Origin of the sequence: Aeribacillus sp. FSL k6-2211 (genome assembly GCF_037966125.1) — a bacterium.
Classification (GTDB): Bacteria; Bacillota; Bacilli; order Bacillales; family Aeribacillaceae; genus Aeribacillus; species Aeribacillus composti.
The window spans coordinates 2,810,207-2,867,877 of the sequence record NZ_CP150190.1; the positions used below are offsets into that span (position 1 = coordinate 2,810,207).

Here is a 57,671-nt window from a genome sequence, read left to right on the forward strand (position 1 = left end):
TCCACAAGCTAAATCTAGCACCCGGCTCCCGCCGTTTCCATATCGTTGAATCGCTTGATGCAAAAATTGCGCCCATTCATCATAAGGAACATCTTTCATTAATCGGTCGTACACAGATGCAAAATGCTTATAAATCAAGCTAACCACTCGCTCACTTCTTCGCGCGGAGCATCTCCCCATAATTTTTCTAAATTATAATAGCTTCTTTCATCCCTATGGAAAACATGAGCAACGACATCTCCTAAATCAATGAGAACCCATTTTGCCTCGTCAAACCCTTCGAGACGCTTGACGGGAATTCCGTTTTCCTCTGCTTTCTCTTTCATTTCTCTGGCAATTGCTTGCACATTTTTTTCGTTATTCGCATGGCATATCATAAAATAATCAGCTATTAGAGAGATTCCTTGCATGTTTAATACTACGATATCTTCTGCTTTTTTATCGCTGCCTGCTTTAACAGTTAAAGCTAGAATATCACGCGAATTCATCCACTTCACTCCTTCAATTTTTCATTACGAGCGCATTATAAGTTTTAAACGTTTCAGGGTAAATCGGCTGCTTTTTCTTCATTAAAAATGCAATCGTATTGGATATCGACTGAACGAGCGCTTCATTTAAATCTTTTTGTGCCAATTCCCTGACTTCATCGACTCCGGGGAAGCTTCTACCCGGTTCAATATAATCAGCTAAATAAATCACTTTTTCAAGAAGAGTCATGTTTTCTCTTCCGGATGTATGGTAGCGGATCGCATCTAAAATTTCTTTATCAGAAATGCCGACTTCCTTCTCGACTAAATAGGCGCCAACAGGTGCATGCCAAAGTTCTGTATTATATTCCAGCAAGTCCTTCGGCATATTTTGTTCAATAATAATTTTTCTCATTTCATCTTTTGGCCGAAATTTGGCATAATCATGAAAAATAGCTGCTAATTCTGTCTTTTTCACATCGGCGCCGTACCGCTTTGCCAAACTGATGGCTGTCTCCATTACGCCTAAAGTATGTTGATAACGCTGTTTCGTTATCGCCTTTTCCACAACTGCTAACGCTTTTTCACGTTCCATATAATCGATTCTCCCCTATATATTGAATAACTTTTTTGGGCAGAAGATAGTCCACCGCTTGTCCGTTTTTCAATCGCTCTCTGATCATTGTAGAGGAAACATCAAACTGAGGAACTTCCACCTCTTTTACGAAAAATGTGCTCTCATTCGAGTATCCGTTACGTTTCACGCCGACAAATTGCACCATATCCATCAATTCCTCTATTCGATGCCAATGAGGCAAATTTTCAATCATATCTGATCCAATAATAAAATAAAATTCTTCGTTTGGATATCTTTCTTTCAATATTTTCACTGTGTCATACGTAAAAGACGGACCCTCTCTTTCAAGTTCAATTAATTGGACTTGAAAAAATGGATTTCCTTCAATTGCTCTTTTCAGCATATTTACCCGGTGGTGTGTTTCTGTCACCGGCTCCTTTTGTTTATGGGGTGGAATATTGTTCGGCATAAACCATATTTTGTCCAGATTAAGAGAATGAAGAACCTCATTGGCCATTAATAAATGTCCGTTATGGGGCGGGTCAAATGTCCCCCCAAAAATTCCGATTTTACCCAATTTTTCCGCACCATCCGTTCGTTTATTCAGGCAAAATGATTTGTTTTTTTTCTTTTGATTCTTTATATAAAACAATGACATTTCCGATGATTTGGACGAGATGGGCATTTGTCCCATCAACAAGTGCTTGAGCAACTGCTGCTTTGTCTTCATCACAATTTTTCAGCACGTTCACTTTTATGAGCTCTCTTGCTTCTAAACAATCGTTCACCTGCTGAAGCAAATTTGAATTTACTCCGCCCTTTCCAATTTGGAAAATCGGGTTCAGATGATGTGCAAGAGAGCGTAAAAAACGTTTTTGTTTTCCAGTTAAAGTCATGATTTTCCTCCTAATTTTTCATATACGAGCTTTTTCATTCGACTGACATCAGGTTCCACATTCGTCCATATTTGAAACGCACATGCCCCTTGATAAACAAACATTCCTACTCCGTCAACAGCTTTAAGGCCCAGCTTTTCAGCCTCTTTTAATAACATCGTTTTCAGCGGATTATAAATGATATCAGCAACGACAGTTCCGCCGTGAACGCGTCCGGTTAATTCAATCGGCTTTTCTTCGATATTTGGCTTCATCCCGATGGATGTCGTTTGAATGATGACATCATATTCATTGGACGTTTGATCGAGTTGTTGGAATGAATAAACGTTTCCTTTTGTCTCATAGCTGCAGTTTTCCTTTAACAGATGAGCCCGCTCTGCTGTTCTGTTTACAATATCAATGAACGCAAAGCCTTCTTTCGCCAGCGTTGTATAGATCGCCCGAGCGGCTCCGCCCGCCCCGATCAGCAGCACTTTTAAATCTCGGGGATTGGTATTGTCAATATGCTCTTTCAATGACAGGTAAAATCCGTATCCGTCTGTGTTAAAACCGATTAATCTCCCGTCTTCGTTTTTTACTGTATTTACCGCGTGAAGCAATTGAGCCGATTCATCCAATTCATCAAGAAAAGGAATGATTGACACTTTATGTGGAACCGTTACATTAAACCCCTTTATGCCAAGAGCCTTCATCCCTTTTACCGCTTGTTCAAGCTCTTCCCCTTTTACTTGAAATGCGTGATAGCGGGCATTCATATTTAAGTAATCGAAAGCATCGTTATGAATGAGAGGGGAAAGCGAATGACCGATCGGGTCGCCTATTACTCCGTAAACTTGCTCCATTTGAAATCCTCTCCACCTTTTTGTTTTTATATTAATGAATGACGGACGCCCACATGTACATCTTTAGGTGCATAAGCAACGACTCTTTTCGGTCCATCGTGGATCGTTACCCATCCAAGACCTGAAAACACGATATCTTTCTTTTTTCCATTTATAGTGAATTCGTGCGGGACAAGTTCTGGAAAGGATTCGACTGCTTCTTTACTAGGAGGGGTTAAAAGCTCCCCTAAATGTGTTGCATATAAATGATCCGCCTTCTCCAGTTTTGTTCGATGAATGTCAATGCTGTTCGGAATATAGCACACAATGGAGGAACGTCCTCCCTTTATATAATCCAGTCTTGCCAATCCGCCGAAGTATAAAGTTTGCCTTTCATTTAACTGGAACACTCTAGGCTTAATTTCTTTTTTCAGCGATAGAAGCTTTAGGTCGCGCTTATCAATAAAGTGCGCCATCTGATGATCATTGATAATGCCTGGTGTATCGTATAAAACTGCGCCGTCATCTAACGGAATTTCAATTAGATTGAGCGTTGTGCCGGGATAATGGGAAGTTGTAATGATATCCCCTTCTCCCGTAACCTCCTTCAAGATTCGATTAATAAAAGTTGATTTCCCAACATTTGTACATCCAACAACATACACGTTTTCTCCGTTGCGATAATGATCTATTTGCTCTGCCGCTTCTTTAATGCCATGTCCCTTTTCTGAGCTGATTAAAAGCACATCCAATGGCGTTAATCCATACTCTTTTGCTTCTCTCTTCATCCAACGAATAACCTTTTCTTTTTTCACCGATTTTGGAAGGAGATCTGCTTTATTGCCGATTAAAATGACTGGATTGTAGCCGATAAAACGCTGTATGCCGTTGATCCAGCTTCCGTTAAAATCAAAAATGTCGACAACCTTCACAACAAGAGCTTTCGTATTGCCAATGCCGTGCAAAATTTTTAAAAAGTCCTCATTTGTTAACGAGACATCTTGAATTTCGTTATAATGTTTCAGCCGAAAACACCTTTGGCAGATCGGCTGTTCTTTCTCAAGAGCAGCTTTTGGAGCATATCCAATTTCAGATGGATCTTCCGTTTGAATTTTTACTCCGCACCCGACGCAAACCTTCTCATCCAAACTCATCACTCCTCCCAATGCAGCATGCCTTTCTGTTTTAACAATTTTAAAATTTTCCTTTCAATTTTCCTGTTGATCCGGGTCCAAAAGCCGTCAGTAGACGATACAGGCACAACTAAAATCGTATGAAAACCGCAGAGATTCCCTCCGAGAACATCTGTCAGCAGCTGGTCGCCGATCACAACAACTTCTTCTTTTTTCAGCCCCATCTGCTCAGCCGCTTTTTTAAACGCTTTTGCACGGGGTTTTCCCGCTTTCGAAATGAACGGAATATTCAGCGGTTCAGAAAACGAACGGACGCGTTTTTCGTTATTATTTGAAACAATTGTCACTTTAATCCCGTTCTGTTCCATCATTTCAAACCAATTTTTCAATTTCGGAGTTGCGTTCGGCCTGTCCCATTCTACTAAAGTATTATCTAAATCGGTAATAATACCTTTTATACCTTTTTCCTTTAAAAAATGAGGATAAATATGAAAAACGCTTTTCGCATATTCTCCGGGCAAAAACCTTTTCAGCAAATTGAACACCTCTTAATTCAATAAATAGACTACTGTTAAACTATTTTTCATCATACCGAATTTCGAGTTTACTTTCAAAACAATATTGTTTTCACAAAAAAAATTCGACAATTTTTTAACATATTCAACAGCTGTGGATAATTTTATACACAATATCCACCTATTCATATCAATCTTTAGTAAAGTATATAAACAAACTACCCACAGCTTTTCCACCGAAGGCTGTGGATAACAGAACGGTTGTTCTCTATTAAAAAACATGGTAAATTTATGGTAATAAATAAAGGAGGTGCTTTCTCCATAACATGATCGCTTCTATGAAAAATTTATCGGACGAATTTTTAATTGAATCTTACTATAAAGCAACCGAAATGAGGCTTAGCAAAGAATTCATCGAATTAATAGAATTGGAAATAAAGCGCCGCTCGCTCTCTCACTTATTAAAAGCATCGTCTTAGCGGTGTCTTTTTTTTTGCTTAAAAACCTACCCCCGGCGCATGGCTGCATGTTCCACAGCCGCTAAACTCCTTTAACAGATAATCGTTGATGTCAATCCACAATGACTTAATACCTTTCAACTGATGATCTCCGATACCAATCCATTTTTCTTCACTGTCTCATTATAACTAAAACTCAGCTGTTTTCCATACTCTTTCCCCTTTTTCATGAAGGACATACAAGGACAAAGCCGCAATCACATACAATTTAATAATACGTAATGCGGGGGTGAAAAACATGTCTGGAATTTTGACTGCACTAAGCTATTTTATAAAAGAATTGGTTTTTCTCGTTTCATATGTAAAAAACAATGCTTTCCCTCAACCGCTTTCCCCAAATGAAGAAAAAAAATATCTCCGCCTGATGGCCGAAGGAAATGACGAAGCAAGAAATATATTAATTGAACATAATTTGCGCCTTGTCGCTCATATTGTCAAAAAATTTGAAAATACAGGTGAAGACTCGGAAGATCTCATATCCATCGGCACAATTGGTTTAATTAAAGCGATTGAAAGCTATTCCGAAAACAAAGGGACAAAGCTTGCTACATATGCCGCAAGATGCATTGAAAATGAAATTTTAATGCATCTCCGTTCCTTAAAAAAAACAAAAAAAGATGTTTCCCTACACGATCCTATTGGCCAAGATAAAGAAGGAAACGAAATCAGTTTAATAGATGTGCTAAAATCAGAAAATGAAGATATTATCGACACGATTCAATTGAATATGGAGCTGGAAAAAATTAAGAAATATTTATCGATTCTAGACGAAAGAGAAAAAGAAGTCATTATCGGGCGGTTTGGATTGAATACGCAGCAGGAAAAAACGCAGCGTGAAATTGCAAAAGAGCTCGGCATTTCGAGAAGTTATGTTTCCAGAATCGAAAAAAGGGCACTTATGAAAATGTTTCATGAGTTTTACCGAAATGAAAAAGAAAAAAAGATGTCAAAAGAATAAAAGGAAAAGCATTTTCAACGAGATTTTGTGCGAAATTTGCGAGAGTTCCTGAATGATTTACTCGCGTATATCTGCAAAATTCATTTTAAAGTGGCTTTCCGATATGTGACATCCCATAAAACTCAAAATTAACCTTGCTACAGGTTTTCCAGCGCATTGGCGCAAATCGAGATATAAAAACGAATCTCAAAATTGACCGATTAATAAAAATCGCAGAAAGCGAATCCGCTGTTTGACGTAAAATGGTGGTAACATGATTTGACAGGATGCGAACGTTACGGTTGAGAGCCCATTACAACTGCTTTCAATCTGTAAAAAGGCAGCCTTTATTGCAGCGCTAGTTGCTGTTTTCATATGAAACAGAGCAATGCCGCCTTCATTCACCTAATGTTTTATCAAAAAAGAGGGGCTCAAAAGAGTCAGCTATACTGACTTTTTGGAGCCCTTTTTCAAGAAATGATTAAGATTGCAACTTATCAAGCTTTTTTTGATATTTCGATGACAATTTAAAAAATAGAATAGAGCTGGCTAACATCATCGTTGAAGTTCCGATTAGCATTATTTCTTGTATATTGGTCCGAGGTGAATGATTAGGAATCCATATTCCGATGTATAAAAAGGTTCCGACAGCTAGCAGAACGAGAGCAAAATGTTTATAGTCTTCTATTAATTCTTTTAATTTTTTCTCCTCCATGATATCACCTAATCGAATTAGTTATTCTATATTATAAAAGAATAACATATCGATTCGGGCTAATAGGCTTGTAATAGTTTCCATTTACATTCAACTTAGTTCTTCAATCATTTTCAGAACCAATTCCGATGAATTGAAAGCCGCTTTGTCTAAAAATTGTTCAAAGGAAATGTTCGACTCTTTTCCGGCGATATCTGAGAGCGCCCGGATGATGACAAAAGGCGTTTGAAATTTGTAGCACACTTGCGCGACAGCAGCAGCTTCCATCTCAACAGCGTACAAATGGCTGAATTTAGACCGGACAAAAGCTACTTTATCGGGGTCGTTCATAAAAGAATCCCCCGTTGCGATCGCCCCTTTTACCGTCTGAATTCCTGAAATGTCTTTTGCTTTTCTTTCAGCGATTTCAATCAGTTTTTCATCGGCCTTAAAGGATGGAGGAAGTCCTGGAACTTGACCATATTCATACCCAAAAGCCGTCACATCTACATCATGATGGCGAACCTCTGTGGATATGACAACATCCCCTACGTTTAAAGACTCATGAAATCCTCCGGCGGAGCCGGTATTGATCACATAATCCGGCTGATATCGCTCCAGCAGCAAAGTTGTGCTTACGGCTGCATTCACTTTTCCAATTCCTGATTTTAATAAAATCGTATCAGTTTGATTGTATTTCCCAATCATAAAACTGCAGCCTGCAATCTCCTCTTCTTTTGTACAATCCAATTTCTCGCGCAGGATGCGAACTTCTTCTTCCATTGCACCAATGATTGCAATTTTCATATTCCAACATTCCTTTCTATCATGAATAGCTATAAAAATCATAAAAAAAGATCCCTCAAGTGTTTGACAGTCAGCTTTTTACACATGAGGGTCTTTTTTGTTTTTCAGTCTATTTTAATACTTCAACTCTAGTCGGTTTCCAGCCCTCTCCGTCTATCCATGTAATGGATACTCTATATTTTTTTCCGTCTGCTTTGTTTTGAATCGTTCCTTTCGCATCATTCGGGCTTCCGTTATTGCCGATCCAAAGGGTCTGCATATTTTCAAGAGAAACACCTGTTGCATAGCTTAATGCTTTCTCCATTTCCTTCCAATCTACAGATGACTTTTTATAAGTCGTAACGTGCTCACCTGTCTGGACTGTTCCGATCGGTTTCCAATTTGGATTTTCAATGATTTGTTCAACATCGGAACCTGCTTCTCCTTCAGTTACTGTTGCACCTTCAAAAGGATCATCGCTCGATTCCTTTTCTTTATTTGCTGATTGTGTATTTTCGTCCTCTTCCTCCTTAATTTCATTACTTTCATTCTGTTCAGCTGCTTTTTCTTCTTCCCGCTGATCGTTAGATTGTTCAGCTGTCTCTTCTTCGATATTTTTAGATGAGCTTGATTGCTCTTTTTGTTGTTCACTGTTGGAATTCGCTTGTTCAGTACCGCCTCCCAAAAAAAGCTGAGAAGCAATAACGAGGATGAGTAAGGCGACAATTCCAATTAAAATATTTAAAATCAAATTCGTTTTTCGTTTTTTATCCCGAATTTCATAACGAGAACCCGCCATTCCCCGTCAACTCCTTTGTTTCTCCAATCTTTGAGTTATTATTTTAACATACTTTATTCTTCATTAACATTATAAATCTGTTCAACCATTTCGTAAAAAACATCATTTGTCTTTGCTCTACCGCTCGTTTTGTTCATATCAACAACAACTAAGGCATATTTCGGATGTTCCGCAGGAAAAAAACCGGCAAACCATTTATGATATAATTTTTTTCCATTGTCGTTCAATGTTCCCGTTTCGGCAGTGCCTGATTTGCCGGCTACTTTAACAGGCAAGCTTTGAAACGCTCTGCCGGTTCCATCAGGATGAGCGACTACTTGAAGCAGGAGATCCGTTAATTTTGATGATGTTGCAGGGGAAATTTTTTCTCCTTTCATCAAATGGTTCTTGAATGTATACATCGTTTCTCCGTTTTTATATAAAATTTTATCCACGACTTTCACTTCTCTTTTTTCTCCTCCGCGAGCAATTGTAGCCATCATATTCGCGACAGCTAGAGGAGTAACCTTTACATTTTTTTGTCCGATGGAGGTTTGTGCGATGGCCTTTGCTGACTTTTTGTCGCTGTCATCTCCCCAAATCGTTCCTCTTTGCTCCCTTGGAAATTGTTTAAATTGATCGTAATGGTATACTTTTCCCGACCAGCCTGAGAAGCTGAGAAGGCCAAGCTTTTCTGCGTATTCTTCAATTATATTGCTCTTTTTTTGTATTAATTCCTGACCTATCGTAGCAAACGCATAATTGCAGCTTTTCGCAAAGCTTTCTTCAAACGTAAGCGTTCCAGCCCGCTTTTCTTCCTCTTTTTCTGTTTGGCCGTAGACATTCCGGTCACAATTAAATGTTCTTTCCGGTTTGATCATGTTTGTGTCGATCGCTGCTGCAGCGATAACGGTTTTAAAAACAGAACCAGGAAACATTGCCGAAAGCATTTTATTTTCATATGTTTTTGGATCATTCCGGTCCAGATCCGGTTTGGAGGCCATTGCAACTACTTCGCTGTTTTCAATGTCTAACAGAACGAGGCCGCCTTCATTTATTTGATGTTTTGTTAAAATTTGTTCAGCTTTTTCTTGCAAATGTTTGTCAATCGTTGTTTGAACGGCAATTGGGTAAAATGGATTGGAATCGGCAATATATTTTACATTGACGCCGAAAAGAGGCCTGCCGAGACCATCAACATGATATAAAAGTCTTGACGCATCTTCCGGCTGCAAAAATTCATCAAACGCCTCCTCCAGTCCAGTCACGCCTACTTCAGGACTTAATGACGTGATCTCTTTGTCAGGGTATCTTTTTTTCCATTCTGTTTCATTTTCGCTTGTCATCCCAATAAGATGGGAAGCAATATTGTCTGATTGCTCTGTTTTCATAAAGATGCCGAATACTCCCGGAATTTTTAACTTATTGATGGCTTTTATATCCTGTTCATCAAGTTGAAATCCTTTTTCTTTATTCAACAAAATAGGTTCATTTTTCGTTCCTTTCAATAATTGTTCGATTTCATCCTTGCGAACAGAAATGGCTGCCGCCAATTGATCGATCGGCCATTGATAATTTTTCAGAAATGGAAATAAAACGAGCGTAGGCAAATATGTTTCGTTCAAAGGTTTATTTTCACGATCAATAAATCGACCCCGCCCATCATCTATAATTACTTCTTGTGTCCTCTGTTTGACGCTTTCTTTCATCAAATTGACATCTTGTTCTGAAAATGACTCGGTTTCAAGCAGTTGAATTTGCGCAAGTCTATATATGAGAACACCCATTAACAAAATGATGAAGACGCCTATATATTTTATTCGCTTATTCATAAAAAAACACCTCGTCTTATATTTTCGACGAGGTGCGCACATCTTAAACTATATTAAAGGCTATCAACATTAATCAACACGTACAATTTTGACTGTCATATCGCCGCCAGGCGTCTGAACTACAACTTCTTCCCCTACTTGACGGCCGAGCAGGCTTTTAGCCATCGGAGAATCATTGGAAATTTTCCCTTCGAAAGGATCTGCTTCTGCACTTCCGACAATTGTATAAGTTTCTTCTTCTCCATCAGGCAATTCAATAAACGTAACAGATTTTCCAAGTGAAACAGTTGTTTTATTTTCTGTGTCTTCTTCAATAATTTTCGCATTGCGAATCATATTTTCGAGCGTTGTAATGCGTCCTTCTACAAAAGCTTGCTCTTCTTTTGCTGAATCATATTCAGAGTTTTCTGATAGGTCGCCAAATGATCTTGCCACTTTTATTCGTTCTACAACTTCTTTTCGCTTTACCGTTTTTAAATACTCAAGTTCTTGTTCAAGTTTTTCTTTCCCAGCTTTCGTCATAGGAAATACCTTTTCTTCCGCCATAATAGTCCTCCTTTTCTTTATATCCCCCTAATGGTTCCTAAAAAATGAAAGAACTTTTCTGCCGTTCTTTCGACAGAAAAGAATCTTTTATAACATAGTTATAGAAGGAAATATTTATCTATGATATGTTATTACAAAATAATCGGCAGTTCAAGAAACGTTTTGCTTTTTTATAAAAAAATCCAGATTCTTCCCCTATCTTGTCTCTTTTCTCATCATATTATACGGATATAGCGGATGCTCGCACTTGAAGCGGATTATTTGCAAAGGATGTCTTGCTGCATCCAATTCATTTCCATCTTCATCCCAAATTTTATCGATGACAATGCGAAAATTGTCAATTTGCGGACCGAAAAATTCTACTTCGTCACCGGGTCTGAAATGGTTTCTTTGCTGCAATGTCACCATTTTCGTTTCTGGATTCCAGTCAAGCACAAGCCCGACAAAGTCGTATGCTGTTTTTTTGCTGTGAGTGCCAAATAATTGCTCTTGATAACCAGGCACTCCTTCAAAAAAGGCAGGAGCCGTTTCTCTGTTCGCGCATTTATCCAATTCTTCCAGCCATTCCTGTTTCATGACAAAATGATCGGGATCGGCGCAGTATGCATCAATGACTTTGCGATATACACTGACAACAGTTGCAACATAGTGAATGGATTTCATGCGGCCTTCAATTTTCAAGCTGTCGATCCCCATTTCAATCATTTTCGGAATCGACTCAACCAATTTTAAGTCTTTAGCGCTCATTGCAAATGGAGAGTCTTGCTCATCAAACATAGGCACTTCTTTGCCTTTATAATATTCATATAAATCATAATCCCACCGGCAGGACTGACAGCATCCTCCTCTGTTTGAATCTCGCGCTGTCATATGATTGCTTAATGTGCAGCGGCCTGAATAGGCAATGCACATCGCACCGTGAATAAACGTTTCGATTTCAATATCTACTTTTTCTTTTATTTCTCTAATTTCTTCAGCGCTCGTTTCCCGTGCTAGAACGACCCGCTCCAAACCTTCCTCCTTCCAAAATTGGACAGCTTTCCAATTCGAAAGGGATTGCTGAGTGCTTAAGTGGACTTCCAATTTTGGAGCTACCTTTCTGCACGTTTCAATAATGAGGGGATCTGCGACAATGACCCCTGCCACTCCCGCGTCTTCTAGCGCTTTTAAATATTGATCGAGTCCAGGAATGTTTTCATTATGTGCATAAATGTTTGTCGTCACATATATTTTTGCCCCGTACTGATTAGCAAATTGAACTCCTTCTTTAATTTCCTCAATGGAGAAATTATCGGCATTGGAACGCAAGCCGTACTCTTGTCCGCCAATGAAGACGGCGTCAGCACCGTACATGACGGCGATTTTTAATTTCTCCAAATTTCCGGCAGGTGCAAGAAGTTCAGGTTTTTTCGTTATGACCCTTTTACCGTTGATAATTGTTGAAATTTTATCTTTCACAACCGGCATGCGAACTCCTCCTTTAACGTTTTTTTAATAAACGGTCTCTTTAAAGAAAAATCCTGTATCCAACGGGCGGTTTGGCGGCTGTATTTCCTCAATTTCAGCGTACAGCTTGTCTTTAACATTTTCATATTGCTCTCGATCCTCAGCGCATAAATCGATCGCCTTTCGATACTTTTTCGTCACTTCTACAATATATTCCGGAGTTTTCAGCACGCCATCTATTTTAAAAGAATCAATTCCTGCATCAACCAGTTCCTCCAGCTCGTCAATGATGCAAATATCATTCGGACTCATAATATGGGTTCCATTTTCATCCTCAAAAATTGGATATTTGTTATTTCTCTCTTTATCATGCAAAAACATATTTTTGCCGTATTTATAATTGTGAATTTCCATCGCTTTCCCACGATATTCAAAATAATTGCCGATAAGAGATCTTTTGGACTGAAACATGCACGTCATTCCGTGGACTTGGACTTCTATTTCCACTTCTGCATGCTCTTTCGTTTCAATGACAGCTTCCATGCTTAACTCCCGAGCTAGTACTGCACGCTTGGCGCCTTTCCTTCCCCAATAGTTGCATGCATACCAGTTGGTCGCGGTTGTTTCCGTATTCCAATGGAGCTTCATCTCCGGAGCAACTTCCCTAACAGTCATTAACACAGCTGGATCACCGAATACAATCGCATCTGCCTTCGCATTATGAACAAATTTTACATAATCTGCAAGCTCGTCTACTTTATCATTATGAAAAATTGCATTCATTGCAACGTATACTTTTTTTCCATATTGATGGGCAAGGTCAATCGCATCTAATACATCTTTTCGACGAAATTCCCCTGCAAGCCTTAAGCCATAACGCTGTTCGCCGATGATAAAAGCATCTGCGCCAGCTTTGCAAAGGCTCTCAATATTTTTGACATTTACAGGTGTGACGAGCAGTTCGGGTTTTTTCATTCCCCTTCACCCCTTTTTATACTGAAGGCTAATCCGTCGCCTATCGGAATAATAACGGTATCCCAATCGGGCTGATTCATTAGCCATTCATTATATTCTTTAATTTTCTTCGCTAAAGATTTTAACCTTTTTGATTCTATCATTTCTTCAGCGACTAGTCCTTTAAAAAGAACATTATCCGAAAAAACGACCGCTCTTTTTGACAGCAAAGGTTCATATGCTTGAAAAAAACGTTTATATTGCCCTTTGCTCGCATCGATAAAGAGCGCATCAAACGGACCGTCAAGCTTGACTTCCTGTACGATTTCTAGAGCATCACCGTGATAAATGGTAATTTGATTTTCAAGACCGCAAGCTCGAATATTTTGTTCCGCTAGTTCAAATCGATTAGGATCTATTTCAGTCGTTACAATTTTTGTGTTCGGCAGCGCTTTTGCCATCCGAATCGCCGAATAGCCGATCGCCGCCCCAATTTCCAATATTTTGTTCGGCTGATGGAGCTTTAAAATATGAAGCATGACAGACAGCGCCCGCTCTTCCATAATCGGCACCTTCTGCTCTTTTGCATATGCTTCTAATTGAACTAATTTTTCATCTTTGTTAGTAGAAAAATTTGCTAAATATTCCTCGATTTTTTTGTTTGGCAAAATGGACACTCCTAAAAAACTCCCTTAATCAAAGAAGAGTTCTGTTCGAACTCTTCAAGTTTGTTTTTTTAGCTCGATATATTTTAACATAAAAGAAAAAGGAATGCGAATCGCAAACCTTTAATCCTTTTCCGTAATATGCTTAGCTTTTTCTTTGTTATGCTCATCCAACGTCTTCGTAAATATAACTTCCCCTTCTTTCGTTGCGAGAAAATAAAAATAGTTTGTATCGGCAGGATTTGCTACAGCATCTAGTGACTGCTTGCCAGCATTGGCAATCGGCCCCGGCGGAAGTCCTTTATTTTTATATGTGTTATAGGGAGAATTGACTTCTAAATCTTTATAGTATACGCGCTCCTTATGCTTTCCTAATGAATATAAAACGGTTGGATCTGTCTGGAGAGGCATGTTCTTTTCTAAACGATTGTAAAAAACGCTGGCTATTTTTTCCCTGTCGGCTTTTTCCGTCGCTTCCTCCTCCACTAAAGACGCTAATGTTAAAAATTGATGAGTGGAAAGACTCAGCTCTTTCATTTTGTTTCTATAAGGAACAAGCATTTCATCTGTCTTTTTAATCATTGTTTCAATGATTTCCGACAACGGAGGAGATTCCTCATAAAACGAATAAGTAGCCGGATACAAATATCCTTCCAATGCATATTTTATACGTCCGTTGAAAATGTCATCTGTTATTGTATTAGGATACTTTTTTTGCATTTGTTTGATAAACTTTTGGTTTGTTAATTGGTTCATAATTTCTTTTTTTGAATAGGGAGTATGTTTGGCGATGATGTCAGCAATTTCTGATAGTTGCAATCCTTCCGGGATCGTCAATTTAATAGCTGCTTCTCCCATTAATTCGCCTTTTTTTAAGCGTTCAACGATTTCTTGAATCGTCATCGATTGATTAAATTGATAATTTCCTGCTTGAAACCCTGATTCATTTTTAAATTTCACGTAATATTTAAACACGATCGCACTTTTAATGATGTCATTTTTTTCTAAAATAGAAGCAATTTGCGATACGGAAGATCCAATCGGAATTTGTACCTTTACAGGTTCCTTATTATCCGGATCAACAGGCTTTAATGCAGATCGCACATATAAATACCCGCCGCCAATCACTCCAGCAAATATAACAACAAAGGCAATCAGGACAGTTAACACAGTTTTTCGAACAATTTTCGCTATATGCAGTTTTTCTTGGAGTTTCTTATCCAAAAATTCCTTATTCGAATCCGAATCCGCCATCAATTCATCCTCCTTCCGTCCCGATTATTATACTACATACACGCATTTATTCGTCAAAAATCTCCATTTTTTTATAGGAAGAAATTGTTTTTTTCATTTGGATGTAAATCACCTCAACAAAAAAAGCACCGCAAAACGGTGCTTATTCCTCTTCTAAAAATGTATTTAAAACGGCCTCGATCATTTCCCATTCTTCATCGGTTTCCACAGGCTCCAGCTTTCCGCCCTCACCGTCTTCATTGGGAATGTAGCTTGCTGCATGAATTTCTATTCCATCTTCGTCTTCCTCATCATCGATGCCGATCGGATAATAAAGAACGTAAGATTTGTCAAATTCGTCCGAATTAAACGTAAACAAAATTTCGTATAGTTGTTCATTACCGTTTTCATCAATAACGGTAATATGTTTTTCACCTTCCACTTATTTCACCTCAATTTATTGTTGACTGTCCAAATAACTTTGCAAAATAATCACCGCAGCCATTTTATCAATGACTTGCCGTCTTTTTCGCCGGCTTACATCCGCCTCAATGAGAAATCTTTCGGCTTCCATCGTCGAAAGGCGCTCATCCCATAAAATGACCGGAAGCTGAAACTGCTCCTTCAAAAGCGTGGCAAAGCGCTCGCTTGCTTCTCCCCTTGGTCCAACGGTGCCGTTCATATTTTTCGGATACCCGACTACTATTTTTTCTACCTCGTATTTCTTTATCAGTTCAGCGAGTCTTTGAATCCCGAACTCGCCTTCATCTTCATTTATGCTGATCGTTTCCACACCTTGAGCAGTCCATCCCAGCTCATCGCTTACCGCAACTCCTAATGTTTTTGAACCTAAGTCTAACCCAATGATTCGCATTTTATTCCTCACGGTTGTTTTTCAAATAAAATTTTACAAGCTCTTCAATTAATTCATCTCGTTCAATTTTTCTAATCAGATTGCGTGCGCCGTTATGTCTAGGAATGTAAGCAGGATCTCCGGACAACAAATAGCCGACGATTTGATTGATCGGATTATAACCCTTTTCTTCCAGTGCATTGTATACGGCACTTAGAACTTCCTTGACATTTGTCTCAACAGGTTCTTCTGAAAAATTAAACTTCATCGTTTTATCGAAGGAACTCAATTTTTGCACCTCTTTCCTAGACTAAAAAGCGAATCTGCTTGTCTACATCCATTTTACACTATGACTGGAATTTATGAAACGGATTTCACCCAGTCTTCGACAAAACGAAGAGCTTCAGCTAACCGTTCAGGATTTTTTCCTCCCGCTTGAGCCATGTCAGGTCTTCCGCCGCCGCCGCCTCCACAGCGGCTTGCAATTTCCTTAATTAATTTTCCAGCATGGAACCCTTTGTCAACTAAGTCTTTTGTGATGCCGGCTGCTAAATTTACTTTTCCGTCTGATACCGTTGCTAGCACAACAATAGCCGAGCCGAGCTTTTGCTTCAGTTCATCGACCATGCCGCGCAATCTGTTCATATCTTTCACTTGAACTTTTTCCGCAAGAACTGTTACACCGTTGATCGTTACCGCTTTTTCAGCGATGTTCCCCGCTTCCAGATTGCTAAGCTTCATCGTAAGAGATTCGTTTTCCCGCTGTAGTTCTTTTATTTCTTGCTGCAGACTGTCAATTCTCTCCGGCAGATTTTTTACATTCGCTTTCAGTTTTGCCCCAATTTCCTTTAACAATAAATATTGTTCATTCATAAACCGGTACGCTTCTTTTCCTGTCACCGCTTCAATTCGGCGGGTTCCTGCACCAATTCCAGTTTCGGAAACAATCTTAAACAGTCCGATTTCCGCTGTATTTGTTACATGGCATCCGCCGCAAAGCTCAAGCGAATAATCGCCTACTTGAACAACGCGAACAATTTTTCCGTATTTTTCTCCAAATAAAGCCATCGCGCCCATCGCTTTCGCTTCGTCAAGAGGCATGTGCTCGATAGAGACTGGAATGCTTTCCCAAATTTTCTCATTTACAATTCGCTCAATTTCTTCCAGCTCTTCTGTTGAAACTTGTCCAAAATGTGAAAAGTCAAAACGGAGACGGTCGGAAGCAACAAGCGATCCAGCTTGGTTGACATGTACGCCCAGCACGTCCTTCAGCGCTTGGTGCAGCAAATGTGTCGCTGTATGATTTTTCACGATGGATTTTCTAGACTCTGCACAAACGGAAGCGTAAACTGCTGCTCCTTTTGTCAAAACGCCTTTTTCGATGACAGCCCGGTGCAAGTGTTGGCCGTTCGGCGCTTTTTGCACATCTTTTACGTTTAAGACCACATCATCATTTTTGATGATTCCTTTGTCAGCAATTTGACCTCCGCTTTCAGCATAAAAAGGCGTCTCGTCCAATATAATTTGGACCTCTTCCCCGCTCTCGGCTTGATCGACTAATTCCCCATCTTTTATGATCACAAGCACCCGTGCATTTGCTTCCAGGGTATTGTAGCCGACAAATTTGCTTTCCTCTTTTAATTCCACAAGAATTCCGCTTTGCACTTGCATCGAGTCGACATCCTGTCTGGCTTTTCTTGCACGTTCTTTTTGATGCTCCATTTCTCGTTCAAAGCCTTCATAATCCAGCTCCATGCCTTCATCTTGTGCGTATTCCTCCGTCAATTCCACTGGAAAACCGTATGTGTCGTAAAGCCGAAACACATCTTCGCCTGGAATTATTCGGCTACCCTGTCCTTTCTGCTTTTTGATTACATCCGCTAAAATGGCAAGCCCTTCATGGAGAGTCTCATGGAAACGCTCTTCCTCATTTTTAATTACCTTTTGAACAAAGGATGCTTTTTCTTTTACTTCCGGATAGTAATCGTTCATAATTTCCGCTACAACCGGAACTAATTCATACATAAACGGGCGGTCTATGTTGATCGTTTTTGCATACCGAACCGCTCTGCGGATAAGACGGCGAAGTACATACCCTCTGCCTTCATTAGAAGGTAGCGCACCGTCTGCAACAGCAAATGTAACCGTGCGGATATGGTCGGCAATCACTTTAAAAGCGACATCTTTCTCTTTGTCGGTTCGATAAGCTTCCCCCGAAATCTTTTCGGTAGCTTGAATGATCGGTAAAAAGAGATCTGTGTCAAAGTTGGTCGGCGCATTTTGAATGACAGAAACCATTCGCTCTAAGCCCATGCCTGTATCAATATTCTTTTTTGGAAGCGGAGTGTAAGTTCCATCAGGATTATGATTAAATTGAGAAAAAACAAGATTCCAAACTTCCAAATAGCGTTCGTTTTCACCACCGGGATAAAGTTCCGGATCATTTGGATCGTTTCCAAATTCTTCTCCACGATCATAAAATATTTCAGTATTTGGTCCGCTTGGCCCTTCACCAATATCCCAGAAATTCCCTTCCAAACGGATAATTCGTTCTTCCGGCAACCCGATTTTATTTTTCCAAATGTCATACGCCTCTTCATCTTCCGGATGAATAGTAACTGATAATCTATTTGGGTCGAAGCCAATCCATTTTTCGCTTGTTAAAAATTCCCATGCCCATTCAATCGCCTCTTCTTTAAAATAGTCGCCGATTGAGAAATTTCCGAGCATTTCGAAAAATGTATGATGGCGTGCTGTTTTTCCGACATTTTCAATATCGTTTGTTCGGATTGATTTTTGTGCGTTAGTAATTCTCGGATTTTCAGGAACAACCCTTCCGTCAAAATATTTTTTCAATGTTGCGACACCGCTGTTGATCCACAATAGTGACGGATCATCAACCGGAATTAAAGAAGCGCTCGGTTCAACCGAATGTCCTTTTTCCTTAAAAAAATCTAAAAACATTTGACGAACTTGTGCTGAAGTGAGCTTTTTCATGGCATTCCTCCTAAAATGTCTTCATTTTTCTCGCAAAATAAAAACTCTCGCCTATGTAAATGCTCTGATTTACACAGGGACGAGAGTTACTCGCGGTACCACCCTGATTATGAGCCAATTGCTCATCACCTTCATTTGCCGTAACGTGGCATTTTCGTCAGGTTTTGCCTGCACTCAGAATTAGCGTTCTGTTGCCCTTCATCTAGAGCTTCTTTCAGCCTCGGAAGCCCCTCTCTTTTAAGATGGACTGCAACATACTCGATTCGTCATCGCTTTCATGCACTTATTCCATGTCTATCACGAATTATAGACAAGGAAAAATCGCTTGTCAATGCGCTTTCCTCAGACGGATGATATGCAGCAATATCTCTTTCAGAACAGTGATAAAAGGCACAGCTAAAATTAAACCGATCACTCCGCCGATTTCTCCGCCCGCCAAGAGCGCCATAATAATCACCATCGGATGCATATGCAGGCTTTTCCCAACGATGAAAGGGCCAAGAATATTACTTTCAATAAATTGCAGCCCAAAAATGATGAAAAGCACTACAATTATTTTGTTAATGGAGAGCGTTGCAGCGACCATCAAAGCAGGAACCGCCCCGATAAATGGACCGAAATAAGGAATAATATTGGTCATTCCGATAATCGTCCCTAAAATTAACGGATATTTAATTTTAAACAGCCAAAACAAAATCGAAGCCGCCAGCCCGATCAGAAAACAAACAAATAGTTGCCCCCGCAAATAACTTCCGAGCGACTCATCGACGTTTTCTAAAAAACGTCTCCCTTCACGTCTCCATTTCTTCGGGGTGAAGTACCAAATGGCCTTTTTCATTTTCTCATAATCTTTCAACATATAAAAAACGAGAAAGGGAATGACACCAATAATAACAGCATAATCAATAATTGACTTCATGCTTGAAAGCATCCGTTCAAGAAAGGCAGCGACGGATGTTTCCATTCCAGCAATAAAAGATTCAATTCGATGATGAATTTCTCCAGGTAAATTGGTTGTTCCGTCATGAATTTTATCCGTCCAGCTTTGGTAATATTTTGTAAACATAGGGATATTTTCGGAAAGGTCTTTCATTTGTTCAACAAAAATTGGGACACCTTTATAAGAGCTAAAACCGACTCCTCCGAAAAAAATAAAATAGATGATGAGAATCGAACATGTTCTTGGAACACCTGAACGGTAAAGTTTTTCCACTACGGGATGAAGCAAGTAGGTAATGAAGACGGAAAGCATAAAAGGAATTAAAACAGCTTTTAACATTTTGAAAATAGGAAACCAAATGACTTTTAGCTGAAGAACCATATATACAAACAATGATAAAATGAGAAAAAAAATGATTCGGAAAAGCCATTTCCGCTCTCGCTCATTCATCCCGCATCCCTCCTCTTTTTATTTTGAGGAATGCTCACGAAAATATGCATGAAGGCGCCCATTTTAGGCGCCTCAAATCGCACGATCTTCTTCAGGAAACAAGTCATCTAAAGAACTTAGTGTTCCGTCTTCTTCTACTTGATGTGTGTGAATAATACCTTTTGTAACGGTAAGCTCAATAAAACAATGCCAACAATAATACTGATTGACTCCGATTTTTCCAATATCTTTGCTTTTACAATTCGGACATGTTAACAAACAGGGACACCTTCTTTATTCATTTATTTAATTATTTATTAATCCGGTATATTCTCGCTATGCACACTACTATTTGTTACCATTTTCCAAAAAATTATACGTCTCTATAAAGCATGCTTTTTTATGCTTAAACAATTTGTCCCCTGTTTGTAGCATCATCTGTCAATCGTTATCGATCTTATGGAAAGGAACAAATTTATTATCCTTCGCCCTCTTCCATAAAATCATATGGAGTGATGTTCTCCATCCCAATGTTGGCATCTTCTAGTGGAAAAGGAAGCTCCTCTTTCAGCTCGGCAAGTTCAGACGTTTTCAGCCTCTCTTTTAAGGTTGTCTGCCTCATCGACTCCTGATTGTTGTATACTCCCATTTTTAACGCTTCCCATTCTCCGCACATAATTAAAAATTGCTTGCTCCTTGTAACAGCTGTATAAATCAAATTTCTTCTCAACATCCGAAAGTAGCCTTTTACTACCGGCAAAATGACAATCGGAAATTCGCTTCCCTGCGCTTTATGGATGGAGCAGCAGTAAGCATGAGTAAACTGATTAAAATCTTGCTTCGTATAGGTTACTTCGATACCGTCGTAAGAAATGACCACCATATCTTCTTTTTCGACATTTTCTTTTGCGTAAAAAATAGAAACAATCTCCCCAATATCGCCATTAAACACGTTTTGATCAGGCTGATTGACGAGCTGCAGCACTTTGTCCCCAATTCGGTAAATAACGTTACCATGCTTGATCTCTCTTTTTTCTTTTGAAGGGGGGTTTAACATTTCCTGAAGCATTTCATTCAACTGATCAATGCCGGCAATCCCTCTGTACATCGGTGCCAACACCTGTATATCCTTCGCAGAATATCCTTTTTTCAAAGCGTTCTCAATTACTCTCGTTATAACTTCTTTTATTTGTGATGTTGTACAAGGAATAAACGATCTGTCTTGTGTCGTTTGCAAAAGGTTCGTTGGAAGAGTTCCTTGGCGGATTGAATGGGCCAAATCAATAATTGTAGATCCTTCTGCTTGTCTATAAATATCTGTCAGCGTAACAACTGGGATTCGTCCGGATTGAATCAAATCGCGAAGCACTTGGCCGGGTCCAACGGACGGAAGCTGGTGTTCGTCTCCGACAAGAACAATTTGTATGTCCGAAGGAAGCGATTTAAACAATTGATGCATGAGCCAAATATCAACCATAGATACTTCATCAACAATCAGAAGCTTTCCAGAAATCGGATGATCTTCATTGTGTTCAAACCCTTCTGAACCATTCCATCCTAAAAGGCGGTGGATTGTGACGGCAGGAAGACCGGTTGCTTCTGCCATTCTTTTTGCAGCTCGTCCAGTAGGTGCCACCAGTACAATGGGAAACGGCTCTTCCTTCTTTTGATATTCTTTTGGGTTCAATGAAAGGCCATGGAGGTTCGCATAAATTTCAACGATGCCTTTGATAACGGTTGTTTTTCCCGTTCCAGGCCCGCCGGTCAGCAAAAGAATCGGCGAATGAATAGCCCGCTGAATGGCTTCTTTTTGAGAGGGGGCATACTGAACATTCATTTTTTCTTCCAGTTTTCCTAACTCCAGCAAAAATTCTGATTCAGGAAACATATCTTGAAATTGGTTTTGGGTTAAAATTTCTTCAATGTTATTGGCAAGTCCCACTTCAGCATAGTAAAGAGAGGGTAAATAAATTCGATCTTCCTCGACGATAATTTTTCGATCTTCTTCCAATTCAAGAATGATTCTTTCAATATCCTGATCAGATATGTCTTCTCCATTTTGGGTGAGCAATTTTTTCGCTTTTTCCATCAGCTGAACTTTTGTAACATATACATGTCCTTCTTTTACAGCATCTTGTTCAATAGTGAACAAACAAGCCGCCTTCAGCCGGTCGGGATGATTGCCGGAGATCCCAAGCTCTCTCCCAATTTCATCCGCTCGAATAAAGCCGATCCCTTCAATATCTTCCACCAATTGATATGGGTTTTTTTGAATGATTTTAAGCGTATCCTCCCGATACAGCTGATAAATTTTCATCCCAAGTGCAGGCCCAATGCCAAGCTGATTTAATCCGATTAAAACCCCTTCTAAACCTTGATGTTCCTTCAGTGTTTCAGCCAGTATTTTGGCTTTTTCCTTTGAAAGCTTCTTCACTCTTTTTAATGAATCGGGATCCTCCAAAATAATCGAAATCGCATGTTCGCCCAGTTCATTCACGATCGCTTCCGCTGTTTTTTTGCCGATTCCTTTAAAAAGCCCGCTTGATAAATATTGAATAACTCCTTCTTTCGTAGTTGGAAGCTCCTTTTGAAAACGCTCGGCTTGAAATTGTACGCCGAATTTTGGATGGTATTTTTTCGCGCCAAAAAACGTATAGCTGTCATGTAATTGGAGAAGAGGAAAAAAACCCGTCACGGTCACTTGATCTTGCTCAAACTGTTCATTCGTCTCTTCAATTTTCACTTTAATAACAGTATAAAAATTTTGCTCATTCTGGAACACAATATGTTTAATGACTCCGCGAACAAAAGGAGTACTTTCCTCATGAAACAAACTCTCCTGTTGACCGCCCATCCTCTTTCCTCCTAATTTCGTTTAAATCATTTCTTCTAACAGCCTTTTCCCGTTGCCCGCAAGCAAATGATCCGGTTGAATGGAAAGCGCCATATCAAACATTTTTAAAGCTTCTTCCCTATTTTCTTCAAATGCGTACGCAACACCTAAATTATAATAAGCATCTGCGTGATGTTGATCGAGGTCGATCGTTTTTTCAAACTCTTTTTTTGCTTCTTGAATGTGGCCTGCTTGTGCTAAACATAAACCATATTGAAAGTGAGCGCTGGCATCTTGTTCATCCAGCTCAACCGCCCGCAAAAAATATGGAAGTGCAAGACGGGACTGTTCAAGCTGGTAAAGAGACATTCCAAGCATAAAATAGACATCTTTATGAGCAAGCCCATACTTTTCCGCCTGATCAAAAAATGTTTTCGCTTTATGATAATCTCCCGCATTATAATGAACGGTTCCAATGCCGTAATACGCAGTAGCCGTCCCTTTATCAATCTCAATCGCCTTTTCATAAAATTTCAATGCTCTTTCTTCATCACCTGAAGAGGCAAGCAAATTCCCAAAATTTACGTATAACACAGGATCGTTTGGATTTTCTTCCAATGCTTCTGCAAAATATTTCGCTGCTTCTTCCCATTTCCCTTCTTTTATTGCTTCTAAAGCCAGTTGATTTTTATGCATCCATTTCATCCTTTCACATCCAAAGGCAAAGAGGCTGCGCCAAGTTAACAAATCTCATTCCGATCGGTACAGCTTATCTCTTTAACCGACATACCACAGTTTTTCGCCGTTGCGAAATACTTTATCGATAATGCCGCCTCCCAGACATTCCTCTCCATTATAAAAAACGACAGCTTGTCCTGGTGTAACGGCACGGACCGGCTGTTCAAACGAAATTTGTGCAGTTTGATCACCGATCATTTTCACTTTTACCGGCTGATCAGGCTGGCGGTAGCGAAATTTTGCGGTGCAAACAAGCTCATCTGTTGGTTTTACACCGGTTATCCAGTTTACATTTGTTGCGATAATGGAGTCTGAATATAAATGTTCATTATGAAATCCTTGTTCAACATATAAAATATTATTTTTTAAATTTTTTCCAACCACAAACCAAGGATCGCCATTTCCTCCTATTCCGAGTCCATGGCGTTGACCGATCGTATAATACATAAGCCCGTCATGCTTCCCTTTTACCTCACCAGACAACGTCTCCATTTTGCCGGGTTGAGCAGGTAAATACTGGCTTAAAAATTCTTTAAAGTTCCGCTCGCCAATAAAGCAGATGCCTGTTGAATCTTTTTTCTTTGCTGTTGCCAAGTTTGCTTTTTCCGCAATTTCTCTAACTTCTTTTTTTTCAAGATGCCCGATGGGGAACATGACCTTTGACAGTTGCTTCTGATTCAGCTGATTCAAAAAATACGTTTGATCTTTGTTTGGATCCTTTCCTCTGAGCAATTTGTACACACCATCGCGGTATTTTACCCGTGCATAATGACCTGTTGCGATATAGTCCGCGCCTAAGTCAGCTGCATGCTCCAAAAAAGCTTTAAATTTAATTTCTTTATTGCACATGACATCGGGATTTGGCGTTCTTCCAGCTTTATATTCCTCTAAAAAGTAAGTGAACACTTTATCCCAATACTCTTTTTCGAAATTCACTGCATAATAAGGAATCCCAAGCTGATTGCATACACGGATTACATCATCATAATCTTGCGTTGCCGTACATACGCCGTTTTCATCCGTATCATCCCAATTTTTCATAAAGACCCCGATGACTTCGTACCCTTGTTCTTTTAGGAGCAAAGCAGTTACAGATGAATCTACTCCGCCAGACATCCCGACTACGACTCTTGTTTCATGCGGCGCCTTTTCCATCTCTCTCACCTCTTTCTATTTTGACGTTAACCTTTTAACAATCTCGGCTGTTTTTTTGGCAGCCGATTCAATTTGTGCCTCCGTATTTCCTAAGCCGAAGCTGAATCGAACCGATGAAGTTATTTCTTTTGAATTTTTGCCAAACATTGAAACGAGCACATGCGACGGTTCAACTGATCCTGCTGTACAAGCTGAGCCGCTTGATGCCGCAATTCCCGCCAAATCGAGGTTGACAAGAAGCGATTCAACATTTGTTCCCGGAAAGAAAACGTTTAATATATGAGGCAGGCTGTTGTCAATCGAGCCGTTCACAGCGAAGGAAATGCCCTCTTGTTCAAACACATCGATCATGATTTGTTTAAAATGCACATATTGCTCTGTTTTTTCCTTTCTTGTTTGTTCTGCAATTTTTGCGCTTTCTGCAAACCCGATAATCGCTGGAACATTTTCCGTTCCGGCTCTTCTCTTCAATTCCTGCTCACCGCCATGCATGCGCGGAGTGAATTTCACCCCAGCTTTTGCATATAAAAAACCGATCCCTTTCGGCCCATTTATTTTATGACCGGAAACCGACAGCAGATCGACATTCAGCTCGCGAACATCAATTGGAACGAGTCCGTATGCTTGAACTGCATCGGTATGAAAATACGCTTGATGGTTTTGTAATAAGCTTCCTATTTCTGAAATAGGCTGTAAGGCACCTACTTCATTATTTCCATACATGACTGTGACAAGAATCGTTTCATCTTTTAAAGCTTTTTTAAGATCATCGACAGAAATAACTCCCGATTGATTGACAGGCAAATACGTAACGTGAAATCCGTTTTTTTCTAGATAGCGGCAAGATTGGAGGACAGCCGGATGCTCAATTTCTGTTGTGATAATATGGTTTCCTTTTTCTTTATTAGCAAGCGCTGTTCCAATCACCGCTAAATTATCTGCTTCTGTTCCTCCGCTTGTAAATATGATTTCTTTTGGATCTGCATGAATACTTTTGGCAAGGAGCTCTCGAGCCTCATCCACTTCTCGTCTGCTTTCTCTGCCAAAAGAATGGATGCTAGACGGATTGCCGAAATAATCCTTCATAAAGGTTGTCATTTTATCCAAAACTGCGGGATGGACTGGCGATGTTGCCGCATGATCCAAATATATCCGTTCCAAAGTTAATTCCTCCCGACTTTAAATGTAAAACATGTAAGCGTCCTGCTCATTATCTCCTGTATGGCTTGCTAAATCATCAAGTGTCGTGTTGTCAAGAACGTCCTTCACCGCATCGCGGATTTTTAACCATAGATGCCTTTGAGCAGGCGGTTCATCTTCAATTCCTTCAACAGGGGTGATCGGTCCTTCCAACACACGGATAACGTCACCAGCCGTTATTTTGGACGGATCGTTCGCTAAAATATATCCGCCATAAGCTCCGCGAATGCTTTTGACAAGTCCGGCATTGCGGAGAGGAGCAATTAATTGTTCCAAATAATGCTCTGATAAATCATGAGATTGTGCAATACTTTTCAAAGATGTCGGTCCTTCTCCGTACTTTCGCGCCAATTCAATCATAATCGTTAAACCATAGCGTCCTTTCGTTGAAATTCTCACGTTTCTACACTCCTATTTTTTAGTTTTTTTCAAGATTTTCACCATCTTGGTTCTACTTTAAACTTTAGACATTATAGCATATTATTTTATTAGTGGGTAAATGAGATGATATGATTTTTATTTGGGAGCGATAAAATGGAACCTTTAGCGTATAGAATGCGTCCAACCAAAATAGAAGATATTATTGGACAAGAACATTTAGTTGGAAAAGGAAAGATTATTGAACGAATGGTGCGAGCTAAATATTTAAGCTCGATGATTTTATACGGACCTCCTGGAATCGGAAAAACATCTATTGCAACAGCAATAGCAGGCAGCACTAACACGCCTTTTCGAAAGCTGAATGCGGTTGTCCACAATAAAAAAGATATGGAAATTGTTGTAGAAGAAGCAAAAATGTCAGGGCAAATCATTCTCATTTTAGATGAAGTGCACAGACTTGATAAAGGGAAACAAGATTTTTTGCTTCCATATTTAGAAAACGGCATGATTATTTTAATCGGTGCAACGACAAGCAATCCGTATCATGCCATTAACCCGGCGATTCGGAGCCGCTGTCAAATTTTCGAATTGCACCCTCTTTCTCCAGATGACATTATGATTGCCCTGAAAAGAGCTCTTACAGACCCAAGAGGACTGAGCGACTTTCCTGTTCAAATCAGCGACGAAGCTCTAAGACATTTTGCCGAAAGCTCCGGCGGAGATGTGCGTGCGGCGTTAAATGGATTGGAACTCGCCGTTTTATCAACAAAGGAAGATGAGAATAGGAACATTTGCATTACGGTTGAAATTGCTGAAGAGTGCATGCAAAAAAAGAGCTTTTCCCACGATAAAGACGGAGATCATCATTACGATGTTTTATCTGCTTTTCAAAAGTCTATTCGCGGGTCCGATGTAAACGCAGCGCTTCACTATTTGGCCAGATTAATTGAGGCAGGGGATCTTTCTTCGATTGCAAGGCGTTTAACGGTCATCGCCTATGAAGATATTGGTCTTGCGAATCCGCAAGCGGGACCTAGAACTCTTTCGGCTATAGAAGCAGCTGAGCGCATCGGTTTTCCCGAAGCACGCATCCCTTTGGCCAATGCGGTGATTGAACTATGTTTATCCCCTAAATCAAACTCTGCTTATAAAGCGATTGATGCAGCTTTAGCCGACATTCGCTCAGGCGTGACAGGCGAGGTCCCTTCCCACTTGCGGGATGCTCATTATAAAGGAGCAAAGCAGCTTGGCAGAGGAGTGAACTATTTATATCCGCACGATTATGAATCAGGCTGGGTAAACCAGCAATATTTGCCTGACCCCATCAAGCATAAAAAATATTACAAGCCAAAAAGAACGGGCAAATTCGAGCAGGCTTTAGCGCAAATATATGAAAATATCGAGAAAAAGAAAAAAGAAAAGGACGAATAGGAAGCTGCGGTCATGTCCGCGTCATCTTGGAAATATAAATAGGATTGTCCAAAATGTCAAAACCCCATGGAAAACGTAAATAAAAGGGGGCGTCAATAAGCCGAAAAACGGCTTATTTGACACCCCCATTTTTTAATCGTCGTCGCCGACACGATAAATTTTTATATCCTTCAGCAATTCATTAATCACATGACCAGCCATAATCAATCCGGCTACGGATGGCACAAAGGCATTTGATGACGGGGGCATTTTTGCTTTGCGGATCGTTGATTCGTTATTGCCGACTTCTTTTCTGACATCTTCTCTAATAACAACAGGGCGTTCATCAGAAAATACGACTTGAATTCCCTTTCGGATCCCTTCTTTTCGCAGTTTCGTTCGAATCACTTTGGCAATCGGATCTGTATGTGTTTTTGAAATATCTGCTACTCGGAAACGGGTTGGATCCGTTTTGTTGGCTGCCCCCATGCTTGAAATAATAGGAATATTCCGTTTCAGGCATTCCTTCATTAAATGAATTTTATAGCTGATCGTATCGCTGGCGTCAATCACATAGTCAGGGTTTAGCTTAAAAAAGTCTTCATACGTCTCTTCCGTGTAAAACATTTTTAATGCAATTACTTCACAATCCGGATTAATGTCAGCAATTCTTGCTTTCATTAAATCCACTTTCGGTTTTCCAACTGTCGACAAAAGCGCATGGATTTGCCGGTTAATATTCGTAATATCGACATCATCTTTATCGATCAAAATCAATCGCCCGATGCCTGATCGTGCAAGAGCTTCGACGGCAAAAGATCCAACTCCGCCAACCCCTAAAACGGCTACGGAGCTGTTTTTCAATTTATGTAAACCTTCTTTTCCAATCGCTAGTTCATTTCGGGAAAACTGATGAAGCAAAAAAAATCACTCCAATTTGTCAAAATTCAGTGTACAAACTAAAAAAGTCCCAATTGTGCCGTCGCCGTTTCCTTCGTTTTGAACCCGCTCTCAGCAGGTGGGTGCCCTGTTCTAAAGCTTTGTAAGTCCTCGTGCCATATGCATATGAGGCATTTACTCACTTTAGAAACTCCGGGCTCCCATTTAAATCGTTGTTCGGTCAAAACTAGGTGTACGACGCACACATCAGGACTTAAATTTTGAATAAAGAATATCATAATTAGCATGAGATTTCAAGATAAAAAACAAATAATGGAAATTATTACCTTGAGCTATGTTTCACTTCAAGATGCAGTTCATCCAATTGCTCTTTGCTTACTTGGCTTGGTGCCTCCGTTAACAAACAGCTCGCACTTGCTGTTTTCGGAAAGGCAATCGTATCCCGTAAATTTGTTCTTCCTGCCAAAAGCATTACAATCCGATCCAATCCTAGTGCAATTCCACCATGCGGCGGCGTACCGTATTCGAAGGCTTCCAGCAAAAATCCGAACTGTTCTCTTGCTTGTTCCTCTGTAAAACCAAGAAGTTTGAACATCTTTTCTTGAACGTCTTTTTCAAAAATCCGAATCGACCCTCCGCCAAGTTCATATCCATTTAACACTAAGTCATATGCTTGAGCCCGCATTTTGAGAGGGTCTTTCTCAAAGTACTCCAAGTCCTCACGAAACGGCATAGTAAACGGATGATGCAATGCATAATAGCGGCCGTCTTCTTCATTATATTCAACGAGCGGCCAATCCGTAATCCATAAAAATTCAAGTTTATCTTCTTCGATCAGCCCTAAATCTTTTCCTAGTTTTAATCTGAGAGCCCCCAACGAATCAGCAACAACATTCGGCTTGTCGGCAACAAACAGAAGCAAGTCTCCATTCTGTCCTTCAGCTGCTTGCAAAATACTATTTTGTTCATTTTCTGATAGAAATTTTGCAATTGGGCCTTTTACTTCATTTTCTTCTACTTTAAGCCAAGCCAAACCTTTCGCTCCATAATTGTGAACATACTCTTGGAGAGCATCTAGATCTTTGCGTGAAAATTCGTCTTTTTTTCCTTTTACATTGATTAGCTTTACTTGCCCTCCACCTGCAACTGCTTGACTGAAAACTTTGAAAGCGGAGTTTTTCACAATTTCAGATACATCAACAAGCTCCAGGCCGAATCGAACGTCCGGCTTGTCCGACCCAAAGCGCGCCATCGCCTCATCATATGGCATGCGTTGGAATGGAAGAGTAAGCTCGATTCCTTTCACTTCTTTTAACACATGAGCCATCATCTTTTCGGTTAGATTCATAATATCTTCTTGGCTCATAAAAGAAGTTTCTATATCTATTTGGGTAAATTCCGGCTGTCTGTCTGCGCGCAAATCCTCATCGCGGAAGCATCTTGCAATTTGATAATATTTATCAAATCCTGAAACCATTAGAAGCTGTTTGAATATTTGCGGCGATTGCGGGAGCGCATAAAATTCCCCCTCATGGACGCGAGAAGGGACAAGATAGTCCCGTGCTCCTTCCGGTGTGCTTTTTGTTAAAATGGGGGTTTCCACATCAATAAATCCATTTTCATCCAAAAAGTTGCGAATCGCTCTCGTAATTTGATGCCGCATTTTTAACGTTTCAAACATGACTGGACGGCGCAAATCTAAATAACGGTATTTTAAACGAACCTCTTCCGAAATGTCCGCTTTTTGATCCGCAAGTGAAAAAGGAGGAGTTTTGGCGCTGTTTAAAATGGTTACCGATTGAACAACCACTTCCACTTTTCCTGTTCGAATGTTCGGATTAATCGTCTCTTCCGATCTTTTCACCACTTCGCCTTCAATGTCCAATACATACTCGCTGCGGATTTTCTCAGCTATTTCTAACGCTTCCTTTGAAACTTCAGGATTAAAAACAATTTGGACAACTCCTGTCCGGTCGCGCAAGTCGATAAAAATAAGTCCTCCTAAATCGCGGCGTCTTTGCACCCATCCTTTTAAAACGACCTTTTCGCCGATTGCTTTTTCGGAAATTTCTCCACAATAATACGAACGTCCAAACATCCTACATACTCTCCTTTACTTTCTCTCTTTTATATACTCTGCAAGTCGTTCAAATGCCACCGCATCTTGTTCGCCTGTTGCCATGTTTTTTACGTTCGCCACCCCTTTTTCTAATTCCTCATCACCTATGATGATGACAAATTTGGCTTGAAGCCTGTCCGCTTGCTTCAGTTGTGCTTTCATTTTCTTATTTTCATAATCTTTGTCTGCAGAAATGCCGGCTTTCCGCATTTCCTGCAATAGAGATACCGACCGTTCCTTCGCCCGATCTCCCAGTGCCACAATATAACAATCTAGACCTTTTTCAATCGGAAGAGCGATGTTTTCAGCATCAATTGCTGCTAACAGGCGTTCAATGCTTAAAGCAAAGCCGATCCCCGGCGTGCTTGGCCCTCCGGCTTCTTCGACCAAGCCGTTATATCTTCCGCCGCCGCATAAAGTCGTAATCGCCCCAAACCCTTCCGCATTGCTCATGATTTCAAATGCTGTATGGTTATAATAATCCAATCCGCGGACGAGATTTGGATCGATTTCATACTCAATGCCAAGCTCCGTTAAATATTTTAACACTTGATCAAAATATTGCTTTGATTCATAGTTTAAAAAGTCAATGATGGAAGGGGCGCTTTTCATCAATTCATGCTCGCGGTCTTGTTTACAATCAAGTATTCTTAACGGATTTTGCTCAAGCCGCTTTTGGCAATCAGAGCAAAATTCTCCAATTCTCGGCTTAAAATGGTTGACTAAAGCAGCACGATGTGCAGCTCTGCTCTCTTGATCTCCCAAACTGTTAATGACAAGCTTCAATTTTTTTAAGCCGAGCGATTGATAAAACGCCATCGCCAAAGAAATAACTTCAGCATCCAGCGCAGGGTCGTCCGAGCCGAGAGCCTCCACACCGAATTGAACAAATTGCCGAAAACGCCCTGATTGCGGTCTTTCATACCGAAACATCGGACCGATGTAAAAAAGCTTTACAGGCTGGTTCGGATCTGCGTACATTTTCTTTTCAACAAAAGCGCGGACGACTGCTGCCGTTCCTTCCGGTCTTAATGTTAAACTTCTTCCTTTCCTGTCGGAAAAAGTGTACATTTCTTTTTGGACAATATCGGTTGATTCGCCTACACCCCTTTGAAATAATTCCGTATGTTCAAAAATGGGGGTTCGAATTTCTTGAAAGCGATAAAGACGGCATATTTCCCTAGCTTTTTTCTCAACATATTGCCATCTTGAAGCCTCCGACGGCAAAATATCCTGTGTACCTCGCGGGATTTGAAAAGCCATTGTCGATTCTCCTCCACTTATAAAATAAATTCCATAAAAAAACCCGTCCCCTGACGATTCCCGTAGGGACGGGAGAGTCTCCCGTGGTGCCACCCTAATTGAAGCAATGCTTCCACTTAAAAGTTAACGCCTATTTACGTTTCCTCCTACTTTTACACCTTTCAGAGGAAAACCTCCGGAGTGTTCTTCACTAAGCGATCATGGGGAAAGGCTTTCAGCCTAAGGCCTTTCCTCTCTGTCCATGTGCATCCCAGCTACTTGTCTCCGTCATCGGTTGTTTATGTACGTTATTTTTAAATCTAGAATTTTATATTATCATACGAACAATACTGTGTCATGTCAAGAACGGCTGAGCCGATCACGGAGCTTTTTCGCCTCCTCTTGATTTAAACCATGCTCAAACGAAACCTCTATTAAAATATCCTGCATCGTACGATCACTGAAAGAAATACCAAACTGGTCATGAAAAATTGATGCGGAGAAAGAATGTTTTTCACTGGACCGCATATTTTTCCCCTTTCTTTTTCATCAGAATTTGCGTCTTAGTCTTCCCGCAAAAAAATGAAAAAATACTCAATGTAAAAAAGGAAATGCCGAAATAAAATAGAAATAGTTTTTTGCATGAATGTGAAAGGAGCATGGCCATTGCGAAAAAAATGCTTTTTAATCGTTCTGTTGCTTTCACTGCTTTTTACTTCTACCGCTCCAGTTTTTCATTCAGCCCAAGCGGATACGCAAAATGCAGTCATTAAGCAAGATAAAGTAAATGTCCGGACAGGTCCCGGTTTAAGCTATCCCGTAATGAAAAGCGTTCGGTACGGTGAAAAATACCCGATTGTCGCAAGGAAAGGAGATTGGGTGAAAATTCAATTAAAACAGGGCTCTTCCGGGTGGGTAGCCGATTGGCTTCTTTCAGTAGAAACCGAGCTTCAAAAAAAGGATTATGTCGTTTCTACGACTACCGGGTTAAGAATCCGTTCTGGCCCCGGGACAAACTATAAAGTTGTTGGACAGTTTCCTAAAGGGGAAAAAGCGCATGTGTTGATGAAACAGGGGAAATGGGTGAAAATTTCCTATAATGGCCGGCAAGGATGGGTCTCTTCTGCATATGTAGCTCCAGCAGCAAGCAAAACTCCTTCGAATCAGAAGCATAGCCTCGGTACGGTTACAGCCACTATATTAAATGTTCGTTCAAAACCAAATGCACAATCATCAATTACCGGCAAGCTGACAAAAAACATGAAAGTTGAAATCATTTCGGAACAAGGCAATTGGTATAACATTCGCTACAACAATGTGACGGGGTGGGTGTCGAAGCAATATATTACCAAAGCAGCAGCTAAAAGCAGCAGCACTTCCCCGCAAAAAGGAAGGATTACAGCCAGTTCGTTAAATGTTAGAAGCGGTCCGTCTTTACACTCAAAAATTGTCGGTACCATTAAAAAAGGAACAGAGGTAGAAATCATAGGTGCAAACGGAGATTGGTATCAAATTAGATATGCGAAAAACAAAACAGGCTGGGCATCCAAAAGATATATCGAAGCTGGCTCAAAGAAAACAAACGGCGCTCAATCAGTTGTCCTTTTATACGACGGAACAAATTTGCGCAGTGCACCTTCCACTTCTGCAAAAATTGTTCAAAGAGGAAACAAAGGGCAGACTTTTCCAATTGTAGGGATTTATAATAATTGGTATAAAATTCAGCTCCGAAACGGTCAAACAGCTTATGTAGCAAGCTGGGTCGTCACAACAACAAGCGAAAACAATTCCAATAAAGGGACAAGCATACCGTCAAACGGTAAAAAAGTCATTATCGATCCGGGCCACGGAGGCTATGACAGCGGGACGATCGGTGTCAGAGGGACGCTGGAAAAACATTTAACCTTAAAAACAGCTAAACTTGTGTACAACAAATTAAAAAGAGCAGGTGTAAATGCAGTTTTAACTAGAAGCGACGATACATATATCAGCCTGCAATCCCGTGTAGGAATTTCTGTAAAAAACAACGCAAACGCCTTTGTGAGCATCCATTATAATAGCTCAATCATTCCAAGCGCAAATGGAATCACAACTTTTTATTACAATTCTGCAAAGGATAAAGCATTAGCAAATGTAATTCACAAAGAGATGGTGAGGCATGTCAATTTAAGAAACCGCGGTGTTCAATTTGGAAATTATTTTGTGCTGCGTGAAAATAAACGTCCTGCTGCTTTGCTTGAACTAGGTTTTTTGAGCAATCCTATGGAAGAGTGGACAGTCAGCACAAACGCTTACCAAGAAAAAATCTCACAAGCGATTTATAAAGCGGTCGTCAAATATGTAAACTCATAAAAAAATCGTGAGCAGCTCGCTCACGATTTTTTTATTTGCTTTCGATAATCAATGTTACTGGGCCAACGTTTGTAAATTCAACAGCCATCATCGCTCCGAAAGAACCCGTTTCAACACGTACGCCTTTTTCTCTCAGTTTGTCGTTGAAAGATTCATATAGTTTTTCAGCAATATCCGGTTTGGCTGCTTGCATAAAATTTGGCCTTCTTCCTTTCCGGCAATCGCCGTACAGAGTAAATTGGGAGACGGATAAAACTTCGCCCCCAACATCTAAAAGAGATAAATTCATTTTCCCTTCTTCATCCTCAAATATGCGCAAATTGGCCACTTTATCCGCTAAAAACTCTGCATCTTTTTCCGTATCCTCGTGTGTAACACCGACTAGCACCATTAAACCGAACTCAATCGAACCAACAACTTGTCCATCTACTTTGACATTTGCATTCCTTGCTCGTTGTACTACAACTTTCATCATGTATTTCCTTTCTTAATTCATAATTCTCCGCACTGAATATACATCCGGTATTTGCTTGATCCGATCCACAACTTTTTGAAGATGGCTGACATTTTGAATCGAAATTCCTAAATGGATGTTCGCTACTTTGTTACGGTCCGTTCTTCCCGAAATTGTCGTAATGTTTGTCTTCGTCTCTGTTACAGACTGGAGCACTTCATTTAATAAGCCGCGCCGGTCAAAACCTAAAATCTCAATTTCCACATTGTATTCCTTCCGGCCGTCCAGCTGATTTTCCCATTCCACTTCAATTAACCTGTCTTTTGCATCCTCTTTATTGACATTTGGACAATCAGACCGGTGAACAGATACCCCTCTTCCTTTTGTAATAAATCCGACAATATCATCGCCAGGGACTGGGTTGCAGCAGCGGGAAAGCCTGATTAACAAATTATCAATACCCTTTACAGACACTCCTGCATCACGGCGCTTCGGCCGCCTTGCACCTTGTTGAACCACCTTTTCCATCAATTTTTCCTGCTCTTCTATATCCCGCTGTTTGCGAATTTTTTCGACTAGGCGGTTTGCAACCTGTAAAGCAGTAATGCCGTTGAAGCCAACCGCCGCATACATATCGTCCTCATTTGAAAAATTAAATTTTTCCGCGACACGTTTTATATTTTCCTGAGTAAGGACTTCTTTCACATCAAAATCCATCGCTTTAATTTCTTTTTCAATTAATTCTTTTCCTTTTTCAACATTCTCCTCTCGGCGCTGCTTTTTGAAAAATTGGCGAATTTTATTTTTCGCTTGAGAGGTCTGCGTCAATTTAAGCCAATCTTGGCTCGGACCGTAAGAATGCTTCGACGTCAATATTTCCACTATATCTCCGGTTTTTAATTTATAATCAAGAGGCACTATTTTTCCGTTTACTTTTGCTCCGATCGTCTTATTGCCTATTTCAGAATGAATTCTGTAGGCGAAATCAATCGGAATCGACCCGGCGGGAAGCTCAATGACATCTCCTTTTGGAGTAAATACAAACACCATGTCAGAGAACAGATCAACTTTCAATGCCTCCATAAATTCTTCGGCGTTGGAAGAATCGTTTTGAAACTCCAATATTTCTCTAAACCAGCTCAGTTTTTTATCAAAAGATGTAATGCTTTTTCCTTCTTTATAAGCCCAATGGGCGGCAATCCCGTATTCAGCGATCGCATGCATTTCGTATGTGCGAATTTGAACCTCAAGGGGATCCCCCTTCGGACCGATGACAGTCGTGTGAATGGATTGATACATGTTTGTTTTCGGCATTGCAATATAATCTTTAAATCTGCCAGGCATCGGCTTCCAGCATGTGTGAATGATGCCAAGCACTGCGTAGCAGTCTTTTATGCTGTTCACAATAATTCGCACAGCCAGCAAATCATATATTTCGTTAAATTGTTTATTTTGGAGAACCATTTTTCGATAAATGGAATAAATATGCTTCGGCCGGCCGTACAGCTCTGCCTTTATCTTTACTTCTTCAATTCGCTTCTTTAAATCTTCAATTACCTCTTCAACATACTTTTCCCGTTCTGCACGTTTCTTTTTCATCAAATTGACAATTCGGTAGTATTGCTGCGGATTTAAATACCGCAAGGCTGTATCTTCAAGTTCCCATTTGATTTTTGAGATTCCGAGGCGATGGGCGAGAGGAGCAAATATTTCCAACGTTTCATTGGCGATTCTTCGCTGCTTTTCCTGCGGCAAATGTTTTAACGTACGCATATTGTGAAGACGGTCTGCCAGTTTAATTAAAATGACCCGAATGTCCTTCGCCATAGCGACAAACATTTTCCGGTGATTCTCCGCCTGCTGCTCTTCTTTTGATTTATATTTAATTTTTCCCAGCTTTGTTACTCCATCCACAAGCATAGCGACTTCATCGTTAAATTCTTGTCGAAGCTCGTCTAATGTCACATCCGTATCTTCCACAACATCATGTAAAAAGCCGCCGGCAATCGTTGTAGGATCCAGCTCCAAATCTACTAGAATCCCGGCAACCTGCACCGGATGCATAATATATGGTTCGCCTGATTTTCGATATTGCCCATGATGGGCGTTTTTTGCAAACTCGTATGCTTTTTTTATAAACTCTATATCATCAGGCGGAAGATACTTTTCCGCTTTTTCGAAGATCTGTTCAGCTGTCAACATTTGTTCGTTTGCCATGGGATCACCTTTAATTGTATATACGTTATTGTTTTTATTATTAAATAAAATTAACAAACATGTAAAGAGAAGAATACGATCCTTTTGAAAAGGGGTAAAAAAAATAGAGCTGCTGCAGCTATTTTGTGAGTGGATGGAAAATATTACAACTTCTAAAGTTTTTCATTTTATTGTTTTAAAAAAAAGCACCCATTAAGAGTGCTTCATTTATAGATTTGCGCCGATTAATATTTAATCAATGCTAATATATCATAGCCTTCAAGCCTTTTTCTGCCCTCAAGATAAGACAATTCAATTAAAAAGGCAATGCCGGCAACCTCTCCGCCAAGCTGTTCCACTAATTTAATGGTAGCTTCAATCGTCCCTCCAGTCGCCAGCAAATCATCGGTTATTAACACTCGCTGGCCAGGCTTAATCGCATCTTTATGAATGGTTAATGCATCTTTTCCGTACTCAAGCCCGTATTCCACCTTGATCGTTTCGCGCGGAAGCTTGCCTTCTTTTCGAACAGGTGCAAAACCAACTCCGAGAGAGTAAGCAACTGGGCAGCCGATGATAAACCCTCTTGCTTCTGGACCGACAACAATATCAATCTTCTTTTCACGCGCATATTGAACAATTTGGTCTGTTGCATATTTAAATGCTTCCCCGTTGTCCATTAATGTTGTGATATCTTTAAAAGAAATGCCCGGTTTTGGAAAATCTTCAACAATTGTCACGTATTTTTTTAAATCCATCACTCGTCCTCCTCGGTTGTTTACCATTCATGAACTTGTAAAAATTTATCGGCATCTCGTTTCAAGACTGCCTTTTCAAACCATTCCTTCAGTTCTTGATAAGAAGAATAGAGAAGCTGCTGTTCCAGTTTCATTTGATCCAGCTTCTGCTGATATGTTCCGGATTCTGATAAATCCCGTTTTTTCACCTTTTTGTTTAATGTAATCACACCATTGTTTATTGTAACAAATTCAAGTTCAAAAAACACCTTTGTCATAAAAAAGATCGTTTCTTTTGTCCAGCCACGGTATTTGGCTAAATCTTCCCCATATTTTTTGTAATCGAAAGAACTTTTTTTCGTTAAGAATGCGTAATACCATTTAAAATGCTCTCTTGTCGGCATTGTTTGAAAAAAGTGGTCTGCATGCTGATAAAAAATAGCATAAATTCTTTCAGGAATTCCTTGCTCAAATGCTGAAACAAGAAATTCGATTGCCTGGGGCATATCGAGAAATACAACATACTTATTGGAAACATCTATATTTTTGTAATCCTTTATTTCTGATATTATATGAATTTCATGAATGTACGGTTGATCTTTATATAATTTTATAGATTCTTCATGAAAGGCGATCAGCAATCGTTTTTCAGCAGGAAGTTTAGAGAGCAAAGCCTCCGTTCCTCTTGAACCTCGCCAATCAAAAAGCTGCCACGCTGGCACGGCAAGGTCTTGAAGCAATAGCTGCGGCTTTTTTACATAATTCCATTCGTTGATCGCAAGCTCACCGACAATAGAAACGTTTGCGAAAGGAGATATTTCTTCTGCCAATTCTCCCTGTCCAAAGCCGACGACATCTAATTCAAATTCCTTCTCCTCAATCTTCATTTTCAAATGATTTCCGTTTACCCCAATTTTTCTAACATCTGCCGCATTGACATTCTCTAGTAAAAAGAGCGGCTTCGGATTATCGACTCCGAAAGGGGCAAGCTTCTCCAGCTCTTCGACTGCTTTTATTGTGACATGCTCCAATGAACAGGCACATTCAATGTTTTTTACGGGAATAAAATCTTCATCTGAAAGCTGACTATTTGCAAGATCGATCATTTTTTGGCGCAGCTCGTCAATATGCTCTGCTTTCAGCGTCATGCCAGCAGCCATCGTATGGCCTCCAAAATGAGGGAGAAGCTCCCTGCATTCCGATAAGTTTTTAAATAGATCAAACCCTTGAATGCTTCGCGCAGACCCTTTGGCAAGACCTGTCTCACGATCAATGCTCAACACGATGGCAGGACGGTAAAATTTTTCGACCAATCTGGAAGCAACGATTCCGATCACTCCAGAATTCCAGTTTTCTTTTGCGACGACTAAAACAGGATTGTCTTCGATTGGAAAATTTTTCTCAATTTCCTTAATCGCTTCGTCCGTTATCTCTTGTACAAGCTTCTGCCTTTGCTTATTTAATTGATCGATTTCCTTAGCAAGCATATCAGCTTTTTCTTTATCATCTGTCAACAACAATTCAACGGCAGGATCGGCTTCTTGCAGCCTCCCTGCCGCATTAATTCTCGGTCCTAAAACAAATCCTATCGTTTCCTCATTTACGGAAGATTTGTCCACTCCAGCAATGGAAAGAAGCGAATTTATGCCAGGTCTTGTCGTCGTTTTTAATTTTTCAATCCCTTTTTTCGCAAGAAGCCGATTTTCTCCGTATAGAGGTACTAAATCAGCAATTGTTCCAATGGCTGCGATCTCTATCAGAGATTCTGGAACCTTTCCATAAAGGGCATGGGCCATTTTAAAAGCAACGCCTACACCTGCCAGCTCCTTAAAAGGATATGTTGAATTTGGCAATTTCGGATGAATGATCGCATACGCATCAGGCAAAACAGGCCCCGGTTCATGATGGTCTGTGATAATGAGGTCGATTCCAAGCCTTTTGGCTAAATCCGCTTCATTGATTGCCGCGATGCCGGTATCAACTGTTATAATCAGCCTGCATCCTTTTTCATGAATCATTCGGAAAGCATGTTCGTTTGGCCCGTATCCTTCTGAAAATCGATTCGGTATGTAAAAATCGACGTTTGCCCCCAATTCCTTTAATGCCGTCAACAGGACGGCAGTGCTGGAAACGCCGTCCGCATCATAATCACCGTATACGACAATCTTTTCACCAGCGCGGATTGCTGCAAAAATACGCTCACATGCCCGCTCCATCCCATCCAACAAAAAAGGATCATGAAATGAAGGTTCCTTTATATGTAAAAACTCTTTTGCTTCTTCAACATTTTGAATGCCGCGATTCACAAGTAATCGAGCAGTCAAATATGTAATATTCAAAGAGTCGATTAATGCTCGAACAGCCTCTTCGTTGGACTCATCCCTATATAAACGATTCCAACGAAATTTAGATCTCAGCATGATTTCACCCCTCAACTTCTCCTATTATACAGAACGAAATGAAATGTTTTCAAACACTATTTTTAAGGTTATGTTTCTTCATAAGAAAGAGAGGGGCTGTCCGATGAGTTCCTAAAATGAAGGAGTTTGGAGAAATACATTGTGAAGGACAAAAATAATCGAATAAAATTTGTAAATGTCCTTCATAGAAGCAATGAAGTCCAACTGGAATAAATTGTATGCACTGAATGTCCGTCATAAAACTTTTGGAGAACGTAATGAAGAAAGAGAGCATAAGAAGGGGATGTCTAATAAGTCGTTTTTACGGCTTATTGACGCTCCCATTAATGTTTTAGAAATGTTGATATATCGGTGTTTATGATTTTTTGTTTTCAATGGCGATTTGACTTTCAAAGACAGCCCCTAAACACAAGATAGGAAAAATAGTCTGTCCGATAAATCCCTAAAATGAAGGAGCCCCAAAAAGTCAGTTAACCCTGACTTTTTGGACAGCCCCTTCGAACTTTTACAGCGGCTGTTCACTAGTTTTCTTTTACAGAACGTTTTTCAATTTGCTTCCATTTCCAAACGAGCCAAAGCTGGCTGGCGATAAACAAAGAGGAATAAACGCCTGCGATCAATCCAACCAACAAAGCAATCGAGAAATTTAAAATGGACGAGCTTCCGAATAAAATGAGAGCGACAACAGCAAAGATCACGGTTAAAACGGTGTTAATCGATCTTGTAAAGGTTTGCCGCAAGCTTTTGTTGACAATTTCCGCAAGCTGCTCAAATGTTTTTATTTTTTTCGCTTTTCCCATGTTTTCTTTTATACGGTCAAACGTAACAATCGTATCGTTGATCGAGTAACCAATAATCGTCAACACGGCCGCGATAAATGTAATGTCTACTTCAAGACGGGTGATGCTGAAAAAGGAAATGATAAAAAAGGCATCGTGCAATAGGGCAAGCACAGCTGCAAGCGCCATATAAAATTCAAAGCGGATGGATACATATATGATAATCCCAATGGAAGCAATTGCAACACCGATGAGAGCATTTCGCGCCAGCTCTTTTCCGACTGTTGGCGAAACCGTGCTTATATTTGGCTCTATCCCATACAGCTCTGTGAAATGTTCTTTTACATTTGAAATCGTTTCTTTATCAAATGCGCCTACAAATCGTACAACTGCTGTGCTTTTATCATTACCAGATAATACAATTTCATCCGGCTTAAGCCCGATTGATTTGAACTCTTTTTCGATTGTATCAGCCGATAGCGGCTCATTTGTCGCTAGCTCGACCCGCGTTCCGCTCGTAAAATCGATGCTTAGATTCAATTTAGCAACAAAGAGGATGATGATGCCTGCGACAATTAATACACTTGATAAAACGAAAAACTTCTTCCGATGTTTAACAAAATCAATATGATCAAAGCGAGTTGGGACATCGGTATCTTTATTCGTTTTCGTAATATCCAAAATATCGCTTTTCCTCACGCCAAACCAATGCGGCTTTTTGTCAAATGCCCGGCTCTCTACGAGCAATCCGAGCAGCAATCTACTTAAATAAATCGCCGTAAGGAAGGATATAATAATGCTGACAATGAGCATTGTCGCAAATCCTTTTACAGAGCTTGTTCCAAAAATAAATAAAACAACAGCTGCGAGTATTGTCGTAATATTGGCATCAAAAATGGTTAAAAGCGATCTTTTGTTTCCTGCTTTAAAAGCAGATCGGACACTTTTTCCAAGCTTTAATTCATCCTTAATTCGTTCGTCTGTAATAATGTTCGCGTCAACTGCCATCCCAACCCCTAAAATAAGGGCGGCGATCCCCGGCAATGTAAGCACCGCATGCATCCAATTGTACACAACTAAAATGAGGTATATGTATGAAACAAGCGTGATAGATGCGATCAATCCCGGCAAGCGATAGTAAAAGATCATGAACAGCATAATGAGGCCTACGCCGACGTAACCCGCATAAATGGTTGATTGCATCGCTTCTTCCCCATATTTTGCCCCGACAGAAGTTGAATAAATTTCGTGCAGCTTCACTGGCAATGCACCAGCATTCAGCAAACTTGCTAATTGCTGCGCTTCTTCTACCGTAAATTGTCCTTCAATCGTGACGGTAGTCGTATCAAACACTTCATTTACGTACGGATCGGACAAAAATTTCGGATTCGCTTTTGCTGCTTCTTTTTTATACGAGTCGCCTTCTTCCCAATCAAGCCATATGATCAGCTTATTTTCAGGCGCCATTTTTACTATTTTCTCTGTCACTTCTTTAAATTTTTTCGCATCCTTTAGCTCAACGACAACGTTCGGTTTACCGTTTTGGTCAAATGATTGCTTGGCACCGCCTTGCACTAAGTCTGAACCGTTTAGTAATTCTTTGTCATTGACATCACGAAAGGTCAGCTCTGCCTGCGTCGACAAAATTTTCCGAGCTTCAGTCTGATCCGTCACGCCTGCAAGCTGAACGCGAATTCGGTCATTCCCTTCTATTTGGATATTTGGTTCGCTCACTCCAAGAGCATTCGCCCTTTTGTCCAGCGCTTCAACTGCACTTAAAAGGGCTTGACGGTCAATTTTATCTCCTTTATTTACCGGCTTCACTTCATATAAAACTTCAAAGCCGCCTTTTAAATCAAGACCAAGCGTAATGCCTTCTACGATTGGTTTTGTCGTTGCGCCAGTCAAACCTAAAAGGGCGAAAACAATGATAAAAAATGATATAATTCGGCCTTTTTTTGCCATGTTGATCCTCCTCAAGCTTATATGCGAAACATCGCCTTATCATCTTTAGGTTAATTCTTTTAATATTTCTTGTCCTTCTTTACTATCTAACCATTTTGCATCTTTCATAAACTCAATGGTCGTATAATTCATGAAATCGGACACTTTCACTGACATAATCCCTTCTACTAACCGATGTACTCTGACACCCTCAATTTTTTTCCATTTTTTTCTTTTCAAAAAAGCCCACAATTCATCCTCTGTCATTTTATCGTATCCATACAGCCGGAATTCTTCGAGCTTGCTTTTCAAAAACGGCCTTAAATACTTGCGATAGGCATCTACCGAATAGTTCTCCACTTTTATGCTCCTTTCTTAAAAGGTTGTCATGCCTGTACTTCGAGTCTGCATATAGTAATTGTATATGATATCAAGTTTTTTGAGAAGGCAGGGAGAAAAATGCCGAAGCAAACCTTTTTAAAAGGAATGCTCATTTTAATGACGGCAGGCCTCATCACAAGAATTCTCGGTTTTATTAATCGAATTGTCATAGCCAGAATGATTGGAGAAGAAGGGGTTGGCCTCTACATGATGGCGATGCCTACGTTTGGCCTTGTCGCAGCAGCTACACAGCTCGGTTTGCCGGTTGCCATCTCCAAGCTGGTCGCGGAAGCGGATGCAATAGGAGACAGCAAAAAGGAAAAAAAAATACTGGTTGTATCTTTAACAATTACGTGCAGTTTAAGCATTATCATCGCACCGCTTGTGTTGTTTTCCGCCTCATATATTTCTGAAACATTGCTTACAGACCCAAGAACATTCTTTCCTTTGATTTCCATCACTCCTGTAATTCCTATTATTGCTGTATCCTCTGTTTTGAGAGGCTACTTTCAAGGAAAACAAAACATGACGCCTGCGGCATTCTCCCAGGTGCTTGAGCAAGCGGTCAGAATCGCCTTTATCGCCGTTTGTACAAAAGCTATGCTGCCTTACGGAATCGAATATGCAGCCGCTGGCGCCTTTGTTGCGGCAGCAATTGGAGAACTTGCTTCCTTACTTTACTTACTAATAGCGTTCCGTTTCAAAAAGCAAATTCGAGTGAGAAAATCGTTTTTCCGTTCGTTAAAAAAGGGAAAAGAAACATTCAGTCAGCTCATGAAAATTGCCCTGCCGACAACCGGCAGCCGATTTATCGGCAACATTTCATGGTTTCTCGAACCGATCGTTGTTTCACACAGTTTACTGATCGCCGGCGTTCATTCATCTTTAGCTACAAAACAATATGGGGAATTGACGGGGTATGCGCTTCCTTTATTAATGCTTCCCTCTTTCATAACTTTTTCGCTGTCAACATCATTAGTGCCCGCATTAAGCGAAGCGATTGCCCAAAAAAGGATTCGATTAGCAGAATATCGGCTGAGGCAAGCTTTAAGGCTCTCGCTTGTTACAGGCGGACTAGCAGTTGTTATTTTATACGTGTACGCTGAACCGATCATGATCTTTATGTATGGAAATGCTCAATCTGCCATCTATGTGAAAGTTATGGCTCCTTTTTTCATCTTTTATTATTTCCAAGGTCCACTGCAAGCAGCATTGCAAGCATTAAATTTAGCAAAAGCAGCGATGACCAACAGTTTAATCGGTTCCATTTTAAAAACAGCGCTCATTTTTGTTTTCGCAACTAGGCCTGAGCTCGGCATTATCGGCGCAGCTCTTGCCATTATAAGCGGGTTTATGATCGTTACTCTTCTTCATTATGCAACGGTGCTGAAAGTGTTTAAGTTCACAATTTATTTAAGAGACTATGTTCTATCTTTTGCAGCCATTTTCTTAACAGGTTGGATCTCCTATCATATTTACGATATCTTATTGGAACAACTGCATTTGCTGCCAAAGTTAATGTATGCATGCATGATCACAACAGTTATTTACAGTCTGTTTCTTATCATCTTTCGACTAGTCGAAAAGGAAGAAGTAAAGCGAATTCCCCTAATCGGTCCGTATATAGCAATCTTTATTCCGATGCAGAAAAATCGTTAAAATCTATCCGTTTCATTCCTTTCACCCTGATCTGGCAATTTTAATTCTAAATCTTTTTTTTATGAATATGCTTGTATAAAAGTGATTACCCTTGTACGGGTGAACATGGGAGGAGATGAATGGATGATTGAAGCAAAGCGGTGGGGGAAAGCTGTATTTTACGGTGTTTTTACCATTTTGATCATTGCTTTGATTTCCAGTTTTCTTTTATCTATTTTATTACGATTTACTAGTTTAACAGAAGATTCGCTCTTTTGGGTCATCACATCTATAAGTTTTTTAGCCGTTTTTATCGGAGGTTTTATAGCTGGCGGAAAAGGTAAAGAAAAAGGGTGGCTTTTAGGCGGTGCGACAGCGGTTGCTTACACGGGAATTGTGTTGTTGTTTCAATTTTTAGGTTACGGAAAAACGCTTTCGCCAGAATCGCTATTATATCACGGTGGATTTTTAATCACTTCAATAGTTGGAGGAATGCTGGGAGTCAATATTTCGTCGCCAAAACGGCAGGCTTAAAAAGAAAAAGGCTGACATTTAAGTCAGCCCTGTTTTTTGTAGAACTATGATTGTTCTACGACTTCTCTCACAGCATTTCGGTCAAAAGTTAAGCGGGAGCCGTCTCCCGTACGGATGACGATTTTATCTTCATCCAATGAATCAACCGTCCCATGCAAACCGCCAATCGTTACGATTTTATCACCCTTCTTCAAGTTTGCCTGCATGTCACGGATTTGCTTTTGCCTTTTTTGCTGAGGTCTGATCAACAAAAAGTAAAAAATAGCAATCATCAGCACAAAAGGCAGCACTGTTGCTACAAAATTCTCCGACATTTCTTCACCCCTTTCTAAGCATTAAAAGTTTTTCGCATTTGGTTTATTGAATCCGTACCGTTCAAAAAATTCTTCTCGGAAATCTCCTAAACGGTCTTCACGGATTGATTCCCTAATCTGCTCCATTAATTTTATCAAAAAATAGAGATTATGGTAAGATGTTAATCGAATCCCAAATGTTTCATTGCTTTTAATTAAATGTCTGATATAAGCACGTGAATAATTTCGGCAAACGTAGCAATCACAAGATTCATCCAATGGACCGAAATCGCGCGCATATTTCGCATTTTTTACGACAAGCCGACCTGTTGATGTCATTAAGGTGCCGTTGCGCGCAATTCTAGTAGGAAGCACGCAATCAAACATATCAATGCCCCGAATCGCTCCATCTATCAGTGAATCTGGAGAACCGACCCCCATCAAATAACGAGGTTTGTCGCTTGGCAATAAAGGCACGGTAAATTCTAGCACACGATTCATCACTTCTTTCGGTTCACCGACAGAAAGACCACCAACCGCATATCCCGAAAAATCAAGCGAGACAAGATCGCGTGCGCTTTGCTTCCGCAAGTTTTCATATTCGCCGCCTTGTACAATTCCAAACATCCCTTGTTCATTTTCTCTTTTGTGAGCTGCTAGACAGCGTTCAGCCCATCTGGAGGTTCGTTCTACAGATTGTTTCATATAATCAAATGATGCCGGGTAAGGCGGGCATTCGTCAAATGCCATTATAATATCTGATCCGAGAGCATTTTGGATTTCAGTTGCTTTTTCTGGAGATAAAAACAGCTTGTCCCCGTTTAAATGATTGCGAAAATATACTCCCTCTTCTTCAATTCGCCGGAATTCGCTTAAGCTGAACACTTGAAATCCGCCGGAGTCGGTTAAAATCGCTCCATCCCAATTCATAAAAGAATGGAGACCTCCTGCCTCCTTAACGATATCTTCCCCTGGTCGGAGCCATAAATGGTATGTATTGCTCAAAATGATTTTTGCGCCAATTTCTTTTAATTCCTCCGGTGACATAGTTTTGACGGTCGCCAATGTTCCCACAGGCATAAACACCGGAGTTTCAAACGAACCGTGAGGTGTATGTACGATTCCAAGGCGGGCGCCTGTTTGTTTGCATGTTTTGATCAGTTCATATCGAATAGGTGGCTTATTCAATGAAAGCCCCTCCTTTATTCAGTGTACCTCTATTCTGTTTCAAATAATCAGCATGGCATCTCCAAAGCTGAAAAAACGGTATTTTTCCTTTATAGCCTCCTCATACGCGCGAAGAATTGTTTCTCTTCCAGCCAGCGCACTGACAAGCATGATCAGAGAAGACTTAGGAAGATGAAAATTTGTAACGAGTCCGTCTATTCCTTTAAAATTGTAGCCCGGATAAATAAAAATGTCTGTCCAACCGCTTTCTTCGACAAATTTGCCTCCATGTTTTCCAGCAATTGTTTCCAGCGTTCTAGTTGAAGTCGTACCGACTGCGATAATACGTCCTCCCTTTTCTCTTACTTCATTTAATAAGCGGGCCGTTCCCTCTGTCATTTGATAAAATTCCGCATGCATTTTATGTTCTGTAATGTTTGTGCTGCTGACTGGACGAAATGTCCCAAGCCCGACATGCAGCGTTATAAAAGCGATATGAATCCCTTTATTTTTTATATTTTCGAGTATTTCATCTGTGAAATGCAAACCTGCAGTCGGTGCAGCTGCTGAACCAATTTCTCGGGAATAAACGGTTTGATATCGTTCTTTATTATCAAGCTGCTCTTTAATGTATGGGGGCAATGGCATTTCCCCAAGCTGATCCAAAATTTCCAAAAAAATGCCTTCGTATTGAAATTCAATGATTCTACCGCCGTGTTCAAGAGTTCCTACACATGTTCCTTTTAAAAGGCCGTTTCCGAAATTTAATGTTGTCCCTACTTTGACTCGCTTTGAAGGTTTTACAAGGGTTTCCCAAACATTCCCTTCTTTTTCTTTTAGCAATAAAACTTCCACTTTGGCCCCGGTTTCTTCTTTCACCCCGTACAATCTGGCCGGCATGACCCGCGTATCATTTAAAACAAGGCAATCACCCGGAGATACATACTCAATTAAGCTTTTAAATCTGCTGTGCGTAATATCTCCGCTTTTTTTATCAACAATCATTAATCTTGAAGCATCCCTCTCCTTCAACGGAGTTTGGGCAATCAGCTCCTCTGGCAATTCGAAGTCAAATAATTCGATATTCATCCTGTTCACCTAGCTTCTGTCCATTATTTAAACCGTCCTAAAAAAGAAAAAATGAACGTTAAAAGCAAACTAATGACAATGCATGTGACAATCGGAAAGAAGAAGGTGAAATTCCCTTTTTTTACCACGATATCTCCTGGCAGTCTGCCGACAACTTGCATAAATAAGCCGATAAAAAGCAAAATACCGCCAAGCACCATCAATAGCTTTGGAAATTCCGTCATCTTTTCGGCACCTCCATTTGAAAATGTTTATACACAAGATCTGTTACTATTCTTCCCCTCGGTGTTCGCCGAATAAAACCGATTTGCAATAAATACGGTTCATAAACATCTTCAATTGTGTGCGCTTCTTCACCGATTGTCGCTGAAATGGTCTCAATTCCAACGGGTCCTCCTTGGAATTTTTCAATGATCCCTAAAAGAAGTTTATGATCGATATGATCCAATCCAAGTTTATCCACTTGCAAACGCTCCAAGGCGTCTTCAGCAAGATGGGCGCTGATTTTTTCAAATCCGAGCACTTGCGCAAAATCCCTGACCCTTTTAAGAAGTCTGTTCGCAATTCTTGGCGTTCCCCGCGATCTTCTGGCTATTTCAACGGCTGCCTGCTCTTCAATCTCGATATTTAACAGATTGGCCGTTCGTTTGACTATCTTTGAGAGCTCGTGCTCTTGATAATATTCCAAGCGGCTTAACACACCAAATCGATCCCTTAAAGGAGCAGTTAATAAGCCAACTCTAGTTGTTGCACCAACAAGTGTAAACGGTGGCAGATCCAACCTGATCGTACGGGCGCTTGATCCTTTTCCAATGACGATATCTATACAAAAATCTTCCATCGCTGGGTACAAGACTTCTTCGATCGAACGATGCAGCCGGTGAATTTCATCAATAAATAAAACATCCCCCGGTTCTAAAGAAGTGAGAATAGCCGCTAATTCTCCCGGCCGTTCAATCGCGGGCCCTGAAGTATGGCGGATATTCGTCCCCATCTCATTTGCGATAATCGTTGCAAGTGTTGTTTTCCCGAGCCCTGGAGGTCCATATAAAAGAACATGATCCAACGTTTCTTCTCTAAGCTTTGCCGCTTCAATAAATATTTTTAAGTTTTCCTTAATCTTTGATTGACCGATATATTGATCGAAAGATTGAGGACGAAGGCTGAATTCAAAATCTTTTTCTCCCGCTTCAGCTTCGCCTGCAACAATTCTTTCCTCCATTGCTATCACCTTATTTCAAAAGCAGTTTCAATGCTTTTTTCACATATTGATCAGTTGAGAGCGATTCACCTTCCAATGACGGCTTGATTTTTGCTATCTCTTTCTCACTGTATCCTAAAACTTTCAGTGCATCGATCGCTTCCATAAGCGAATGATTGCTATGTTTTTGGTCTGTTTGTACCTGATTAGCTAACATGTTGGAAGACGGTTCTGAAACGAATTCGACGAGCTTCCCTTTTAAATCTAAGATGATTTGCCTCGCTGTTTTCTTTCCGACACCAGGAAATTTTACTAAAAATGCTTCATCTTCATTTTCAATGGCCTCCACTACTTGCTTTGCATCCCCATAAGCCAGGATCGCCAGAGCACCCTTCGGACCGATTCCTGTTACGTTTAAAAGCTTGGAAAAGAGAGTCTTTTCTTCACGGCTTGAAAATCCGTACAGAGCGAGGAGATCCTCCCTTACATATTGATATGTATAAACTGTCACTTCTTTTTTTATATGTTTTTGATAGTTGAAAGGATTGGGAGTGAAAATTTGAAAGCCGACTCCGTTCCGATCGATCACAATTGAATCTATTGATATATGATCTACAACTCCGCGGATAAACTCAATCACTGCGTTCACCTCTCATCACTTAACCTATTTTAACATAAAGAACTCGCTCCGTCAGGGATAGAACTGCAAAAATAAACCGATGCAAAAAGCATCGGTCCTTTTATTTGAATTCATCAGCAGAATAAGCTTTAAAGGTATTGATGACATTTAAATAATTCTCTTTATTTTTTACGGGAATTCCTCTTTTTAGTTGCAGGTGGCGATAGCTTTCCAGTTTTTTTATATCGATCTGGAAAAAAGACTGAATGACCTCATGATCTGCGTCAGGCTTCCCGTTAAAAATCGACAAAGTCCCGTCTTCCATAATACCGAAAAAACCATTTGTTTTTAATAAAGGAGAGAGGTCATCAATTTGCTTTTGAAAGACAATTTCGTCGCCATCCTGACGAACAACCTGCCAATCTTGATATTTCGCAATTACATCTGCGATAGAATGATGATGTTCTGTTTTGACCTCTTCGCTCACTTCGCCATCAAGATAAACTCTTCTCAAGATGACTTCAACTGTCGAGGAATGATGATTCGCATTTGCGAAAGATGCTTCAGGATGGAAATGACAAAAAGCTAAGATCATCAAAGTATAACAAAAGAGGCAAAATACCTTTTTCACATGCCACCACTCCTGAACTTATAACACATTTGTTTTTATTTATTGTAGCCATCATGAGAAGTTTTAACCCTTAGTCCTGATTCTTCATCTTATTACATATTATGGAAATTACCTTGTATATCATGGCATGCTTGTATATTAATACGTTTCAATTAGAAAAAGTAAAATGGATAACTTAACAATTTCTTTTTTTTTCGGCTGTTAGATTTTTTAAATCGTTAATATCAACAAATTTTCAATCACTCATCTTCCTGCATATTATGGAAGACTTCTTGGACATCGTCGTCATCTTCAAGGACATCGATTAATTTGTACATTTTTTCAGCTGTTGTTTCATCTAGTTGCGTGTACGTTTGAGGAATCCATGTGATTTCCGCTGTTTCCAGTTTATATCCTTTTTCTTCTAAAGCGGTTTTTACATTATTCAAATTTTCAGGAGCGGTATAAATTTCAAACGCCTCACCTGACGCTTCTAATTCTTCTGCTCCAGCGTCAATTGCTTCAAGAAACAAGTCATCCTCTTCAATTCCGTTACCATCAATAACAATATATCCCTTTCGTTCGAACATATAGGATACACAACCAGTTTCTCCTAAGTTTCCTCCGTTTTTATTAAAGGCAGTACGAACACTTGTTGCTGTACGGTTTTTATTGTCCGTCAGACATTTTACCATTACAGCGACACCGCCGGGACCATATCCTTCATATGTAATTTCTTCATAGTTGGCTCCATCTTGGCTGCCGGTCGCTTTTTTAATTGCTCGTTCTATATTATCGTTCGGCATGTTGGCAGCTTTAGCCTTGTCAATGGCAAGTCTGAGGCTCGGATTCGCGTCAGGATCTCCTCCGCCTTGTTTAGCCGCAACATAAATTTCTTTTGCCAATTTCATAAAAATTTTGCCCCGCTTCGCATCTTGGGCATTTTTTCTTCTTTGAATATTTTTCCATTTAGAATGTCCTGCCATTCTAAAAATCCCCTCTCATAAACAAATCTCGATTTTTAATATAACATATTTTATTTAGCGGGAAAAATTGTTCTTCACAAAAGAAACAGGGAGGAGTTCTCCCTGTCTCGTTAGCGGTTATTTCCGTCAAAAGGCTCTGTTACTGCTTCTCCAATATCATTGAATAGACGTTGGATATCTTCCCCTACATCCGTACCGTTATTCAAGTTATTATTAATGTTTCGCACACGAGTAAAAGTTTCCTCGTCTGTTACAATATGGATGCTTTTATTTCCAGCCAGTCTTGATACAACTCGTTTGGCTCGATTTTTTACGTTCTGTTCGTTTCGATCAGTTGTATTGATCGCTACTACAACCCTGTCATTTGTTACGAGCGTATCAACATCCTGCACGTTTTTCAGCCGGCTTACCTGATCAGAAATTCGTTCGGCTAATTGAGCATTATTCGAGCCCACATCCCGTAAATGATTATGATAATTGACATCGCTTCTTTGGAAGCCGTTGTTTCTTCTATCGTTCACTGTCAGCGAGCGGTCTCTATTGCGGTCATTTGCATCGCGGAGCATATCATTGTCATCCATTCCGCCGTCAAACATTTCAGTGATCGGTCCATCATTATCAACGTAATCAAAATTGCGATCCCGATCAGCTGAATAGTAGCCAATTGGTGCTGCACCATTTCGATCACGGTCATCCAATGCACCATTATTGTTGTTGCACGCCGCAAGACCAATTGTCATAAAAGAAAGGGCAATAGCTGCGGAAACTGATTTTCTCAATGAAAAAACCCCCTGAAAAACAATTTGAGCATAATAGCTCATCCATAGCTTGTTCTTTCAGGGGAGGTTTATTGCTGTTAGTTCCCGGCAATTAATTAAAATTTTGGCGGTGCTGCCGCTAAATTTCGTTTATGCTCAGAACGTCTATGCAGCGCTTCAATGATTTCTTTATCTTTCTCAGGAATTTCCTCTCCCTTTAAAAATTTGTCAATCATATCATATGTTGTTCCCATTTCGTTTTCATCCGTTTGTCCTTCCCACAAACCGGCGCTTGGAGCTTTATTAATAATTTCATCCGGAACTCCTAAAATTTTTGCCATTTCCCTTACTTCGCCTTTTGTAAAATGTACAAGAGGAACAAGGTCTACACCGCCGTCTCCGTATTTCGTAAAATAGCCTGTATACCATTCAGCTGCATTATCTGTGCCAACAACCATGTAACGATAATTGTTTGCCACAGCGTATAATGTTGTCATTCTGAGCCGCGCGCGCGTATTCGCGTCGCCTAATCTTGATGCTTCTTCATTCCAATCGTTTTTAGCTTGAATATTTTTTTGAATGGCGTGAAAAAGCGTTTCATGAGTTTCGGTCAAGTCGATCACCATATAATCAATGTTGCAGCTTTTCACTACTTTTAAAGCATCTTCTTGATCTTTCGGATTGCTTTTACATGGCATGATTAGGCCAAGCGAATGCTCAGGAAACGCTCGCTTAATGAGATGAGCAACTACGGCGGAATCAATTCCCCCGCTTATTCCAACAATTGCACCGTTTAATCCTGCGTTTTTTACTTGATTTTGAAGCCATTCGATTAGTTTTGCAATTTTTTCCTGCATTATGTCATGCACCTTCCTTAGCATCATTTCTTTTTATTATCTATTGTATCATATTGTATTTTACGAAAAATAAATCATGTCATGAAATTTTCAAAGAAAAAAGAGACGATTTTTATCATCGTCTCCAATAAAATTAATCTTCATCTTCTTCATCTTGCGGTGCAACGAACTGGTTATAATCATAGTAAGGCACAGCATAAGGGTAATGCGGTATTCCATATGGTACAAATGGAGCCGCTCGATATCCATAAGGTACAGGACCTCCGCAGCCGCAGTCATCCTGATGACTCGGAAAAGCTCCAGTATGAGGTATATTCTCTGCAAATTCTTGATTTTCCGCCGCCTCCGGGCTTACCCATTGACCGTGCGGTATTCCATAAGGTGCAGCATAAGGTGTCGGCGCCAATCCTGATCCTGGATATACAGGAGATACCGGATGGCATCCTAAGAATGGAAACGGTGGACAAAGAACAGGATATGGTACACATGGAACTACGGGTTGCGGACTGTATTGTATTGGTGAAACGTTTGGCGGAATGTTAGGTGCAACGTTTTCGTAACCATACGCTTCATCATATTCATCATCATCAAAATCTTCGCCATATTGTTGTGGGCTTACAAATTGATTCGGGGCAGGGTTCGGAATATTTGGCCAGACAGGCGCGTAATAAGGCTGCCATTGGGCTCCATAATATGGATTGACATTCGAAAATTGCGGATTCGTCATATCTTTGTTGTCCTCCTCTTTATTTTCTTCTCCTTTACCCAAAACTTCATGAAACACATTTTCAGGCTTTTTCGGAAGCTGCGGTTTGGAATCTTTTGAAGCATAGGGATGCGTTGGAGCCTTTTCCGCTTCTTCATGGATATTCATCATCGGCATATTGAGCATAAAATAATTGCTTACATCAGTTTTTTTCGGATAGTAAGGCTGATAAACTTTTGGAACGGGAGGCACATATGGTTTAGACGGCTTCTCCTTTGCTTCCGGTTCCTCCGTCTCAATAGGAGCAACAGGTTTTTCCTCTGCAAAAGGATGTTCCTTTGCTTCCTTTTTAAAAGCTACTTTTGGCACTTCTTTCTTTAATTCATGTTTCACTTCCTTTTTAATTGGCACATCGCCAGTTGGAATTTTTATTTTCATTCCTGGCATAATAAGATCAGGATTGCTCAATTGGGAATTCAACTTTTTTAACTCCTGGAAATCGACTCCATATTTTTGAGCAATTTTCCATAGTGTATCGCCTTTTTGAACAATGTGGATTTTCACTGTTTCCCCCTCCTGTGAAAACGTACTGCCTATACAACTTTCGAATCAAAACATTCATAAATCTTCTTCATCACAACTTATGCAAATTTTAGTGGGATTATGATTTAAAAATGAAGGCTAAGAAAAACGATCCTCTTTTTTAAAAGCCAATTGATATCGATATCAGTACACAGCTGCTGATTTATGCTGCAAAAATACAAAAATAAAAATACCCGGGGAGGGGCCCCAGGCATTCAAATTGTTCTTCGTACTTTTGCTATCCCGTATGCATATGGGAAATTGCAATATTTTTCCTTTTTATGAGCTATGATCCAGCATGCGATTTAATGCAAGAACTGCATACTCTTTAATTGATTCATCCACAATGATTTGATTAATTATTTTTCCTTTATCGATTGATTCCAGCGCCCAAACTAAGTGGGGCAGATCAATTCGATTCATTGTTAAACACGGACACATATATGGATTTAAAGAAACGATCTCTTTGTCGGGATTATTTTGTATTAACCGATTCACTAGATTCATTTCTGTTCCGATTGCCCACTTGCTTCCTTTCGGGGAGTTTTGAATCGTATCAATAATATATTTCGTGGATCCCGAATAATCGGCCATCTGAACAACCTCAAATGTACATTCAGGATGAACAATAATTTTCATATCGGGATATTTGCTGCGAATATGTTCAATATTTTTTACTGTAAATTTCTCATGCACTGAGCAATGGCCTTTCCATAAGATGATGGCGACATCTTCCCTTGTTCCATCATAATGCAGCTTTTGTTCAATCGGATCCCAGACAGCCATCTTATTAAGGGGAATACCTAGTTTAAAGGCAGTATTTCTCCCTAAGTGCTGATCAGGTAAAAACAAAATTCTCCTTTTTTGCTTCAGCGCCCAAGCCAGCATCGTTTCAGCATTTGAGGAGGTTACCGTTGCTCCGCCATTTTTACCGACAAAAGCTTTAATCTCTGCTGATGAATTGACATATGTTAATGGCAAAATCGTGTCGTCAAAAAGCTCTTGCAGCTTGCTCCAAGCGGCTTCTGTTTGTTTGATATTTGCCATATCTGCCATCGAACAGCCAGCTCTCATATCCGGAAGAATCACCTTTTGATAAGGCGATGTCAGCATGTCTGCTGTTTCTGCCATAAAATGAACACCACAAAAGACAATATATTCGGCATCTTTTGTTTCTTGCGCTATTTGTGCCAGCTTTAACGAATCTCCTGTTACATCTGCAAATTGGATCACTTCGTCTTTTTGATAATGATGACCTGGGATCATCAGTCTTGTTCCGAATTTCTTTTTGATTTCTATCACACGGTTTTCCAATTCTTCCACAGATCGATGTTTATAATCTTCAGGCATCATTTCTGTTTTTGAAGCATCCAACAATTCAAAAAGATTCATAGCTCATTCCTCCCCGAAAAAGATAAACTAATGTCTATTGAAGGTGCTGAATGGGTAATAAACCCAAGCGATATGAAATCAACATTTGTATCTTTGTAATCCGCTAAATTTTTTAACGTAATTCCGCCTGAAGCTTCTGTAATAATGTCAGGCGGAGTCATATCAACAAATTTTTTCACTTGTTCAGGCGGGCAATTGTCAAACATGATAATATCGGGATGTACTGAAATTGCTTCTTTCAATTGCTCTTCCGTTTCAACCTCCACCTCAATTTTCACCATGTGACCGACTCGATTTCTTGCCCTTTCAACTGCTTTTGTAATCGAACCGCAAAAGGCAATATGGTTGTCTTTAATCATCACCCCGTCATATAAACCAAATCTGTGATTATATCCTCCCCCTATGCGGACAGCATACTTTTCAAACATTCTCAGACCAGGTGTTGTTTTTCTTGTATCACAAATTTTTGTATGCGTTGAATTTAACGTCAGCACCGCTTGTTTTGTCAAAGTTGCGATCCCGCTCATTCGCTGCAGCAGATTTAACACTACGCGCTCTCCTTGTAAGATGGAACGAATAGAACCTTTTATGACGGCAATCTCTTCCCCCGCTGTCAGCTCATGTCCATCTTTTACAAACATGTGAACTTCAAGGTTGGGGTTTAACATCGAAAAAGCGGTTTTCACCACGTTTTCTCCACAAAAAACTCCGCTTTGTTTTGCTTTTATGACGCCCGATCCTCGGTCGTTTTCTGAGAAAATCGCATCGCTGGACAAATCATTGTCTCCTATGTCTTCCATAAAAAATTGCTTCAATGCCTGCTCGAGTTTTATTTGATTCATGTTTCAACCGCCCCTATCCTTTGCTCGTTTGTTTGTACAATTCGTTTTTCCAGCCATTCAGGTTTTTCCCCTGGATAATCGATCCTGAAATGGCCGCCGCGGCTTTCCTTTCGTAAAAGAGCTCCTTTAGCTATTAAATATCCGGCTGTGATCATGTTAATCCGTTCGATTTCTTCAATTGAATAACTTATAGCATTTAATGGAAAATATTTGACATATCGCTTCAGCCATGAAACAGCCCATGCCAGTTCTCCATGCGTCCGTTCGATTCCAACCCATTTTGTCAATATTTTGCGTATTTCTCCTTTTTCTGGAACCTCTGTTTTTTCATGTTCGTTCCAATGGAAATCCCCAAAACTCTCCTGTGAAGACAGCCGCTGATCCAGTATAAATTTTGCAATCCTTTTTCCGAATACAAGACCTTCTAAAAGAGAATTTGATGCTAGACGATTTGCCCCGTGGACACCGGTACACGCCAATTCGCCTACAGCATAAAGCCGATCGATATTCGTTCTGCCGACTAAATCGGTTTCAATTCCGCCCATTAAAAAATGCATGCCAGGCACTACAGGAATTTTCTTCTCGCTCAAATTTACCCGATTTTGCCGACACATCTCAGCAATCGTCGGGAAACGTTCGGAAAAAAATTGAATTTCTGAAATATCCAAATACACTTGATGTCCATCCCGATATTTACGATAAATTGCACGGGCAACAACATCTCGAGGAGCCAAATCACCTAATGGGTGAATTTCGCTCATAAATCTTTGCCCCGTTTCATCAATCAATACAGCGCCTTCTCCCCTGACCGCTTCAGAAATCAATCCTCTGCATGTCCCGTTTATATAAAGCATTGTTGGATGAAACTGTGTAAACTCCATATCGATCAGCCTGCATCCAGCCCGAAAAGCAATGGCAAGTCCGTCTCCCGTTGCGTTCGGATGATTGGATGTCCATTCATAAGCTTGACCGCAGCCGCCGGTTGCCAAAATAATATGGGAGGCTGTATAGACATGTATATTTTCATCTGCTGTTTTGGTAATAATGCCAACTGCCCTTCCGTCCTTTACAACGACATCACAAACAAACTGATATTCATTGATTGTTATCCGGTTTGTTATTTTTTTCAAAAAATGCTC

The 57,671-nt window shown here is 40.2% G+C and carries 58 protein-coding genes, 1 other RNA gene and 2 other annotated features (2 of these 61 running past the window's edge); of the genes, 6 read left to right on the forward strand and 53 right to left on the reverse strand.

All coding sequences use genetic code 11. The features are described 5' to 3' along the window. The 8 genes in view from NSU19_RS13575 to NSU19_RS13610 are tightly spaced (at most 26 nt apart) and all read right to left on the reverse strand, a layout consistent with a single transcriptional unit that may run on beyond the window. Window positions 1–147, reverse strand: the 5' portion of a protein-coding gene (locus NSU19_RS13575; RefSeq protein ID WP_339196885.1) for a class I SAM-dependent methyltransferase. The gene continues 603 nt to the left of window position 1, outside the view; the window shows 147 of its 750 coding nt (coding positions 1–147); the start codon lies at window positions 145–147; its stop codon lies off the left edge, out of view. Then, window positions 135–488 carry a ribosome silencing factor gene (rsfS, locus tag NSU19_RS13580; protein ID WP_063388012.1) on the reverse strand — a complete coding sequence of 118 codons (354 nt, stop codon included), beginning with the start codon at window positions 486–488 and terminating at the stop codon, window positions 135–137. The genes NSU19_RS13575 and rsfS overlap by 13 nt, the downstream gene beginning before the upstream one ends. 13 nt (window positions 489–501) lie before the next feature. Further along, window positions 502–1,062, reverse strand: a complete 561-nt coding sequence (gene yqeK, locus NSU19_RS13585; RefSeq protein WP_339196888.1) for a bis(5'-nucleosyl)-tetraphosphatase (symmetrical) YqeK — start codon at window positions 1,060–1,062, stop codon at window positions 502–504. Beyond that, window positions 1,052–1,621: a nicotinate-nucleotide adenylyltransferase gene (locus NSU19_RS13590; protein WP_066250550.1), complete on the reverse strand. Its 570-nt coding sequence runs from the start codon at window positions 1,619–1,621 to the stop codon at window positions 1,052–1,054. Before NSU19_RS13590 ends, yqeK begins: the two co-directional genes overlap by 11 nt. Before the next feature lie 22 nt (window positions 1,622–1,643). Next, a complete protein-coding gene (gene yhbY, locus NSU19_RS13595) occupies window positions 1,644–1,940 on the reverse strand; it encodes a ribosome assembly RNA-binding protein YhbY (protein ID WP_063388009.1) in 297 nt (98 codons plus the stop codon). Further along, window positions 1,937–2,782: a shikimate dehydrogenase gene (aroE, locus tag NSU19_RS13600; RefSeq protein WP_327848035.1), complete on the reverse strand. Its 846-nt coding sequence runs from the start codon at window positions 2,780–2,782 to the stop codon at window positions 1,937–1,939. Before aroE ends, yhbY begins: the two co-directional genes overlap by 4 nt. A gap of 26 nt (window positions 2,783–2,808) precedes the next feature. Beyond that, complete coding sequence (gene yqeH, locus NSU19_RS13605) at window positions 2,809–3,909, reverse strand: ribosome biogenesis GTPase YqeH (RefSeq protein ID WP_339196891.1); 1,101 nt, start codon at window positions 3,907–3,909, stop codon at window positions 2,809–2,811. Window positions 3,910–3,914: 5 nt separating this feature from the next. After that, complete coding sequence (locus NSU19_RS13610; protein WP_063388006.1) at window positions 3,915–4,430, reverse strand: YqeG family HAD IIIA-type phosphatase; 516 nt, start codon at window positions 4,428–4,430, stop codon at window positions 3,915–3,917. Between the two features lie 317 nt (window positions 4,431–4,747). Here NSU19_RS13610 and NSU19_RS13615 point away from each other — a divergent pair, with 317 nt between their 5' ends. Together NSU19_RS13615 and sigK are read left to right on the forward strand one after the other, a co-directional pair. After that, entirely contained in the window at window positions 4,748–4,888 is a 141-nt protein-coding gene (locus NSU19_RS13615; protein WP_063388169.1) for a sporulation histidine kinase inhibitor Sda, read from the forward strand. A gap of 277 nt (window positions 4,889–5,165) precedes the next feature. After that, window positions 5,166–5,885 carry an RNA polymerase sporulation sigma factor SigK gene (sigK, locus tag NSU19_RS13620; protein ID WP_063388005.1) on the forward strand — a complete coding sequence of 240 codons (720 nt, stop codon included), beginning with the start codon at window positions 5,166–5,168 and terminating at the stop codon, window positions 5,883–5,885. Between the two features lie 460 nt (window positions 5,886–6,345). Here the strand turns inward: sigK and NSU19_RS13625 are convergent, their stop codons facing one another. The 20 genes from NSU19_RS13625 to NSU19_RS13720 all read right to left on the reverse strand — a co-directional run bounded on the left by NSU19_RS13625 (window position 6,346) and on the right by NSU19_RS13720 (window position 26,342). Then, entirely contained in the window at window positions 6,346–6,579 is a 234-nt protein-coding gene (locus NSU19_RS13625) for a YrhC family protein (protein ID WP_063388004.1), read from the reverse strand. Between the two features lie 90 nt (window positions 6,580–6,669). After that, complete coding sequence (gene mtnN, locus NSU19_RS13630; protein WP_063388168.1) at window positions 6,670–7,365, reverse strand: 5'-methylthioadenosine/S-adenosylhomocysteine nucleosidase; 696 nt, start codon at window positions 7,363–7,365, stop codon at window positions 6,670–6,672. 109 nt (window positions 7,366–7,474) lie between these two features. After that, a complete protein-coding gene (locus NSU19_RS13635) occupies window positions 7,475–8,143 on the reverse strand; it encodes a DUF1510 family protein (protein WP_339196895.1) in 669 nt (222 codons plus the stop codon). A 53-nt stretch (window positions 8,144–8,196) separates the two neighbouring features. Beyond that, complete coding sequence (locus NSU19_RS13640) at window positions 8,197–9,954, reverse strand: penicillin-binding protein 2 (protein WP_144596741.1); 1,758 nt, start codon at window positions 9,952–9,954, stop codon at window positions 8,197–8,199. 69 nt (window positions 9,955–10,023) lie between these two features. Continuing rightward, window positions 10,024–10,500, reverse strand: coding sequence for a transcription elongation factor GreA (gene greA / locus NSU19_RS13645; RefSeq protein WP_063388001.1), 477 nt, complete (start codon window positions 10,498–10,500; stop codon window positions 10,024–10,026). Between the two features lie 195 nt (window positions 10,501–10,695). Further along, window positions 10,696–11,967: a U32 family peptidase gene (locus tag NSU19_RS13650; RefSeq protein WP_066250540.1), complete on the reverse strand. Its 1,272-nt coding sequence runs from the start codon at window positions 11,965–11,967 to the stop codon at window positions 10,696–10,698. A 24-nt stretch (window positions 11,968–11,991) separates the two neighbouring features. Continuing rightward, a complete protein-coding gene (locus NSU19_RS13655) occupies window positions 11,992–12,921 on the reverse strand; it encodes a peptidase U32 family protein (RefSeq protein WP_144596739.1) in 930 nt (309 codons plus the stop codon). After that, on the reverse strand, window positions 12,918–13,568 hold the full coding sequence (locus tag NSU19_RS13660) for an O-methyltransferase (RefSeq protein WP_339196900.1): 651 nt from the start codon (window positions 13,566–13,568) through the stop codon (window positions 12,918–12,920). The genes NSU19_RS13655 and NSU19_RS13660 overlap by 4 nt, the downstream gene beginning before the upstream one ends. A 120-nt stretch (window positions 13,569–13,688) precedes the next feature. Beyond that, window positions 13,689–14,819 carry an endolytic transglycosylase MltG gene (gene mltG, locus NSU19_RS13665; protein ID WP_144596735.1) on the reverse strand — a complete coding sequence of 377 codons (1,131 nt, stop codon included), beginning with the start codon at window positions 14,817–14,819 and terminating at the stop codon, window positions 13,689–13,691. 142 nt (window positions 14,820–14,961) lie between these two features. Next, window positions 14,962–15,240, reverse strand: a complete 279-nt coding sequence (locus NSU19_RS13670; protein WP_063387996.1) for a DUF1292 domain-containing protein — start codon at window positions 15,238–15,240, stop codon at window positions 14,962–14,964. Between the two features lie 15 nt (window positions 15,241–15,255). Further along, on the reverse strand, window positions 15,256–15,672 hold the full coding sequence (gene ruvX, locus NSU19_RS13675) for a Holliday junction resolvase RuvX (RefSeq protein WP_339196903.1): 417 nt from the start codon (window positions 15,670–15,672) through the stop codon (window positions 15,256–15,258). A gap of 1 nt (window position 15,673) precedes the next feature. Then, window positions 15,674–15,940: an IreB family regulatory phosphoprotein gene (locus NSU19_RS13680; RefSeq protein ID WP_063387994.1), complete on the reverse strand. Its 267-nt coding sequence runs from the start codon at window positions 15,938–15,940 to the stop codon at window positions 15,674–15,676. Between the two features lie 71 nt (window positions 15,941–16,011). After that, entirely contained in the window at window positions 16,012–18,648 is a 2,637-nt protein-coding gene (gene alaS, locus NSU19_RS13685; RefSeq protein ID WP_339193149.1) for an alanine--tRNA ligase, read from the reverse strand. Window positions 18,649–18,720: 72 nt separating this feature from the next. Next, window positions 18,721–18,927 (reverse strand) — a binding site (T-box leader). Window positions 18,928–18,976: 49 nt separating this feature from the next. After that, window positions 18,977–20,038 (reverse strand): AI-2E family transporter, encoded by a 1,062-nt coding sequence (locus NSU19_RS13690; RefSeq protein WP_339196906.1) that lies wholly within the window; start codon window positions 20,036–20,038, stop codon window positions 18,977–18,979. A 72-nt stretch (window positions 20,039–20,110) separates the two neighbouring features. Next, on the reverse strand, window positions 20,111–20,296 hold the full coding sequence (locus NSU19_RS13695) for a hypothetical protein (protein ID WP_094246265.1): 186 nt from the start codon (window positions 20,294–20,296) through the stop codon (window positions 20,111–20,113). Window positions 20,297–20,495: 199 nt separating this feature from the next. Further along, window positions 20,496–22,871, reverse strand: coding sequence for an ATP-dependent RecD-like DNA helicase (locus tag NSU19_RS13700; RefSeq protein ID WP_339196909.1), 2,376 nt, complete (start codon window positions 22,869–22,871; stop codon window positions 20,496–20,498). A 21-nt stretch (window positions 22,872–22,892) separates the two neighbouring features. After that, window positions 22,893–23,546, reverse strand: a complete 654-nt coding sequence (locus NSU19_RS13705; RefSeq protein WP_339196911.1) for a tetratricopeptide repeat protein — start codon at window positions 23,544–23,546, stop codon at window positions 22,893–22,895. Between the two features lie 81 nt (window positions 23,547–23,627). Continuing rightward, window positions 23,628–24,743 carry a tRNA 2-thiouridine(34) synthase MnmA gene (gene mnmA / locus NSU19_RS13710; RefSeq protein WP_063387989.1) on the reverse strand — a complete coding sequence of 372 codons (1,116 nt, stop codon included), beginning with the start codon at window positions 24,741–24,743 and terminating at the stop codon, window positions 23,628–23,630. A gap of 15 nt (window positions 24,744–24,758) precedes the next feature. Further along, window positions 24,759–25,904, reverse strand: a complete 1,146-nt coding sequence (locus tag NSU19_RS13715; RefSeq protein WP_130158149.1) for a cysteine desulfurase family protein — start codon at window positions 25,902–25,904, stop codon at window positions 24,759–24,761. Between the two features lie 18 nt (window positions 25,905–25,922). Further along, window positions 25,923–26,342: an Rrf2 family transcriptional regulator gene (locus NSU19_RS13720; RefSeq protein ID WP_063387987.1), complete on the reverse strand. Its 420-nt coding sequence runs from the start codon at window positions 26,340–26,342 to the stop codon at window positions 25,923–25,925. A 135-nt stretch (window positions 26,343–26,477) separates the two neighbouring features. On the opposite strand from NSU19_RS13720, the gene NSU19_RS13725 reads away from it, so the two are divergent. Further along, window positions 26,478–27,755, forward strand: coding sequence for a replication-associated recombination protein A (locus NSU19_RS13725; protein WP_339196914.1), 1,278 nt, complete (start codon window positions 26,478–26,480; stop codon window positions 27,753–27,755). Window positions 27,756–27,887: 132 nt separating this feature from the next. On the opposite strand, the gene NSU19_RS13730 is transcribed toward NSU19_RS13725, so the two are convergent. The 5 genes from NSU19_RS13730 to NSU19_RS13750 form a co-directional block, all read right to left on the reverse strand. After that, window positions 27,888–28,655 carry a tRNA threonylcarbamoyladenosine dehydratase gene (locus NSU19_RS13730; protein ID WP_063387985.1) on the reverse strand — a complete coding sequence of 256 codons (768 nt, stop codon included), beginning with the start codon at window positions 28,653–28,655 and terminating at the stop codon, window positions 27,888–27,890. A gap of 42 nt (window positions 28,656–28,697) precedes the next feature. Next, a non-coding RNA gene (ssrS, locus tag NSU19_RS13735) (6S RNA) lies at window positions 28,698–28,890 on the reverse strand. Window positions 28,891–28,956: 66 nt separating this feature from the next. After that, window positions 28,957–30,732, reverse strand: a complete 1,776-nt coding sequence (aspS, locus tag NSU19_RS13740) for an aspartate--tRNA ligase (protein WP_066250519.1) — start codon at window positions 30,730–30,732, stop codon at window positions 28,957–28,959. Window positions 30,733–30,747: 15 nt separating this feature from the next. Further along, window positions 30,748–32,016 (reverse strand): histidine--tRNA ligase, encoded by a 1,269-nt coding sequence (gene hisS, locus NSU19_RS13745; protein WP_339196916.1) that lies wholly within the window; start codon window positions 32,014–32,016, stop codon window positions 30,748–30,750. Window positions 32,017–32,077: 61 nt separating this feature from the next. Then, window positions 32,078–32,296: a binding site (T-box leader), on the reverse strand. Window positions 32,297–32,355: 59 nt separating this feature from the next. Next, window positions 32,356–32,523 carry a hypothetical protein gene (locus NSU19_RS13750; protein WP_158640147.1) on the reverse strand — a complete coding sequence of 56 codons (168 nt, stop codon included), beginning with the start codon at window positions 32,521–32,523 and terminating at the stop codon, window positions 32,356–32,358. Between the two features lie 138 nt (window positions 32,524–32,661). Between NSU19_RS13750 and NSU19_RS13755 the strand changes: the two genes are divergently transcribed. Next, complete coding sequence (locus NSU19_RS13755; RefSeq protein ID WP_339196918.1) at window positions 32,662–34,347, forward strand: SH3 domain-containing protein; 1,686 nt, start codon at window positions 32,662–32,664, stop codon at window positions 34,345–34,347. 31 nt (window positions 34,348–34,378) lie between these two features. Here NSU19_RS13755 and dtd read toward each other — a convergent pair whose 3' ends face one another. The 6 genes from dtd to NSU19_RS13785 form a co-directional block, all read right to left on the reverse strand. After that, window positions 34,379–34,819 (reverse strand): D-aminoacyl-tRNA deacylase, encoded by a 441-nt coding sequence (gene dtd, locus NSU19_RS13760; RefSeq protein ID WP_063387981.1) that lies wholly within the window; start codon window positions 34,817–34,819, stop codon window positions 34,379–34,381. A gap of 15 nt (window positions 34,820–34,834) precedes the next feature. Next, window positions 34,835–37,018, reverse strand: coding sequence for a bifunctional (p)ppGpp synthetase/guanosine-3',5'-bis(diphosphate) 3'-pyrophosphohydrolase (locus NSU19_RS13765; protein WP_063387980.1), 2,184 nt, complete (start codon window positions 37,016–37,018; stop codon window positions 34,835–34,837). 224 nt (window positions 37,019–37,242) lie between these two features. Further along, complete coding sequence (locus tag NSU19_RS13770) at window positions 37,243–37,755, reverse strand: adenine phosphoribosyltransferase (protein WP_063387979.1); 513 nt, start codon at window positions 37,753–37,755, stop codon at window positions 37,243–37,245. 20 nt (window positions 37,756–37,775) lie between these two features. Next, complete coding sequence (gene recJ, locus NSU19_RS13775) at window positions 37,776–40,154, reverse strand: single-stranded-DNA-specific exonuclease RecJ (RefSeq protein ID WP_339196921.1); 2,379 nt, start codon at window positions 40,152–40,154, stop codon at window positions 37,776–37,778. Window positions 40,155–40,675: 521 nt separating this feature from the next. Next, on the reverse strand, window positions 40,676–42,898 hold the full coding sequence (gene secDF / locus NSU19_RS13780; RefSeq protein WP_339196923.1) for a protein translocase subunit SecDF: 2,223 nt from the start codon (window positions 42,896–42,898) through the stop codon (window positions 40,676–40,678). Window positions 42,899–42,943: 45 nt separating this feature from the next. Next, on the reverse strand, window positions 42,944–43,237 hold the full coding sequence (locus NSU19_RS13785; protein WP_066249531.1) for a post-transcriptional regulator: 294 nt from the start codon (window positions 43,235–43,237) through the stop codon (window positions 42,944–42,946). Between the two features lie 99 nt (window positions 43,238–43,336). Between NSU19_RS13785 and spoVB the strand changes: the two genes are divergently transcribed. After that, the gene (gene spoVB, locus NSU19_RS13790; RefSeq protein ID WP_339196925.1) at window positions 43,337–44,917 is read left to right on the forward strand and encodes a stage V sporulation protein B; all 1,581 of its coding nucleotides are present in this window, start codon (window positions 43,337–43,339) and stop codon (window positions 44,915–44,917) included. A gap of 123 nt (window positions 44,918–45,040) precedes the next feature. Continuing rightward, window positions 45,041–45,430 (forward strand): TIGR04086 family membrane protein, encoded by a 390-nt coding sequence (locus NSU19_RS13795; RefSeq protein ID WP_327847802.1) that lies wholly within the window; start codon window positions 45,041–45,043, stop codon window positions 45,428–45,430. A 44-nt stretch (window positions 45,431–45,474) separates the two neighbouring features. Here NSU19_RS13795 and yajC read toward each other — a convergent pair whose 3' ends face one another. The 14 genes from yajC to nadB form a co-directional block, all read right to left on the reverse strand. After that, window positions 45,475–45,744 carry a preprotein translocase subunit YajC gene (gene yajC, locus NSU19_RS13800; protein ID WP_063387973.1) on the reverse strand — a complete coding sequence of 90 codons (270 nt, stop codon included), beginning with the start codon at window positions 45,742–45,744 and terminating at the stop codon, window positions 45,475–45,477. 21 nt (window positions 45,745–45,765) lie between these two features. Continuing rightward, a complete protein-coding gene (gene tgt, locus NSU19_RS13805) occupies window positions 45,766–46,911 on the reverse strand; it encodes a tRNA guanosine(34) transglycosylase Tgt (protein WP_063387972.1) in 1,146 nt (381 codons plus the stop codon). Between the two features lie 39 nt (window positions 46,912–46,950). Beyond that, window positions 46,951–47,979: a tRNA preQ1(34) S-adenosylmethionine ribosyltransferase-isomerase QueA gene (queA, locus tag NSU19_RS13810; RefSeq protein ID WP_063387971.1), complete on the reverse strand. Its 1,029-nt coding sequence runs from the start codon at window positions 47,977–47,979 to the stop codon at window positions 46,951–46,953. 23 nt (window positions 47,980–48,002) lie between these two features. Continuing rightward, complete coding sequence (locus NSU19_RS13815) at window positions 48,003–48,203, reverse strand: DUF2905 domain-containing protein (protein WP_063387970.1); 201 nt, start codon at window positions 48,201–48,203, stop codon at window positions 48,003–48,005. Continuing rightward, window positions 48,200–49,201 (reverse strand): Holliday junction branch migration DNA helicase RuvB, encoded by a 1,002-nt coding sequence (ruvB, locus tag NSU19_RS13820; protein WP_339196927.1) that lies wholly within the window; start codon window positions 49,199–49,201, stop codon window positions 48,200–48,202. Before ruvB ends, NSU19_RS13815 begins: the two co-directional genes overlap by 4 nt. A gap of 10 nt (window positions 49,202–49,211) precedes the next feature. Continuing rightward, complete coding sequence (gene ruvA, locus NSU19_RS13825) at window positions 49,212–49,820, reverse strand: Holliday junction branch migration protein RuvA (RefSeq protein WP_339196929.1); 609 nt, start codon at window positions 49,818–49,820, stop codon at window positions 49,212–49,214. A 100-nt stretch (window positions 49,821–49,920) separates the two neighbouring features. Beyond that, window positions 49,921–50,430, reverse strand: a complete 510-nt coding sequence (locus NSU19_RS13830) for a BofC C-terminal domain-containing protein (protein WP_339196931.1) — start codon at window positions 50,428–50,430, stop codon at window positions 49,921–49,923. A 239-nt stretch (window positions 50,431–50,669) separates the two neighbouring features. Further along, window positions 50,670–51,395, reverse strand: a complete 726-nt coding sequence (locus NSU19_RS13835) for a YebC/PmpR family DNA-binding transcriptional regulator (RefSeq protein ID WP_144597700.1) — start codon at window positions 51,393–51,395, stop codon at window positions 50,670–50,672. 110 nt (window positions 51,396–51,505) lie between these two features. Continuing rightward, window positions 51,506–52,174, reverse strand: a complete 669-nt coding sequence (locus tag NSU19_RS13840; RefSeq protein ID WP_066249549.1) for a YhcN/YlaJ family sporulation lipoprotein — start codon at window positions 52,172–52,174, stop codon at window positions 51,506–51,508. 95 nt (window positions 52,175–52,269) lie between these two features. Then, complete coding sequence (nadE, locus tag NSU19_RS13845) at window positions 52,270–53,010, reverse strand: NAD(+) synthase (RefSeq protein ID WP_130156071.1); 741 nt, start codon at window positions 53,008–53,010, stop codon at window positions 52,270–52,272. 133 nt (window positions 53,011–53,143) lie between these two features. Then, window positions 53,144–54,280, reverse strand: a complete 1,137-nt coding sequence (gene safA / locus NSU19_RS13850) for a SafA/ExsA family spore coat assembly protein (protein ID WP_339196934.1) — start codon at window positions 54,278–54,280, stop codon at window positions 53,144–53,146. Between the two features lie 297 nt (window positions 54,281–54,577). Next, window positions 54,578–55,690, reverse strand: coding sequence for a quinolinate synthase NadA (gene nadA, locus NSU19_RS13855; RefSeq protein ID WP_339196937.1), 1,113 nt, complete (start codon window positions 55,688–55,690; stop codon window positions 54,578–54,580). After that, on the reverse strand, window positions 55,687–56,532 hold the full coding sequence (gene nadC, locus NSU19_RS13860) for a carboxylating nicotinate-nucleotide diphosphorylase (RefSeq protein WP_339196940.1): 846 nt from the start codon (window positions 56,530–56,532) through the stop codon (window positions 55,687–55,689). The genes nadA and nadC overlap by 4 nt, the downstream gene beginning before the upstream one ends. Next, window positions 56,529–57,671 carry the 3' portion of an L-aspartate oxidase gene (gene nadB, locus NSU19_RS13865; protein ID WP_144597696.1) on the reverse strand. 399 nt of this gene lie beyond the right edge of the window, so 1,143 of the gene's 1,542 nt are visible here — the last part of the coding sequence; its start codon lies beyond the right edge, outside the window — the gene reads right to left on this strand; it ends in the stop codon at window positions 56,529–56,531. Before nadB ends, nadC begins: the two co-directional genes overlap by 4 nt.

Excerpts from the sequence above, each read along its gene's own strand:
- NSU19_RS13795 (WP_327847802.1), top strand. The coding sequence starts at position 45,041 with ATGATTGAAGCAAAGCGGTGGGGGAAAGCTGTATTTTACGGTGTTTTT.
- rsfS (WP_063388012.1), bottom strand. The coding sequence starts at position 488 with ATGAATTCGCGTGATATTCTAGCTTTAACTGTTAAAGCAGGCAGCGAT.
- queA (WP_063387971.1), bottom strand. The coding sequence starts at position 47,979 with ATGAATATCGAATTATTTGACTTCGAATTGCCAGAGGAGCTGATTGCC.
- NSU19_RS13770 (WP_063387979.1), bottom strand. The coding sequence starts at position 37,755 with ATGGATTTAAAAAAATACGTGACAATTGTTGAAGATTTTCCAAAACCG.
- NSU19_RS13725 (WP_339196914.1), top strand. The coding sequence starts at position 26,478 with ATGGAACCTTTAGCGTATAGAATGCGTCCAACCAAAATAGAAGATATT.
- nadC (WP_339196940.1), bottom strand. The coding sequence starts at position 56,532 with ATGAATCAAATAAAACTCGAGCAGGCATTGAAGCAATTTTTTATGGAA.
- NSU19_RS13615 (WP_063388169.1), top strand. The coding sequence starts at position 4,748 with ATGAAAAATTTATCGGACGAATTTTTAATTGAATCTTACTATAAAGCA.
- NSU19_RS13690 (WP_339196906.1), bottom strand. The coding sequence starts at position 20,038 with ATGAATGAGCGAGAGCGGAAATGGCTTTTCCGAATCATTTTTTTTCTC.
- NSU19_RS13700 (WP_339196909.1), bottom strand. The coding sequence starts at position 22,871 with ATGGGCGGTCAACAGGAGAGTTTGTTTCATGAGGAAAGTACTCCTTTT.
- alaS (WP_339193149.1), bottom strand. The coding sequence starts at position 18,648 with ATGAAAAAGCTCACTTCAGCACAAGTTCGTCAAATGTTTTTAGATTTT.
- hisS (WP_339196916.1), bottom strand. The coding sequence starts at position 32,016 with ATGGCTTTTCAAATCCCGCGAGGTACACAGGATATTTTGCCGTCGGAG.
- NSU19_RS13635 (WP_339196895.1), bottom strand. The coding sequence starts at position 8,143 with ATGGCGGGTTCTCGTTATGAAATTCGGGATAAAAAACGAAAAACGAAT.
- yqeK (WP_339196888.1), bottom strand. The coding sequence starts at position 1,062 with ATGGAACGTGAAAAAGCGTTAGCAGTTGTGGAAAAGGCGATAACGAAA.
- NSU19_RS13750 (WP_158640147.1), bottom strand. The coding sequence starts at position 32,523 with ATGCGGTCCAGTGAAAAACATTCTTTCTCCGCATCAATTTTTCATGAC.
- greA (WP_063388001.1), bottom strand. The coding sequence starts at position 10,500 with ATGGCGGAAGAAAAGGTATTTCCTATGACGAAAGCTGGGAAAGAAAAA.
- mnmA (WP_063387989.1), bottom strand. The coding sequence starts at position 24,743 with ATGGAAAAGGCGCCGCATGAAACAAGAGTCGTAGTCGGGATGTCTGGC.
- NSU19_RS13815 (WP_063387970.1), bottom strand. The coding sequence starts at position 48,203 with ATGACGGAATTTCCAAAGCTATTGATGGTGCTTGGCGGTATTTTGCTT.
- NSU19_RS13655 (WP_144596739.1), bottom strand. The coding sequence starts at position 12,921 with ATGAAAAAACCCGAACTGCTCGTCACACCTGTAAATGTCAAAAATATT.
- NSU19_RS13640 (WP_144596741.1), bottom strand. The coding sequence starts at position 9,954 with ATGAATAAGCGAATAAAATATATAGGCGTCTTCATCATTTTGTTAATG.
- recJ (WP_339196921.1), bottom strand. The coding sequence starts at position 40,154 with ATGCTGAGATCTAAATTTCGTTGGAATCGTTTATATAGGGATGAGTCC.
- sigK (WP_063388005.1), top strand. The coding sequence starts at position 5,166 with ATGTCTGGAATTTTGACTGCACTAAGCTATTTTATAAAAGAATTGGTT.
- ruvX (WP_339196903.1), bottom strand. The coding sequence starts at position 15,672 with ATGCGAATCATTGGGTTAGACTTAGGTTCAAAAACATTAGGAGTTGCG.
- nadA (WP_339196937.1), bottom strand. The coding sequence starts at position 55,690 with ATGAATCTTTTTGAATTGTTGGATGCTTCAAAAACAGAAATGATGCCT.
- NSU19_RS13835 (WP_144597700.1), bottom strand. The coding sequence starts at position 51,395 with ATGGCAGGACATTCTAAATGGAAAAATATTCAAAGAAGAAAAAATGCC.
- mltG (WP_144596735.1), bottom strand. The coding sequence starts at position 14,819 with ATGGCGGATTCGGATTCGAATAAGGAATTTTTGGATAAGAAACTCCAA.
- nadE (WP_130156071.1), bottom strand. The coding sequence starts at position 53,010 with ATGCAGGAAAAAATTGCAAAACTAATCGAATGGCTTCAAAATCAAGTA.
- yhbY (WP_063388009.1), bottom strand. The coding sequence starts at position 1,940 with ATGACTTTAACTGGAAAACAAAAACGTTTTTTACGCTCTCTTGCACAT.
- NSU19_RS13705 (WP_339196911.1), bottom strand. The coding sequence starts at position 23,546 with ATGCATAAAAATCAACTGGCTTTAGAAGCAATAAAAGAAGGGAAATGG.
- secDF (WP_339196923.1), bottom strand. The coding sequence starts at position 42,898 with ATGGCAAAAAAAGGCCGAATTATATCATTTTTTATCATTGTTTTCGCC.
- mtnN (WP_063388168.1), bottom strand. The coding sequence starts at position 7,365 with ATGAAAATTGCAATCATTGGTGCAATGGAAGAAGAAGTTCGCATCCTG.
- dtd (WP_063387981.1), bottom strand. The coding sequence starts at position 34,819 with ATGAAAGTTGTAGTACAACGAGCAAGGAATGCAAATGTCAAAGTAGAT.
- ruvB (WP_339196927.1), bottom strand. The coding sequence starts at position 49,201 with ATGGAGGAAAGAATTGTTGCAGGCGAAGCTGAAGCGGGAGAAAAAGAT.
- NSU19_RS13765 (WP_063387980.1), bottom strand. The coding sequence starts at position 37,018 with ATGGCAAACGAACAAATGTTGACAGCTGAACAGATCTTCGAAAAAGCG.
- aspS (WP_066250519.1), bottom strand. The coding sequence starts at position 30,732 with ATGTTTGGACGTTCGTATTATTGTGGAGAAATTTCCGAAAAAGCAATC.
- spoVB (WP_339196925.1), top strand. The coding sequence starts at position 43,337 with ATGCCGAAGCAAACCTTTTTAAAAGGAATGCTCATTTTAATGACGGCA.
- NSU19_RS13650 (WP_066250540.1), bottom strand. The coding sequence starts at position 11,967 with ATGCCGGTTGTGAAAGATAAAATTTCAACAATTATCAACGGTAAAAGG.
- NSU19_RS13625 (WP_063388004.1), bottom strand. The coding sequence starts at position 6,579 with ATGGAGGAGAAAAAATTAAAAGAATTAATAGAAGACTATAAACATTTT.
- aroE (WP_327848035.1), bottom strand. The coding sequence starts at position 2,782 with ATGGAGCAAGTTTACGGAGTAATAGGCGACCCGATCGGTCATTCGCTT.
- yajC (WP_063387973.1), bottom strand. The coding sequence starts at position 45,744 with ATGTCGGAGAATTTTGTAGCAACAGTGCTGCCTTTTGTGCTGATGATT.